Raw genomic sequence first — 56,610 nt, forward strand, 5'->3', positions numbered from 1 at the left:
GTCCACTATACGGTTCTGAACCAACAACCACACCCCACACCCGACCGACCCGGTCGGGGCCGCGGTGTGGGAGTCCGGTGCTGGTTGGTTCACAACACGTGCCGGCGGTCATAGCGAAGGGGAAACGCCCGGATCCATTCCGAACCCGGAAGCTAAGCCCTTCAGCGCCGATGGTACTGCCCTCTAGCGGGGGTGGGAGAGTAGGACACCGCCGGACACACAACCAAAGAAGAAGAAATGGTTTGAGGGAGACAACCCCCCAACCCCCACCCCTGACCAGGGGTCGGTGGCGTGTTGGGTGCGTGGTTGTCTCCCTCAAACCATTTCACCACCCACAACACCCACAACACACCCCCGCCCCCGCCAGCGACATTGGTCGGCAGTGAACTGGGTCACGCCCGTTCATGGAGCGTGGGGCTGTCTCGTCTTTAGTTCGTGAGCACAACGAACGGAGACGCCATGAGAATCTTCATCGCCGGAGCGTCCGGCGCCATCGGCAGGGAACTCGTGCCCCAGCTCGTGGCACGTGGCCACGAAGTCATCGGCACGACCCGCTCGCCGGCCAAGACCGCCGCGGTGCGCGCGCTCGGCGCTGAACCGGTGGTCGTCGACGCCCTCGACCCGGACTCCGTGGCCGACGCTGTGGCCAAAGCCGAACCAGAGGTGATCGTCCATCAGCTCACCGCGCTGAGCGGACCGTCGAACTTCCGGAACGCGAAGAAGATGGCGGCCGCCACGAACAGGCTGCGCACCGAAGGAACCGACCACCTGCTCGCCGCCGGGCGCGCCGTCGGCGTCCGCAAATTCGTGGCGCAGAGCAATTCGCTGTGGATGGAACGGACCGGCGGGCCAGTCGCGGACGAGGAAGGCCGGATCGAGCCCAACCCGCCCAAGGACATGGAGGAGGCCGTGGCCGCGCTGCGCCACGTGGAGAACGCGGTGACCGGCATCAGCTGGGGCGACGGCATCGCCCTTCGTTACGGTGGCTTCTATGGGCGAGGGACCGACATCAGCTCCGCACCGGACGCCGTGATGGCGATGCTGGTTCGTAAACGCCGGTTGCCTGTCATCGGAGGAGGCGGCGGCGTGTGGTCACTGATCCACATCACCGATGCTGCGTCGGCAACGGTCGCGGCCATCGAGCGCGGCAAGCCCGGGATCTATCATGTCGGCGACGATGAGCCGGCGCCGGTGCACGTGTGGCTGCCCGAGCTGGCCCGTGCGCTCGGTGCCGGAGCACCCCGCCGCGTGCCGGCCTGGCTCGTCCGCCCGCTGATCGGCAAGGGTCCGGTGGACATGATGACGCGGGCTCGCGGCATCTCGTCCGAGAAGACCAAACGCGAATTGGGCTGGACGCTGCGGTACCCGACCTGGCGCACGGGAGTCATCGAGGGAATGAGCTGACTCGCTGTGCCCTCTTCGGATCTGTACGGCGAGCTACGGCCGCGGGCGTTCGCCATCGCCTACCAAATGCTGGGTAGTGTCGGCGAAGCCGAGGACGTGGTGCAGGAGGCCTTCCTGCGGCTGCACCAGACGCTACAACGGGATGAGCCGATCACCTCGCCGAGGGCATACGTCGCGACCCTGGTCACACGGCTGGCCATCGATCACCTGCGTTCGGCACGGACACGGCGGGAGCGGTACGTCGGCGAATGGCTGCCGGAGCCGGTCGTCACCGATCCGTCGCCGGCCGAGCAGGTGGAGCTGGCCGATTCGCTGTCGTTGGCGTTCCTGGTGTTGTTGGAGAACCTGTCACCACAGCAACGGGCCGCCTTCCTGCTGCGCGAAGTGTTCGAGTACCCGTATCCAGAGGTAGCCGAGATCATCGGCACCACCGTGGACACCACGCGGCATCTCGTGGCACGAGCCCGCAAACATGTCCACGAACGCCGGCCGCGCTACCACGCTTCGCGGCAGCAGCGCCGAGAGCTCGCTCAGCGGTTCTTCGCCGCCGCCGAGCAGGGTGACCTGCGGGCGTTGGAGGCACTGCTGGCGCAGGACGTCACCCTGCACGCCGATGGTGGCGGTAACGTGCCGGCGCGGACACGGCCGGTCAGCGGTCGCGGTCGCGTGATTCGGGCCTGGTCGGCAGGGATGTCCGCACTGGCGCGCTACGGTCTTCGTGTCCGCGTCACCGAGGTGAACGGCCAGCCCGGCGCCGTCGCGATCGACGCGCAGGACCGGCTGGCCATTGTGATGGGGCTCGACATCGTCGACGGACGGATCCAGGCGATCCACTCGGTCGCCAATCCCGACAAACTGCGGCACCTCGACCGGACCAGCGAGCTCGGCGGCCTGCTTCGGGCGGCCGGTGGAGCCGGCGACGACGGCTGAGCTGACGTCGTCCGGCGTGTGCGGTTCCAGCGCGTGGACCATCGATCGCGGCCTTCCGCTCGGAACCCGCGGCGTCAACCGAACGTTCATCACGTGAAAGGGCTTGTCCGGCGCATCATCGGACCAGCCCTTTCGCCATGTCTGGACACGTCCTGGTGATGGTTTGTGCATGCCCGGGTGCGGCGGTGCGTGGCGAGGATGGTGCTGGGGTGCGCGCGCCGGGGTATACAAGGGCATGATGGCGTGACAGCAGGAGAGCCTCGACACGCATCGATCACGACCGTCGACGTCAGGATGCGCACGGCCCCGCCAGTGTCGACAACGTGGCTGACCGGCCCGATGGTGCCGGTGGACGTCCGGCATGCGACGTGCTGGGTGAGGGCGGCGCCGGGTCCCGGTCGACGACGCGAGACAATGACGGCAACACCACGAGGATTGAGAGGAATCGTTGATGTCTGGTCGCGACCGCCAAGGTGAGCCGGATCCGTCGGAGGGCGGCCGACCCGGGCGCGGCGGTGGCCGGGACGGCGTCCCGGGACGCGGTGCCGGTGGCCAGCGTGGTGGCGGTGGCCAGCGTGGTTCGAGCGGCGCTGGTGGTCAGCGTGGTTCGGGCGGCGGCGGCCGGTCGGGCGCGGGCCGGCGAGGTGACACAGGCTCCGGCGGCACCTGGCGTTCCGGCTCGGCTGCGGGCGGCGAGCGCTCCGGATCCGCGGGTGGGCGAGGTGGTCCGAGCGGCGGTCGCGGCAAGGGCGGTCGTCCCACCGGCGGCGAGCGCCCCGACCGGGGCGGGCGCGCCGACCGCACCGGTAGTGACCGGCAATGGTCTGGCGGCCGGCCGGCGGGGGAGCGGCGGTCTGACAGTGGATGGAGCGGTGGCCGCTCCGGTGGTGAGCGTGGCGGTGACCGCGGCGAACGGCGTGGTGGCCGTGACGGTGACGGGCGCGGTGAGTGGCGCAGTGGTCGCTCCGGTGGTGAGCGTGGCAGTGACGGCGGCGAACGGCGTGGTGGCCGAGGCGGTGGCGAGCAGCGTGGTGGCGGCCCCAGCGGTGCGGGCCGTCCGCGCCAAGATCGTCCCGGCGGCGGCTCCCCGAGCGGCCCTCGGGGCGGCAGCCGTCAAGGAGACGATCGACGCGGCGCCGGCGCTGACCGCGGACCTCGGGGCGACTATCGGCGTGGTCCCCGTGATGCCGACTCCGGCCGTTCGGACGGGCCGCCGCGCGAACGAAGCGGGCCGCCCAGGGAGCCGCGGGTGCCCGACCCCGTTGTCGACGAGGACGTGACCGGCCGCGAGCTGGACCAGGAGATCCGGGACGAGCTGAACGCGTTGTCAGGGCCGGCGGCAGCGGCGGTCGCACGGCACCTGGTCATGGCACAGCGGCTGCTCGAGGACGATCCGCAACAGGCATACGAGCATGCGATGGCGGCTCGGCGTCGCGCCGGACGCATCGGCGTGGTGCGCGAAGCCGCCGGTGTCGCGGCCTACCTGGCCGGGAAGTATGCCGATGCGCTGGCGGAACTGCGGGCGGCCCGGCGGATGACCGGTTCCGCTGAGTACCTGCCGATGATGGCCGACTGCGAGCGTGGTCTGGGCCGACCCCGGCGGGCGTTGGACCTGTCGCACGACCCGGCGGTGACCGCCTTGGACACACCTGCCCGCATCGAGATGCTCATCGTCGCGGCCGGTGCACGGCGTGATCTCGGCGAGCACGAGGCGGCCGCGGTGTCGCTCCAGGTGCCGGAGCTGCGCTCCACCACGAAGGAAGAGTGGGTGGCACGGCTGCGCTACGCGTACGCGGACGCGCTCCTTGGCGCCGGACGCGACAAGGAGGCGGCGCGCTGGTTCGTGCGAGCCGCCGAGGCCGATGTCGAGGGTGAGACTGACGCGGCCGACCGGGCCGCCGAACTCAGCGACGGCGGGACCTGACCAACCCGAAGAAGACGCGGCGGTGTGCAGGTGGTCTCGGCATCGCCGCCGGCTCTTGTCCACAGGCGGATCGAATTCGGCTGGTCATCCACAAATCGGCGTCGCGCGGATGTGCCGAGTCCGGTTGCCGCCCACGATTGACGACAGATCCCGACATCCCGTCAGTCGAAGGAGCTGTCCCGTGAACACGACCCTCGTCCCCATCGTCGAGCACTCCAACGAGGTCCGGCTGGTCGGCCGGGTCGCGGCCGAGCCGGCCGTCGTCCTGCTACCCAGCGGCGACGAGCTCGTCACCGCCAGGCTGGTCGTCCAGCGTCCGCGTCCCCCGGCGGGCCTGGGCAGCCGGCGCAGCGTCGACACGATCAACTGCACCGCGTGGACTCCGCATCAGCGTCGCCAGGTCAGGGTCTGGAATCCCGGCGACACCGTTGAGGTCACGGGTGCGCTCCGGCGGCGGTTCTGGCGCAGCCCGGCCGGCACGCAGAGCAAGTTCGAGATCGAGGTCGCCAGCGCGAAACGGCTGGCCAGGTGCCCACCGTCGGAGAAGCGACGTCGACGGCTACCCGCCGCCGGAAGCGAGCTCGCGCATCAGTAGGCCGGTCCAAGGTTTCGGCCCGAAGGACGTCGACTTGCGGGGCATGCGTGCACCGCGGCCGGCCAGCGCAAGCACGTCGCTCAGAGCAGGTGGCCGCACCAGCACCGCCACTCCGCCGGCCCGGGTCGCCGTGCGTACCGCGTCGCCATCGTCGTGGTGGTACGCGACACGGCTGTCCGCGTCGTCGATGCCCCACAGGCGACCCAGCAACAGGTCCACCAGTACGGCGGCGTCCAGGTGACGCCAGCCGTCCGGGCGACCGGCCGGAATCGCGTCATCCAGGACTGACGGGTTGGCCGAGCGGAGCAGCGCCCTGCCTGACCCGGCGCCGAGCACGAACGCGGTTGTGGCCTCGGCAGCCAGAACCGCCGGCGCGTCAGCGGTGTCGGGTAGTGGCACGACCTCGAAACCCTTCACCGCGCCTGCCACGGCGTCGTCGAACGACAGTCCGGCGATGCTGCGGTGGATGCCACGCAGCTCCAGCGGATGCCTCGTCGCGTCGACGAGCAGAGCGAGCCCGTAGCCGGTCGCGGGCTCCTGTGGGTGTGCCGCGTGCACGCTCCGGTACGCCGCGAAGCGGTGGTGCCCGTCGGCGATCAGTGCTGTCCTGCCGGCCAGGTCGGCGGCCACGGCGTCGAGCGCGTCATCAGCGGTCACTCGCCAGATGCTGTGGACGTCCCGTCCGGCGGTGACCTGGACGTCCGGTGACGTCGCGGCCGCCGCGTCGACGACGTCACTGGCAACTCCGTCGCCGTCGTAGGTCAGCAGGATCGGCTCGAACTGCGAGCGGGTCGCGGTCATGAGCGCGGCCCGGTCGGCGACCGGGCCGGGAAAGGTGTTCTCGTGCGGAAGTATGGGTCCGTCCAGCCCCACCCCGCCGACCAGCCCGATGACGCTGGCCCCGGGGGTGCGGTGTTCGTAGACGTACAGCGCCGGTGCGGCGTCGCGGCGCAACACCCCGGCCTCGTGCCAACGGCGCAGCTCTGCGGCTGCGAACCGGTACGGGTCGGCGGCAGCCGAGCCGGGCCGCGGCAACGTCAGGTGGACGATGTTGTGCGGGTCGGCCGCCTCGAACTCCTCGAGGGCGCCGGCGCCGATGACGTCGTACGGCGGGCAGATGACGGCGGCAAGATCGGTGCCCGGCGCGTAGGTGGTCGCCCGGAACGGCGTCAGCCGAAGCGAAGGCTTGGCATCGGTCACCAGCCGCATGCTACGCGCCGGCATCCCGGCCCGAGGTGTCGGCGGTCTCCGGTGGGCTGCGAGGATGGCGAGCGTGCAACTGTTGAGTCAGCTCTACGATGTCGCCCTGCTGGATCTCGACGGTGTCGTCTACGTCGGCGCCCACCCGGTCCGGCACGCGCCGCAGGCCCTGCAGGCCGCGCGCCGCGACGGCATGCGCCTGGCGTTCGTGACCAACAACGCGTCGCGCCCGCCGGAACGGGTGGCGACGCACCTGACGGACATCGGTGTCGAGGCATCGCCCGCGGAGGTCGTCACCTCCGCGCAAGCGGCTGCACGGATGCTGGCCGAGCGGTTGCCCGACGGCTCCAAGGTGCTGGTCGTCGGCGGCGAAGGGCTCGAGGTCGCGCTGCGCGAACGTGACCTGGTGCCGGTGGCCAGCGCCGACGACGGTCCCGTGGCCGTGGTCCAGGGCTTCTCACCGCACGTGGACTGGCGGATGCTGGCGGAGGGTACGTACGCGGTCGCGGCCGGGCTGCTCTGGGTAGCCACCAACCTCGATCCCGTCGTCCCGACCGACCGCGGCCGAGCACCCGGAAACGGCACGCTGGTCCACGCCATCCGGACCGCGACCGGGCGTGAGCCGCTGGCTGCCGGCAAACCGGAGCCGCCCATGCACCGAGAGGCCATGCTGCGCTCGAACGCGACCCGGCCGCTGGTGGTCGGCGACCGGCTCGACACCGACGTCGAAGGCGCCAACGCCGCGGGCGTCGACAGCCTCCTGGTGCTCACCGGCGTCACCGACCCGGACGAGCTGGTGCTCGCACCGCCCCGGCTGCGCCCCACCTATGTCGGCCACGACCTGCGGGCGTTGCACCACCCGCCACAGCGGCTGATGCTGCGGGCCGGGGAGACGCGGGCCGGCCAGTGGGAGGCGGTCGTGCGGGACGGAACGCTTCGGCTCGATCGCGGCGACGCAGCCGCCCCGGCAGCGACGGCGGGGACGCTCGGGCGGTCCGGCGAAGTGGAGTCCGAGTCGGGCGGCGGCGCAGACCCGGCCGCACTCGATCCGGACGGCCAGGACGCCCTGGATGCCCTGCGGGCGGCCTGCGGCGCGGTCTGGGCCGCCGACCAGGAGGTCGACCCGGCCAGCGTCCACCAGGCGCTGGAGAGCGCCCGAATCGCCCGTCGCCGAGCCTCCTCGTACTAGCGTTACGGTCATGCGGGAACTGACGGACGACGGCCAGGGCACGACCGGCGACGCGTCGGTGGACGAGGCGGTGCGCTCGCTCGAGCGGCTCGACCGGCTGCCGGTGCACCAGCACGCCGACGTGATCGACGACGTCCATCGGGCGCTGCAGGATCGGCTGGCCGACGAGGCCGCGGCCGACGAGCCGGCGGCCGACCAGGCTCCTACCGACGAGGCTCCTACCGACTGGGCTCCTACCGACGTGGCTGCGACCGACGAGCCGGCACGAACGGAGCCGGTCGCGGGGAGTCCGGCTGCCGGCTACCTGTCCGACGGCTCGGAAGGCTGAAGTCTGTGCCGCCTCGACGCCGTCTCGACGCCGAGCTGGTCCGACGCGGGCTGGCACGCTCACGTGAACACGCCGCTGCTCTCGTGGCCGACGGGCGGGTGCTGATCAGCGGCCGCGCTGCCACGAAGGCGGCCACGGCCGTCGACCCCGCTGACCCCGTGCTCGTCACCGAGCCGGCGGAGGGCGAGGAGTACGTGTCCCGCGGCGGGCACAAGCTCGCCGGCGCGCTCGACGTGTTCGAACCGCGCGGGTTCGACGTGGCCGGCAAGCGATGTCTCGACGCCGGCGCGTCCACCGGCGGGTTCACCGATGTGCTGCTGCGGCGCGGCGCTGCCGAGGTGGTCGCGGTCGATGTCGGGTACGGGCAGCTGGCGTGGTCACTGCGCTCGGACGACCGCGTCCGGGTGCTCGATCGCACGAACGTGCGCGACCTCACTCCCGAGCAGGTCGGAGCGCCGGTCGATGTCGTCGTCGGCGACCTGTCGTTCATCTCGCTCCGGCTGGTGCTTGCGCCGCTGTGGTCGGCGTGCACGCCGGCGGCCGACCTCGCCCTCATGGTGAAACCGCAGTTCGAAGTGGGCAAGGACCGCGTCGGCAAGGGCGGTGTCGTCCGTGACCCGCAGCTGCGCGCGGAGGCCGTCCACGGGGTCGCCGACGCGGCCGCCGAGCTCGGCCTGGGTGTCGCCGGGGTCACCGCCAGCCCGTTGCCGGGCCCGTCCGGCAACGTCGAGTACTTTCTGTGGTTGCGCGCCGGCGCTCCCGCGGTCGGCCCCGACGAGGTCCAGCAGGCCGTCGCGGAGGGACCCCAATGACCAGGACCGTCCTGCTTGTCGCACACACCGGGCGCGAAGAGGCCCGGCAGATCGCCGGCAAGGTCATCGAGCGGCTCGGCGCGGCCGGCATCCGCGTGCGCGTCATGGCCGACGAGCGGGCGGACATCGGTCTCCCGGACACCCGGGGTGATCTCGTCACCGTGGTCCCCGACGGTGCACCCAGCGCCGCCGACGGCGCCGAGCTGGTGGTCGTCATCGGCGGCGACGGCACCATCCTGCGTGGCGCCGAGGTCGCCCGGCCGTCCGGCACCCCCATACTCGGCGTCAACCTCGGGCACGTCGGCTTCCTCGCCGAGGCCGAGGTGGACGACCTCGGCTTCACGGTCGACCACATCGTCACCCGCGGCTACGCCGTCGAAGAACGCATGACGGTCGACGTCACGGTCCGCCACGACGGCACCGTCACCGCCGATAACTGGGCGCTCAACGAGGTGAGCGTCGAGAAGGCCAGCCGGGAACGGATGCTCGACCTGGTGGCGGAGATCGACGGCCGGGCGGTGTCGCGGTGGGGGTGCGACGGCGTCGTCATGGCCACCCCCACGGGCTCGACGGCGTACGCGTTCAGCGCCGGCGGCCCGGTGGTGTGGCCGGAGCTGGAGGCGCTGCTCATGGTGCCCATCAGCGCGCACGCGCTCTTCGCACGGCCGATGGTGGTCTCGCCGTCGGCGGAGCTGGCGGTCACCGTGCAGCACCGCACGCCGGGCGCCGTCCTGTGGTGCGACGGGCGCCGGGCGGTCGAGCTGCCACCCGGGGCGCGGGTGGAAGTGCGCCGCGGCGAGCAGCCGGTCCGGCTGGCCCGGCTGCACCAGGCGCCGTTCACCGACCGGCTGGTCGCGAAGTTCGCGCTGCCGGTCGAAGGATGGCGAGGCGCGCGGGCATGACATCCCGGATCACCCCGGTACGCACCGATAGGCTGAGGTCCTGTGCTTGAGGAAATCCGAATCCGTGGTCTGGGCGTCATCGACGATGCTCAGCTGGAGCTGGGGCCGGGGCTGACGGTCGTCACCGGCGAGACGGGCGCGGGCAAGACCATGGTGCTCACCGGCCTCAACCTGCTCATGGGCGGCCGCGCCGACGGCGGCGCCGTGCGCACCGGCGCCGGCAAGGCCCTGGTCGAAGGTCGCGTCAGCCTCCCCGCCGACAGCCCCGTCGCCGCCCGCGCCGTGGACGCCGGTGCTGAGCTGGAACCAGCCGGCGGCGCCGGCGTCGAACTACTGCTGAGCCGCACGGTCATGGCCGAGGGCCGGTCGCGGGCCCACGTCGGCGGCCGCAGCGCCCCGGTGAGTGTCCTGGCCGAGCTCGCCGAGAATCTCGTCGCCGTGCACGGGCAGAGCGACCAGCAGCGGCTGCTGCGTTCGTCCCGGCAGCTCGCCGCCTTGGACCGGTACGCCGGCGACACCGTCGCCGAGCCGCTGTCCGCCTACACGACGAGGTACGCGCGGCTGCGCGCCGTCGAAACCGAGCTCGACGAGGTCACGTCCAAGGCCCGCGAACGCGCCCAGGAAGCCGACCTGCTGCGCCTCGGCCTGGGCGAGATCGAAGCGGTCGACCCGCAGCCGGACGAAGACGAAGCGCTGCGCGCCGAGGAGGCCAGGCTGGCGCACGCCGACGCGCTGCGCACCGCGGCCGACACCGCCCACCGCGGTCTGTCCGCCGACGACACCGTCTCGGGCGAGACCGACGTTCTCACTCTGCTCGGCCAGGCCCGGCAGGTGGTCGAGGCCGAACGCGACCACGACCCCGACCTGGCCGCACTGGCCGACCGGCTCGCCGAGGCGACCTACCTCGTCGGCGATGTCGCCGCGGACCTCGCGTCCTACAGCGCCGGCATCGACACCGACCCGGAGCGGCTGGCGGAGGTACAACAGCGCCGGGCCGCGCTGACCGGCCTGACCCGCAAGTACGGCGAGTCCATCGGCGAGGTGCTGGCCTGGGCCGAGGCCGGGTCGCGCCGGCTGCTGGAGCTCGACGGCGACGACGAGCGGGTCACCACGCTGCGCGAGGAGAAGGACACGCTGCTGGCCGAGCTGGGCGAGCTCGCGGGGCGCATCACGGCGGCCCGCACCGAAGCCGCCGCCCGCTTCGCCGACGACGTCAGCGTAGAGCTCGCCGCACTGGCCATGCCGCACGCGCGCATCGTCGTCGAGGTCCGGCCCCGCGACGGCTTCGGCCCCACCGGCGTCGACGACGTCGAGATCCTCTTCACCGCCCACAACGGCGCCCAGCCGCGGCCGCTGGACAAGGGCGCATCCGGCGGTGAGCTGTCCCGGCTCATGCTCGCCATCGAGGTGGTGTTCGCCGGCGCCGACCCGGTGCCCACGTTCGTGTTCGACGAGGTCGACGCGGGGGTCGGCGGCAAGGCGGCGGTCGAGGTCGGCCGTCGGCTGGCGATGCTGGCCAAGCATGCGCAGGTGCTGGTGGTCACGCATCTGCCGCAGGTCGCCGCGTTCGCCGACCAGCACCTCAAGGTCGTCAAGTCCGACGACGGCCGGGTCACCAGCAGCGGGGTGGAAGCGCTCGACGACGCGGGCCGGGTCGGCGAACTGTCCCGGATGCTCGCCGGTCTCGAAGGGTCGGCATCGGCCCGGGCCCATGCGGAGGAGCTCCTGGAGACCGCGGCCAGCTCCAAGCTCGACCCCTGACGGCACAGGCGACTCGCCTGCGGTGACGTTCCCGCTCCGATCGGCCGCACCGGGTCTATCGTGATCACAGTTGGCGTAGGCAGCGGTGTGCTCGCCTCCGGACTCAGGGAGCGCCATGGTGCCGGCACTCATCGCCCTGCTGGCCGTGGCGGCTGCGATGGTGCCCGGGCAGCCGGCGACCGCGGTGGATCCGGTGCGCTCCGCGCCCGCAGCCGCGGCCCCCGCAGCCGCAGCGCCCGCACCGGACGCGTCCGCCGCCGTCCCGCAGGACCCCGCCGCCGACGAGCTCATCCGGCGTTACGCCCCCGTGGTCCGGCTGCGTGAACAACTCGAGCCCTGTGGTGACGGTGAGCCGTACCATCCCGTCGACGTCGACGTGCTCATGGACAACGACGGCGTCGCGCTGCGCGGCCCGTGGACTTCGAACGACCTGGTTGACATCGGGCCCGGCGCCGACGACCTGGGACGGGGTCTGCTGGAGTACCACCTCGACTTCCCCGGCGACGCGCTCGCGCCCGGCTGCGGCTATGAGACGTGGGCGCGCCAGATCAGCGAGGGCACGGCGCCCATGATGTACGGCCGCGTCGCCGGGGACCCGGCTCGCCCCCGTCAGCTGGCCGTCCAGTACTGGTTCTTCTACGTCTTCAACGACTTCAACAACCTGCACGAAGGCGACTGGGAGATGATCCAGGTCAACTTCGACGCTCCGGACGCGGCGGCAGCTCTCGAGACCGACCCCACCGAGGTCGGTTACAGCCAGCACGCCGGCGCCGAACGGGCGGAGTGGGGCGCGCACAAGCTGGAGGTGGTCGACGGCACCCACCCGGTGGTCTACCCGGCCGAGGGATCGCACGCGAACTTCTTCACCGACGCGCTGTACCTGGGTGCCAGCTCCGCCACCGGTGTGGGCTGCGACGACACCACCGGACCGCATCTGCAGCTACGGCCGCGGCTCGCCGCCGTCCCGACCGACGCCGCCGACTACCAGGCCGGCTTTCCATGGTTGGGTTTCGAAGGACGGTGGGGCGAGCGGCAGGACGCGTTCTACAACGGCCCGACCGGCCCGAACATGAAGACGCAGTGGACCGCGCCGATCCGCTGGTCGGAGAGCAGCTGGCGCAACGCCAGCGCGACCGTCCCACTCGGTGCGTCACTCGGCCCGAGCGCCACCGACGCGTTCTGCGACGTCGTCGAGGAGGCGTCGAACCTGTTGCGGCAGCTGGTCCGCAACCCGGCGGCGGTGCTCGCGGCACTGGTGGCGCTGCTGGTCGTCATCCTGCTGATCGCGAGCCGGACGTCCTGGACACCGGCCGAGCCGTACCCCGTCGCCGCCCGGCGCACGTGGGGCCGCATCCTGGTGGCCGCGCGCCGGATGTACGCACGGCACCCCGTGCTGTTCCTTGGCATCGGCATGGTCTACCTGCCGGTGATGGCCCTGGCAGCCGGGCTGCAGTGGGTCCTCGTCGAGGCCGGCGAGCTGAGCTCACTGGTCGACACCGACGGCGACCAGAACGCCGCGACGGTGTTCGTCGTGGTCCTGGCCGGCGGGGCGATCTCGCTGCTGGCGTACTTCTGCGTGCTCGCCGCGGTGTCGCGCGCGTTGGTCGACCTCGACGCCGGCCGCCGGGTCACCGTCGGGTCGGCGTACCGGGCGGCCGGCGCGCGGCTGCGGCCGCTGGTGCTGGTCGCGCTGCGGCTGGTGGTCGTCATCTGGGCGTTGCTGCTGTTCGTGTTCACCGTGCCGCTCGCGCTCATCTACGCGGTACGCAACGGGTTCGCCGTCCAGGCCGTGATGATGGAGGACCGGGGCACGGGCCGCGGCGCGAACGACGCGTTCCGCCGCAGCCGGGACGTGGTGCGTGGGCAGTGGTGGCGGGCGACCGCGGTGGCGGCACTGGTCGTCGGGCTGGGCGCCATCGCCGGGCCGCTGGTGGGCATCGTGCTGCTGCTGGTGTCGGACGGTTCGTTCGACCTGATCAACCTGATCAGTGCCGCCGTCTATGTGGCCGCGATGCCGTACGTCGCGCTGGTACTCGGCTATCTCTACCTGGATCTGTCGGTCCGGTCCGCCGAGACGGAGGGCGCCCGAACCGAGCGCGGCCGGCCTCCCGCGGGTGTCTCCTCACCCCGATGACGCCCCGACGACGCCCCGACGACGCCCCAGGGCGCCGCGACCCGGCTCGAGGCGGGTCACAGCCAACACGCGGCGCACCGATGCGGCATTGCAGGGCCGGGCATGGCAGGATTCGGCTAGTGAGGATGCCTGCACTGCGCCGCCGTAAGCCCGATGACCTGCCCGGGGTCAGCGGCGTCGTGCGCTTGGACCACCGCACGAAGAACCTGACGAAACGGCTCAAACCGGGCGAAATCGCCGTCATCGATCACCTCGACATCGACCGCGTCAGCGCCGAGGCCCTGGTGGCTTGCGAGGCCGGCGCCGTCGTGAACGTCCGCCCGTCGGTCAGCGGCCGCTACCCGAACCTGGGCCCGGACATCATCGTGCGCGCCGGTATCCCGCTCATCGACGACGTCGGCCCGGACCTCTTCAGCGCCCTGCACGAAGGCGAGCGGGTGCGTGTCGACGGCGACACCATCTACCGCGAAGGCAGCGGTGAGGCCGCCGGCTCCGGCATCCGGCACGACGAGGCCAGCCTCGGCAAGCTCATGAGCGAGGCCCGTGAGGGCCTGTCGTCCCAGCTCGAGGCGTTCGCGGCGAACACCATGGAGTTCCTCAAGCGCGAACGCGAACTGCTGCTCGACGGCGTCGGCGTGCCGGAGATCCGTACCGACCTCGACGGCCGGCACGTGCTCATCGTCGTGCGTGGCTACGACTACAAAGAAGACCTGTCGACGCTGCGGCCCTACATCCGCGAGTACAGCCCGGTGCTCATCGGGGTCGACGGCGGCGCCGACGCCCTGCTCGAGGTCGGCCTCAAACCGGACCTGATCGTCGGCGACATGGACTCCGTCTCCGACGACGCGCTGGCCAGCGGCGCCGAGCTGGTCGTGCACGCCTACCGCGACGGCCGGGCGCCCGGGCTGGGCCGGCTCGAACGCATGGGGTTGTCGGGAGTGCCGTTCGCGGCCACCGGCACCAGCGAGGACATCGCGATGCTGCTCGCCGACGACAAGGGCGCCAGCCTCATCGTCGCCGTCGGCAGCCACGCCACCCTCGTCGAGTTCCTCGACAAGGGCCGTTCCGGTATGGCCAGCACCTTCCTCACCCGGCTTCGGGTGGGCAGTAAGCTCGTCGACGCCAAGGGCGTGAGCCGGCTGTACCACAGCCGGATTCCGGTCTGGATGCTCGCGCTCCTGATCGTGGCGGGCATCATCGCTGTCGGCGCCGCGATGTACGCGACGCCGACCGGCCGGGCTTACCTCGACATCGTCGGTTCGTGGTGGGACCGCTTCTACTTCTGGGTGCAGGGGCTTTTCTGACGTGATCGACTTTCGATATCACCTGGTCTCGATCATCGCCGTGTTCTTCGCGCTGGCGGCCGGCATCGTGCTCGGCGCCGGGCCGCTCGGTGACCGGGTCGACGACAATCTCGCCGACCAGACCTCGGGCCTGCGCGACGAGAACCGCGACCTGCGCGAGCAGCTCGAGGCCGCCCAGACCGACCTGGACTTCCAGGAGCAGTTCATCCAGGAGGTCATGCCGCGGCTGGTCTCCGGGCAGCTGGACGAGGAGCACGTCGGCATCATCGCGATGCCCGGCGCCGACGAGGATACCGTCGCCGCCGTCCGTGAGACGTTGCAGACCGCCGGCGCCACGGCCGATCTCACCGTGCGCATCGAGCCGACCTGGACCGATCCCGACTCCGAGCCGGTCCTCGACGAACTGGCCAGCGAGCTGGTGACGTCGGGTACCGAGCTGCCCACCGAGGGCGGCGGCTACACCCGCGGGGCGACCGTGCTGGCCTCGGCGCTGCTGGCGCAGCCCAGCGGCGAGCCCGGCGGCGGCGCGCACGAGACCGTCGACACCGCCACCGTCACCGCGTTCCAGGAGTCCGAGCTCATCGTGCTGGAGCAGGACGCCTCGGTGGCGCCGACCCTGGCCGTCATGGTCGCAGGGTCGGTGTCCGGCGACGACGCGGAGGACCGGCTCGGCCGGCTGACCGATCTGGCGCAGCAGTTCGACGCCGCCGGTGCCGGCAGCGTCGTGGCCGGGCCGGCCGCCACCGCCGACGGCGGCTTGGTGCAGGCGGTCCGGGAGGACGGCGACCTCGCCGAGTCCGTCTCCACCGTCGACTCCGCCGACCTGCCCAGCGGCCGTGCCGCGATCGTGTTCGCGCTGAACGAGCAGGAGGAAGGCGGCGCCGGCCACTACGGCGTCATCGGTGAGACCGACGGCGTGCTGCCGCCAGTGCCCGAGGCACCCGAAACCGAACCGACCGAGGAGACCTCGTGAGCGCGTCGGGCAGGAGAGGGCGCGCATGAGCCGGCTGCTGGGGAAGCTCGTGGCCGCCGGTGTCGCGGGTGCCGGCGCCTGGCTGGTCGCGCGCCGGATCAACGACACACTGCCCGGCGGCCGGGAGCTCTGGGAGCGCAAGAACTTCCGCGGCTCCACGGTGACGCTGGCGGGCGGGCCCGCGGTAGCCGCTGGTGCCGCCGCCGGTATCGCCGTCGCGCCCGGGCTCTCCGCCCGCACCCGGGTGGCAGGCGTTGCGGCCGCGACGGCCGTGGGCGCCGTCGGGCTCTACGATGACCTGGCAGGTAGCACCTCCAGCAAGGGCCTGCGCGGCCACCTCACGGCGCTGCGCGAGGGCGAGCTCACCAGCGGCGTGGTGAAGATCGGCGTCATCGGCGCGGCCGGTCTCGCCGGCGCGGGACTGGTCAGCGACAACGCGGTCGACGCCGCCATCGGGGGCGCGGCCGTCGCCGGTCACGCCAACCTGCTGAACCTGCTGGACCTGCGCCCGGGCCGGGCCAACAAGGCCGTCCTGCTGCACACCCCGGCCGTGCTGGCAGGGCCGGCCGCGCCACTCGGTGCCGCCGCGGTCGGTGCCGCGCTGGCCAGCCTGCCCGACGACCTCGGCGAGCAGATCATGCTCGGCGATTCCGGTGCCAACACGCTGGGCGCGCTGCTCGGCCTGGCGCTGGTCGCCCGCGAAGGCCGGTGGGCCCGGCTGGCGCATCTCGCCGTCGTCACCGGTCTGATCCTGGCCAGCGAGAAGGTCAGCTTCACGAAGGTCATCGAGCGCACCCCGGGGCTGCGCGAGCTGGACGGCCTCGGCCGGCTGCGCTGACGGTGAACGCGCGCCGGGTCGCGACCGGGGCCGCGGCCGGTATCGCCGGGGGAGCGGCGATCATCGCCGTCGCCGGGGTCCTGTCCCGGGTCGTCGGCTTCGGCCGGCAGCTCGTCTTCCAGTCCCAGGTCGGGGAGACCGTCCTGGGCAGCGTGTACACGACCGCCAACGCCATCCCCAACGTCGTCTTCGAGATCGTCGCCGGTGGCGCGCTGGCCAGCGTCGTCGTCCCCGTGCTGGCGGCGGCGGCCAGCCGGGGCGACACCGGGCAGGTCAAGCAGACCGTCTCGGCGCTGCTCAGCTGGACGGTGACGCTGCTGGTACCGGTGGCGCTGCTGGGCGTGCTGGTGGCCGGGCCGGCCATGGACCTCATGCTCAGCGGGACCGGCGGAGCGGAGGGCGAGCGGGTCGGGCGCGACATGCTGCTGCTGTTCCTGCCGCAGATCCCGCTGTACGGCCTCGCGGTGGTGACCGCCGGCGCCCTGCAGGCACACCGCCGGTTCCTGGCGGCCGCGCTGGCGCCGCTGCTATCCAGCGTGGTGGTCGCGGCCGCTTATGTCGTGTTCGGGCAGGTGTTCACCGGCGACGCCGACAGTCTCGACACGCTCGACCGGAAGAGCGAGCTCGTCCTGGCCGGGGGCACAACGCTCGGCGTGCTGGCCCTCGCGCTGGCCACGCTGCTGCCGCTGCTGATCCGGGTCACGGGTGTGCGCCCGACGCTGCGGTTCCCCGACGGCGTCGGGCGGCGGGTGGCCCGGCTGGCCGGCGCCGGGCTGGTGACGCTGGTGGCGCAGCAGCTGGCGTACTTGACGTCGTACCTGATGTCGAACCAGCACGCCGGCAGCGGCGGCGCCGTCACCTACCTCAACAGTTGGATGGTCTTCCTGCTGCCCTACGCGGTGCTGGCGGTCCCGATCGCGACGGCGGCCTTCCCGCGGTTGTCGGAGGTGGCCGGCACCGACCGGGAGGCGTACGCCACGACGCTGGCCCGCTCCACCCGCGCCGTCGTGCTGGTGTCACTGCTGGGCGCCGCGGTGCTGGTCGCGGTGGCCTGGCCGGTGGCGAGGTTCTTCGGGCTGATCGGGGCGGGGGACGCGCCGCCGGACCGGATGGCCTGGGCGCTGATCGCGTTCGCTCCCGGGCTGGTCGGCTACGGGCTGGTCGCGCACCTGGGCCGGGCGCTGTACGCGCGCGGCCGCGGTCGCGCCTCGGCGGCGTCCACGGCCAGCGGCTGGCTCATGGTGGTCGTGGTGGCCGTGGCGCTCACCGGGGCCGTCGCCACCGAACGGGCCACGGCCGCGCTCGGGCTCGCGCACACCGTGGGCCTGAGCCTCGCCGGCGTGCTGCTGGTGCTCGCGGTGCTGCGCGACTCCGGCGGCGCGGCGATGGCCGGGGTAACCCGTACGACGGCGGCGGGCGTGGCCGGCTCCGCCCTCGGTGCGGCGGCGGGCTGGGCGGTTGCGGCGGCGTTCCCGACCGGCTCGGCGCTGGTGCAGGTGGCCGCCGGCCTGGTGGCCGCGCTGGCGGTGACGGCGGTGGCGCTGGCGGTGTGCTGGCCGTTCCTGCGCGGCGATCTGCGCGCGCTGCTCCGTCCGGGCGCCGGGAAATGATCACGTTCACCATGGGTACTCCCGCGCTTCACCAGGCATGCTTACCTGTTGAAGCGGGAGTAGGCCTGGTGGCGGACACAGGAGGCAACACGCACATGAGACTCACTATCGTCGTCGGCATGACGGCCGGCGGCGTCGGCGCGCACGTGCGGTCCCTGGTGGAGCGGCTCGGCGATCACGGCGTGACCGTGGGCGTCGCCGGCCCGGCCGAGACCCAGGAGCGGTTCGACTTCGTCGGCGCCGGTGCGCGGTTCGCGCCGGTCGCCATCGGCAGCGCGCCCAACCCGCCCGCCGACCTCGCCGCCGTCCAGGGCCTGCGGCGGGCGTTCGCCGGCACCGACGTCGTGCACGCGCACGGCTTCCGGGCCGCGGCGCTGTCCGGACTCGCGCTCGGCCGACGGCGTCCGGACCGGGTACCGCTGCTGGCCACGTGGCACAACGCCGTGCTGGCCAGCGGTCCGAAGCGGGTCCTGCTGGCCGGCCTCGAGCGGCTGGCCGCGCGCCGGTCCGACGTCACCCTGGGTGTGTCGTCGGACCTGGTGGCCCGGGCTCGCGAGCTGGGCGCGCCCGACGTGCGGCTGGCTCCGGTGGCCGCACCGCGCGTCAGCGAGCCCACCCGTGACCGCGACGCCGTCCGGGCGTCCCTGGGCGCCGTCGACCGACCGTTGCTGCTGGCGGTGAACCGGCTGGCCGAACAGAAAGGCCTGGACACCCTGCTGGCCGCGGCCGAGCGGTGGCGCTTGCGCGACCCGCAGCCGCTGGTCGTCGTCGCTGGCCACGGCCCGGAGCACGCCCGCCTGCAACAGGTCATCGACCGCGACGGGCTCCCGGTGCGGCTGCTCGGCCAGCGCACCGACGTGCCCGACCTGCTCGCCGCTGCCGACCTCTACGTCCTGACCTCGGTGTGGGAGGGCCGTCCGCTCGTCATCCAGGAGGCCATGCAGGTCGGGCTGCCGGTCGTCACGACGGCGGCCGGCGGCGTGCCGGAGCTGGTCGGCGACGGAGCCGAGGTGGTGCCCGTCGGCGACGTGGCGGCGGTCGCCGACACCGTGAGCGCTCTGCTCGACGACGCCGGACGCCGGGCCGAGCTGGGCAAGCGGGCGCTGGCGCAGGCGGCGAGCTGGCCGGACGAGGACGACAACGCGCGGCTGGTGGCCGACCTGTGTCGCGAGGTGCTCGCCGGGTCGCGGTGACGCGGGGCACGGGGGTTCCGGCAGGACTGTGTTCGCTTCACCAGGCAAACATGCCTGGTGAAGCGGGTGCACCCATGGTGAACGTGATCATTTGGGTGGGGAGAGGGGTCCGCCCCCGCCAGCCGCGAGTCCGGCGGGGGCGGTATGGCCACCACGGGGGAAAGTGGCCGAAGCCAAACGTACCGGACCAAGATCGGCAAGCCACCCCGAATAGAGAAAGATCTCATCAAGGTTGGGACTCGATTCCCGGCCGCCGACACCATGACGAATCGAGTCCGGGCGCGTCGGCACAGCCGCGGCCGGGGAACTGTTAGGCTGGAGGTCCGTGGGAACAGCTCTGGAGCGTCCTCGCGCCAGGGTCCGCACACGCAGACCGGTTGGCCCGAAGACGGGTCGAGCCGACCAGATTGACCACGGGAGCCCTCCTTGGCCTTGCAGCCGACCACCCATGTGTTCGTGACCGGAGGCGTCGCCTCCTCTCTCGGTAAGGGGCTCACGGCCTCGTCACTGGGGAGCCTTCTCACCGCGCGTGGGCTCCGGGTCACCATGCAGAAGCTCGATCCGTACTTGAACGTCGACCCTGGGACGATGAACCCGTTCCAGCACGGCGAGGTGTTCGTCACCGAGGACGGCGCCGAGACCGACCTCGACGTCGGTCACTACGAGCGCTTCCTCGACCGCGATCTCAACCGCTCCGCGAACGTCACCACCGGCCAGGTGTACTCCGACGTGATCGCGAAGGAGCGGCGCGGCGAGTACCTGGGCGACACCGTCCAGGTCATCCCGCACATCACCAACGAGATCAAGGATCGCATGGTGGCCATCGGCGACGGCGACGTCGACGTGGTCATCCACGAGATCGGCGGCACCGTCGGCGACATCGAGTCGCTGCCGTTCCTCGAGGCGGCCCGGCAGGTCCGCCATGACGTCGGCCGCGACCGCTGCTTCTTCCTGCACGTCTCCCTGGTGCCGTACCTGGCGCCGTCGGGTGAGCTGAAGACCAAGCCGACGCAGCACTCCGTCGCCGCGCTGCGGCAGGTCGGTATCACGCCGGACGCCATCGTGTGCCGGTCCGACCGCCCCATCCCGGTCGGCGTGAAGCGCAAGATCTCGCTCATGTGCGACGTCGACGCCGAAGCCGTGGTGGCCGCCGTCGACGCGCCGTCCATCTACGACATCCCGAAGGTGCTGCACGCCGAGGGTCTGGACGCCTACGTCGTGAAGCGGCTGGGCCTGTCCTTCCGAGACGTCGACTGGACCACCTGGGACGAGCTGCTGCGCCGGGTCCACCACCCGCGGCACGCCGTCACGGTCGCGCTCGTCGGCAAGTACGTCGACCTGCCTGATGCGTACCTGTCGGTCACAGAGGCGTTGCGTGCCGGCGGCTTCGGCAACGACGCCAAGGTGCACATCCGCTGGGTGCCGTCCGACGAGTGTGAGACGCCGGAGGGCGCGGCCGCACAGTTGAACGACGTCGACGGTGTCGTCATCCCGGGCGGCTTCGGCATCCGCGGCATCGAGGGCAAGATCGGCGCCATCCGGTACGCCCGCGAACACCGGATCCCGACGCTCGGCCTGTGCCTGGGTCTGCAGTGCATGGTCATCGAGTACGCCCGCTCCGAGGCCGGGCTGCCCGAGGCCAGCTCGGCGGAGTTCGACCCCCAGACCTCGACGCCGGTCATCGCCACCATGGAGGACCAGAAGGGCATCGTGGCCGGGGAGGGCGACCTCGGCGGCACCATGCGGCTGGGCTCGTATCCGGCCGCGCTCGCCGACGGGTCCCTGGTGCGCGAGTTGTACGGCAGCAACCGGGTCACCGAGCGGCACCGGCACCGCTACGAGGTCAACAACCACCACCGTGACGCGCTGGTGAAGGCCGGCCTGGTGGTGTCGGGCACGTCGCCGGACGGCACCCTCGTCGAGTTCGTCGAACTGCCCCGCGACGTGCATCCGTACTTCGTCGCCACCCAGGCGCACCCGGAGCTGAAGTCTCGGCCCACCCGGCCGCATCCGCTGTTCGCCGGGCTGGTGGCGGCCGCCGTCGAACGGCAGCAGGAGACCCGGCTGCCGGTGGACGTCGAACCCGCGGTGGTCTCCTAGTCGGTACCGGAGGCGACAGTGCCGGAGGCGGCGGTGTCGGGCGCGGTGGCGCCGGCAGCCGCCTCGGCCACCAGCCGGTTGCGCAATTCGTCGAGTAGAGCCGGGTCGGGCATCGGCAGCCCGGCCAGTGCGCTGAGGTAGAGCCCGTCGCCGACCAGCCGCACCATCTCGGCGGTCACCGGGTCGGCGATGTGCTCGCGCAGGATCTGCGCCCACCGCACGAAGCAGTAGATGACGTGGTCACGGGCTTCGGCGCTGGCGATGTCGTTGGTGCGCAGCGCCGCCAGTAGCGACCAGTACAGTGCGCCCTCGGCCGAGGCGGGCACTGACGTGCGCAGGAAGAAGCCGATGACGTCGTCGGACTCGACGGCCTGCTGGAACTCCGCCTCGGCGGATTCCGCCAGCCGCCGCGCCAGCGCGGTGATCAGTGCTTCCTTGCTGGGGAAGTGGTAGAGCAGGCCACCTTTCGAGACCCCCGCCACCTCGGCGACGTGTTCGAGCGTGACCGCGTGCAGGCCGGTGTCGACGAGGATGCGTTCGAGCGCGTCGAGGATGCGGTCGCGCGAAGAGGGGCGTGGCACGGGGAACAACCTTAGTGTCGGGGCCTGTTACTGTACCGTCCGGACGGTTTATTTTAGCGCGGGAGAGTGCACGATGACCACGATGGAGCAGGAGCGGGTGCTGGCCGGGCCGCGGGAGTGGGCGGCGCTGGTGGTGCTCATCCTGCCGGTGCTGCTGATCTCCATCGACATGACCGTGCTGAGCTTCGCCGTGCCGCACCTGAGCGAGGACCTCGCGCCCAGCGGCACCCAGCTGCTGTGGATCGTCGACGTCTACGGCTTCATGATCGCCGGGCTACTGGTGACCATGGGCACCCTCGGCGACCGCATCGGCCGGCGCAAGCTGCTGCTCATAGGGGCGACGGCGTTCGGCGCGGCATCCGCGCTGGCCGCCTACGCCACCGACCCGGCCATGCTGATCGGGGCTCGGGCGCTGCTCGGCATCGCCGGCGCCACTCTTATGCCGTCCACGCTGTCTCTGATCCGCAACATGTTCCACGACGTCCGCCAGCGCACCCTGGCCATCGCCATCTGGGCGACCATGTTCTCCGCCGGGGCCGCGCTCGGCCCGATCGTCGGCGGCTGGATGCTGGAGCACTTCTGGTGGGGTTCGGTGTTCCTGGTCGCGCTGCCGGTCATGGCGCTGCTGCTGATCCTCGGCCCGTTCCTCGTGCCGGAGTCGCGCAACCCGCACCCGGGCCGGTACGACCTCGCCAGCGCCGCGATGTCGCTGGCCGCCATGCTGCTGATCGTCTACGGGCTCAAGGGGCTCGCGGTTCACGGGCTGTCGTGGACCTACGCGCTGGCACTGCTCGCCGGCCTCGCGGTCGGAGTGGCGTTCGTGCGCCGGCAGCGCCAGCTGGAATCGCCACTGCTGGACCTGGCGCTGTTCGCGCGCCCGGCGTTCAGCGCCTCCGTCGTCACCAACCTGATGACGACGTTCGCGATGATCGGCGCGCTGTTCTTCATGACCCAGTACCTGCAACTGGTGCTCGATCTGAGTCCGCTGCGGGCGGGCCTGGTTCTGGTGCCCGGCCTCGCGCTGGCCATCCTGACCGGCCTGGCCGCCGTCCCGCTGATGCGGCGGCTGCCGACACCGTGGCTGCTGTTCGTGTCGCTGTCGACGGTGGCCGCCGGTTACCTGCTGATGACCCAGGCCGGCGCAGACGCCGGAGCCGGGCTCATCGCGGTCGCGTTCGTGCTGGTCGGTGGTGGTGTCGGGTTGGTGCAGACCATCACGAACAACATCATCATGAGCTCGGTCGACCCGAACCGGGCCGGTGCCGCGGCGGCGGTGTCCGAGACCGCGTACGAGGTGGGCGGCGGCATGGGCACGGCCGTCCTCGGCAGCGTGCTGACCGCCGTCTACGCGGCCGGCCTCGGGTCGGTCAGCGGGGTGGACGCGGAGACGATGGGCCGCGCCCGGGACACCCTGGGCGGCGCGGTCGACATCGCCGCGAGGCTCGACCAATCGTCTGGGCCGGCGCTCCTGGCGGCCGCGGAGTCGGCGTTCACCACAGCCGTGCACGTCACCAGCATCATCGGCGCCGTCGTCGTGGCCGCGGCCGCCGTCCAGGCCCTCGTGGTGCTGCGCCGCGCCCCGTCCGAATGATCTGAATGATCGCGTCGAGCGGCGGCCCCCTTGCCGGCCGACTCCGCACGTAGCCGATGAAAGCGGCGACAGCTCAGGATGCGTCATCCGATCGCCCGGCTTCGAGTCGTGCCCATTGGGCGATCGGCCGCCCGTGCAGACGGTACGGGTGCGGGTGCCCGCCCTTGCTCTCCTCCAGGTTCGGATTCGACCACGGTTGCGGCCAGCCGGCCGGGGAGTCCTGCCAGAGTTCCTGGCGGCCATAGACGGTCAGGTCCAGCAGCCGGTAGCTGTTGTCCATCGCCTCGACGCCTCGACCGCTGGTGGAGTACGTCTCGAACACTCGGTCACCGCTCCGCAGGTAGCAGACCAGGTAGAACATGCCGACTTGACGTCCGGCCAGGAGTTCCCCCACCGATTCCTGCGCCGAGTACCAGGGCACATCCCAACCCATGAAGTCCCGATAGCGGACGCTCTCCTGGTACGGCCCTTGGCAGAGCACGGCGAAGGTCGTATCGCGCGAATGCAGGATGGACAGCTCGCGAACCTGGCCGGTGTAGAACGTGCAGCCCTCGCACACCTCGGCGGTCGTGGCGCCCTCGTGCCACATGAAGTAGTACGCGATGAGCTGGCGACGCCCGTCGAAGGCATCCAGCAGAGTGGTCGGCCCGTTCGGTCCGACCAGCGCGCTGCCCGCGTCGACCTCGACCATCGGTAGCCGCCGGCGGGCCGCGGCGATGGCGTCGCCTTCCCGGCTGTGCGCCTTCTCACGAGTCCGCAGCTGCTCCAGTTCAGCCTGGAAGGTTGCCCGGTCGACGGTCACCGGCTGGCCGAGGTTGGCAGGTTCGTTCGTCATGACGTGTCTCCTTCTCGTTCCATCGTGGTACCTACCGACGAAGGGAGCGGCCGGGAATCGACATCGGCAGGGAAGTGGTTCAGACTTCCTCGCGCTGTTTGCCGCGGGCGAACCCGGCGATGGCGGTCGCCATGCCGAGGGCGGCGAGGACGGCGATGATGGCGAAGGCCGTGTGGAAACCGTGGATGCCGGATCCTGCGACCAGCGCGGTGGATACCCCGGCGACTCCGGCGGCGCCGCCGACCTCGCGCGTGGTCTCGATCAGGCCGGACGCCAGGCCCGAGTCCGATTGAGAGACGCCGGTCAGGGCGCCGATCTGAAGCGCTGGCTCGACCAGTCCGAAGCCGATGCCGGCGAGCAGGAAAGCGGGCAACACATCGGTGACGTAGCCAGCGTCGCCCGGGATCCGGGCCAGCCACAGCGCTGCGACCGCAAACAGCGAAAGCCCTGTGATCAGGAGCCGACGCACGCCCACCTTGGCGGCGAGCCGGCCGCCGGTCATGGCGACCGGGAAGATGGTGGCCGTCGTGGCCAGCCATGCCAGACCGGTCAGGATCGGCGAATAGCCCAGCGCCTGCTGCATCAGCAGTGAGCCGATGAAGATGAACGCCAGGAACGCGCAGCTCGCCAGGAACGCGGTGAGGTTGGCGGCGACGAGCGACCGATTCCGCAGCGCGGCGGGCGGAATGAGCGGGGCCGCGGTGCGTGCTTCGATCCGCACCAACGCCGACAGCAGTACGGCAGCCGCTGCGAACAGCGCCAGTGTTGACCCGGCAACCCAGCCATCGCTGGCGGCATGGTGCAGCGCGTAGACGCACAGCAGCAGACCTCCCGTCACCGTGATCGCGCCGGCGATGTCGAGTCGCGCGTTACGGTCGCCGGCCCGTTCGGGAGCGAAAACCACCGCGAGTCCGATCAACAGCAGTCCGGCCGGAAGGTTGATGTAGAAGGCCCAGCGCCAACCCGGTCCTGCGGTCAGCAATCCGCTGGCGACCACGCCCACCGACGCGGCAATGCCGCCGACGGCGCCGAAGAAGCCCAAGGCGCGGTCACGCTCCGGTCCCTCCGCGAACGTCACGGCGATCAACGACAGGGCCGCCGGGACGATCAGCGCCGCGCCGAAACCCTGCACGGCACGGGCCGCGATCAACACGCTGGCCTGCTGCGCTGCTCCGGCCAGAAACGACGCGCCGGTGAAGACCGCCAATCCGGCGATGAAGATGCGCCGGCGGCCCAGCCGGTCGGCCATTCTTCCGCCGAGGAGGAGGAAACCGCCGAGCAGCAGGCCGTACGCGACGACGACCCACTGCAGGGTGCTGTGTTCGACCCCGAACTCGCGCTGCATCGATGGCAGCGCGACGTTCACGATCGCCATGTCGAGGCCTGCCATCGCCATGGCCGCACAGGCCATGGCCAACACGAGGCCTCGTCTGATCCGCTGTGCCGGTTCGGCCGCGGTGATGATCCTGGGTTGAGTCGCTACCTGTGCCATCGGTCCGTTCCTCGTCTCGCCGGTTTTGACCCACCGACGAAGGAGACGAGTCGGAATCGACATCACGCCGAGAAACTCTCAAGAATCGTGCAGGCGGCCCGTCAGGTAACGGCGCTCGGCCTCGGTCGGTGCCAGGCTGAGCGCCTCCTCGTATGCCAGCTTGGCCTCGGCCATCCGGCCGTCCCGCCGGAGCAGGTCGGCGCGGGTCGCGGGCAGCAGGTGATATCCGTCGAGACGGCCGGACTCGGCAAGCTCATCCACCAGCGCGAGTCCGGCAGGAATGCCGTCGGCCATCGCGATCGCCACGGCGCGGTTGAGCTCGACCACCGGGGACGGCGCCAGGCGGCCCAGCTCGCCGTAGAGTGCCGCGATCTGAGGCCAGTCGGTGCTTCCCATGTCTGGTGCGGTCGTGTGGCAGGCGGCGATGGCTGCCTGCACCTGATACGGCCCAGTTCCCTGCATGGTCAGCGTCTGATCGAGGACCGCGGTCCCCTCCTCGATCATGGAACGATCCCACCTGGCCCGATCCTGATCTTCGAGCGGGACCAACATGCCGTCCCTGGTGCGTGTCGCTCGGCGCGCCTCGTTGAGCAGCATCAATGCCAACAGGCCACGCGGCTCGGGTTCGTTGGGCATCAGGCCGACGAGCACCCTGGCGAGGTGGATCGCCTCGGCCGTGAGCGCCCGGCGACCGTCCTGCTGGTCGTAGCCCTCGTTGTAGATCAAATAGAGTACGGCCAGCACCGCGGCTAGTCGCTCGGGGAGCAGCTCGGCGGGTGGAACGCGGTACGGGATACCGGCGTCGGCGATCTTGCGTTTGGCTCGGACCAGCCGTTGCGCCATCGTGGTTTCGGAGGTGAGGAACGCCTTCGCGATCTCCGGAGTGGTCAACCCGGCGAGGGTGCGCAGCGTGAGCGCGATCCTGGCCTCGAACGGCAGCGCCGGGTGGCAGCAGGTGAAGATCAACCGTAGCCGCTCGTCCGGAATCTCTTCCAGATTCGGCTCATCCGGAGCATCGCGGGCCAACACGGCCAGCTCGCGAAGCTTTGCCTTGCCGGCCATGTCGCGCCGTAGCCGGTCGGTCGCGCGGTTCCGTGCGGCCGTAGTGAGCCAGGCGCCCGGCCGGCTCGGTATGCCGTCCCGCCGCCAGGTCGACAGCGCGGCCGCGAACGCCTCCTGGGCACAATCTTCGGCCAGATCCCAATCGCGGGTCATGCCGATCAGGGTCGCGACCACCTGACCCCATTCGTCGCGATACGCCGCGTCGACCGCGGCTCGTACCGCATCGTCGGGAGGAGTCGCGGCGTCGTCGGAGGCGGTCATTCCCAGACCGGGCGGATCTCGACGCTCCCGTGCAGGGCATACGGGTGACCTCTGGCGATCTCGATCGCCTCGTCAAGATCGGCGCACTCGATGAATACGACGCCGCCGACGAAGTCCTTGGTCTCCGCGAATGGGCCGTCGGAGACCAGGGTTTCACCGTTGCGCACCCGGACCGTCGTTGCGTTGGCGACCGGCCGCAGTCGGGCGCCGTACAACTCGGCGCGGCGCCGGTCCAGGTCTGCAGACCAAGCCTGGTGTACCGGATCGGCATTCAGTTCTTCCATGCTCGGTGAGATCGACTCGTCATTGCAGATCAACAGGGCGTATCTCATGAGCGAGAGTCTGGCACGATCACGACGCTGCCTGCGGAACTCAACCGAAGGCCCACGACCGCCCCGGAGGCGGCCACGTCGCCGAGCGACCTGCCCCTCGGCAGTATCGGCACCACGACCTGTCGCTGAGCGTCATACCGGTAACCTGGGCGGTCGTGGGTATCCAGATCGCGCCGAGCATCCTGTCCGCCGATTTCGCGAACCTCGAGTCCGAGATCGCCCGCATCGGCGACGCGGACCTGGTGCACGTCGACGTCATGGACAACCACTTCGTGCCCAACCTGACCCTCGGCCTGCCGGTCGTCGAGGCGATCCTGGCTCGCACGACGCTGCCGGTCGACTGCCACCTGATGATCGACGACCCCGACCGATGGGCGCCCGGGTACGCCGAGGCCGGTGCCCACAACGTCACCTTCCACGTCGAGGCCGCGGCCGCGCCGGTCCGCCTGGCCCGTGAGATCCGCCGGCATGGGGCGCGGGCCGGGGTCGCGCTCAAACCGGCCACCCCGGTCGAGCCCTTCGAGGCGCTGCTGCCGGAGATCGACATGCTGCTGGTCATGACCGTCGAACCGGGCTTCGGCGGCCAGAGCTTCCTCGACGTATGCCTGCCGAAGATCCGCCGGGCGCGGGAGATGGTGTCGCGGTCCGGCCTCGACGTGTGGGTCCAGGTCGACGGGGGAGTGTCCGGCGAGACGATCGAGCGGTGTGCCGGCGCCGGCGCCGACGTGTTCGTGGCCGGATCCGCCGTGTACGGCGCCGACGACGCCGCGAAGGCCATCGACGACCTGCGCCGCCTCGCGGGCAACGCCACCGGCTGAGCGTAAGCCTGGACGCACGCCGTTAGCCCTGCGCGTTAGCCCGGAAACGGGCAAGTCGTCGGGCCAACGTGGCCCAGCGACAGCGACCGGCGCACGCGGTTAGCGTCCTGCGCGTCGCGGATTGCCCGCGTACCTTGGCCGTATGGCCGAGGAGACCGAATCGGGAGGCGCTGTGAGCGCTGCACAGCTGCTGAGCCGCAGTCCCAGGTCGACGATGGGTTACACGGTGGCCGATCTGCATGCACTGCCGGACAACGGTCCGCGGTACGAGCTGATCGACGGGAGCATCATCGTGTCGCCATGGGCCACGTTGAGCCACAACCTCATCGCCTACTGGCTGGTGAACGTGCTCGACCATGCCAATCCGCAGCAGGGGTACGTCGCCAGTGCCGACAGTCCGTCACGGTGGGCGACCACAACGAGCCACGGCCGGACGTGGTGGTCGCCCACGTGTCGGTGTTGGACATCACCCCGTTCCCGGTCGACAAGCTGTCGCTGGCCGTCGAGGTCGTCTCGCCGACCTCGGTGCTCCGCGACACGGCGACGAAGCGGGCACTCTACGCCCGGGCGGGGGTTCCGGCGTACTGGATCGTCGTGCCGGAGCGGGACCCCGCCGACATCCGCATCGCCGAGCTGCGCCTGGACGAAGCGACCGGTGAGTACGCCTACCGCACGCCGTACACGTCCGAGGCGTTCAGCACCGACCACCCGTGGCCGGTCACCGTCGATGTACCTGCGCTGGTCGATCGCTGGGCGGCGTTGCTGAAACAGGCCTGACGCCACCCACTGGGAATGCGCCGCGGTGGTGACCGGTTATTCTGGACGAGACACCACGCGTGCTCCGGGGTCGGTGAAAGTCCGAACCGGCGGTGACAGTCCGCGACCCGGCCGCTCGTCCCCACCAGGACGGCGGACGGTTGACCCGGTGGAACTCCGGGACCGACGGTTAAAGTCCGGATGGGAGGAAGCACGCGCGGCCGTCGTGGCTGGTCGCGCTCTGCCGCGCGTCCAGTCCGCTCGGCCGTACGCGGCACTGACCGCACTTGCCCCGGAGCCCGCTCGACAAGAGCGAGGAGGGCCCGGTGGCCACGGAGGCGGAGCTGGCGGCGATGCGCCGAGCCATCGAGCTCGCCGCGCGCGGCGAGCTCACGACGCCCCCCAACCCTGAGGTCGGCTGCGTGGTCCTCGACCCCGCGGGCCGTCCCGTCGGTGAGGGCTGGCACGAGCGCCCGGGCGGCCCTCATGCCGAGATCGAGGCCCTGACGCGGGCCGGTGACCGTGCCCGCGGCGGCACCGCGGTGGTCACCCTCGAGCCGTGCGACCACACCGGGCGCACCGGTCCGTGCACCCGGGCGCTGATCGAGGCCGGCGTCCGCCGGGTCGTCGTCGCCGTGGCCGACCCGAATCCGGTCGCCGCCGGCGGCACTGCCACGCTGCGGGCGCACGGCGTCGACGTCGAAACCGGCGTCCTGGCCGACGCCGCTGCTCGGGCCAACGCGCGATGGCTCACCCCGTTCCGCACCGGCCGGCCGTTCGTGGTGTGGAAGTTCGCCGCCACGCTCGACGGCCGCAGCGCCGCCGCCGACGGCACCAGCCGCTGGATCACCGGCCCGGACGCTCGCGCGGACGTGCACCGGCTGCGGGCCGCGGTCGACACCGTCGTCGCCGGTGTCGGGACCGTCCTCGCCGACGATCCGCAGCTCACCGCCCGGCCCGGCACCGACCACACAGTCCGCCAGCCGCTACGCGTCGTCGTCGACACCTCCGGGCGAACCCCCGCCACCGCACGGGTTCGTGACGACGAGGCGCCCACCTGGATCGCGACGGCCGAGGACGTGGGCGCGGCCCCCGACGGCCGGGTCGATCTCGCCAAGCTGCTGCACCGCCTCCACGAGCGCGGCCAGCGCTACGTCCTGCTCGAAGGCGGGCCCACTCTGGCCGGCGCGTTCTGGCGGGTCGGCCTGGTCGACCGCGTCGTCGGCTATGTCGCACCCGCGCTGCTCGGCGCCGGACCGGCCGCCCTGGCCGACGCCGGCGTCACCACCATCGGCGCCGCCATCCGGCTCGACGTCAGCGACGTCGCGGTCGTCGGCGGCGACATCAGGATCACCGGAACCCCGCAAGAGCTCAGGAAGGCGTGAGGCATGTTCACCGGGATCGTCGAAGAACTGGGAGAACTGGTCGCCATCGGCGGCGACGCCGACGACGGCACGCTCACCGTCCGCGGCCCGAAGGTCGTCAGCGACGCCGTGCACGGAGCGTCCATCGCGGTCGACGGCGTGTGCCTCACCGTCGTCGACGTCGACGGTGACCGGTTCACCGTCGACGTCATGCGGGAGACGTTCGACCGCTCCACCCTCGCCAAGCTGACGCCCGGCGACGTCGTGAACCTTGAGCGGGCAGTACGGGCGTCCGACCGTCTGGGCGGCCACATCGTCCAGGGCCACGTCGACGGCGTCGGCACGGTCGTGTCCCGCACGCCGGGCCAGCGGTGGGACGTCGTGCGGGTCGAGGCGCCGGCCGGATTGATGCGCTACATCGCCGAGAAGGGTTCCATCGCCGTCGACGGGGTGTCACTGACGGTGTCCGGTCTCGGCCCGGGTTGGTTCGAGGTGAGCCTCATCCCAACGACGCTCCAGCTCACGACGTTGGGCCGGCGGCAACCGGGCGACCAGGTCAACCTGGAGGTCGACGTCGTCGCCAAGTACGTGGAGCGGCTGACGGAGGTGGACCGATGACCGTCGACCTGGACACCGTCGAACGGGCCATCGCCGACATCGCGGCCGGCAAAGCCGTGGTGGTCGTCGACGACGAGGACCGCGAGAACGAAGGCGACCTCATCTTCGCCGCATCCCGGGCCACGCCCGAGCTCATGGGATTCACCATCCGGCACACCTCCGGTGTCGTCTGCGTGCCGATGCTGGGCAGCGAGCTGGACCGGCTGAAGCTGCCGCCCATGACCGCGGTGAACGAGGACCGCAAGGGCACGGCATTCGCCATCTCCGTCGACGCGCGGCACGGCGTCACCACCGGCATCTCCGCCACAGAGCGGGCGCACACCGCGCGGGTCCTGGCCGACTCCGCCACCGAGCCGTACGAGCTGAGCCGGCCCGGCCACGTCTTCCCGCTGCGCGCGATGGAGGGCGGCGTGCTGCGCCGGCCCGGCCACACCGAGGCCGCGGTCGATCTCGCCCGGCTGGCCGGGCTGTCACCGGCCGGCGTGCTGTGCGAGATCGTCCACGACGACGGGTCGATGATGCGTGCGCCCGCCCTGCGGGAGTTCGCCGACCGGCACGGCCTGGCCATGATCTCCATCGCCGACCTCATCCGGTATCGGCGGCGCACCGAGCGGCAGGTCGAGCGGGTCGCCACCACCCGGCTGCCCACCGCCCACGGCACGTTCACCGCGCACGCCTACCGCGACGTGCTCGACGGCAGCGAGCACGTGGCGCTGGTGATGGGGGACGTCGGTGCCGACGACGTGGGCGACGACGCGGTCCTGGTGCGGCTGCACTCCGAATGCCTGACCGGCGACGCCCTCGGCTCGCTGCGCTGCGACTGCGGACCACAGCTGCGCGTCGCGCTCGACCTGGTGGCGGAGGCCGGCCGTGGCGTCGTCGTCTACCTGCGCGGGCACGAGGGCCGCGGCATCGGCCTGGTGCACAAGCTGCAGGCCTACCAGCTGCAGGACGGCGGGCTGGACACCGTCGACGCCAATGTCGAGCTGGGGCTGCCGGCCGACGCCCGCGACTACGGCACGGGTGCGCAGATCCTCGCCGACCTCGGCGTGCGCACCATCGCGCTGATGACGAACAACCCGGCCAAGCTGACGGGGGTCGAGGGTTACGGGCTCAAGCTGGCCGAGCGGGTGGCGCTGCCGCCGTCGGCCAACCCGGAGAACCTGCGCTACCTGACCACGAAGCGGGATCGGATGGGCCACGACCTCGGCGATCTGCAAGGCTCGTCGCCGGCCGACGCCGACACACCCTAGATCGGACAAGCGGAAGGGAACCTGGCATGAGCGGTGAGGGCGCGCCGGAGTTGCGCGTGGAGAAGGTGAGCGACCTCCGGGTCGCGGTGGTGGCCGCGCTGTGGCACCAGACCGTCATGGACGGGCTGCTCGCCGGCGCCCACCGGGCCTTGGAGGAAGCCGAGGTGCGCGACGCGTTGGTGCTGCGGGTGCCTGGATCGTTCGAGCTGCCGGTCGCGGCGGCCCGGCTGGCGCGCGCCGGGTACGACGCCGTCGTCGCGCTTGGCGTCGTCGTGCGTGGCGAGACGCCGCACTTCGACTACGTCTGCCAGGCCGCCACCGACGGTTTGACCAGGGTAGCCGTCGACACCGGGGTCCCGGTCGGCTTCGGCGTGCTGACCTGCGACGACGAGCAGCAGGCGTTGGACCGCGCCGGCCTGCAGGGGTCGAAGGAGGACAAGGGCTACGAGGCCACGCAGGCCGCGCTGGCCACGGTGGTGGCGCTGCGCGACTGCTACGCCTGAATGGTGCGCGGGGCGCGGCGCCCTGGCCGCGGTGTCCGGCCCGTGAACCTTGCGGGCGCGGGGCCGCCGCGTTTCCGTACCCTTGTGCGACGTGAAGAGTTTCGAGGACCTGTGGGTCGAGCTGTCCGCCAAGGTGGAGTCCGGTGAGCCCGGCTCCGGCACGGTCGAGGCGGTCCGCCATGGCGTCCATCACGTCGGGAAGAAGGTCGTGGAGGAAGCCGCCGAAGCCTGGATGGCGGCCGAGCACGAGAGCACCGAGCGGGCGGCCGAAGAGATCTCCCAGCTGCTCTACCACGTCCAGGTCCTGATGTTGGCACGCGGCGTCACTCTCGACGACGTGTACGAGAAGCTCTGAAAGGCGTTCCTTCCATGTCCACGACCCTGCGCATCGCCGTGCCCAACAAGGGCTCTCTCGCCGGCCCGGCCGCCGAGATGCTGCGCGAGGCGGGCTACCGCCAGCGCTCCAACGGCGCCCGCGACCTCGTGCTGCGCGACCCCGACAACAACGTCGAGTTCTTCTACCTGCGTCCGCGCGACATCGCCGTCTACGTCGGTTCCGGCACCGTCGACGTCGGCGTCACCGGCCGCGACCTGCTGCTGGACTCCGGTTCGGCCGCCGAGGAGGTGCTGGCGCTCGGGTTCGGCGGGTCCACGTTCCACTTCGCCGCCCGGCCCGGTACCGCGGAGAAGGTCTCCGACTTCGCCGGCCTGCGGGTGGCCACCTCCTACGCCGGGTTGCTGGAGACCTACCTCGCCGACCGCGGTGTCGACGCGTCGGTGATCCGCCTGGACGGCGCGGTCGAGACCGCCGTTCAGCTCGGCGTCGCCGACGTCATCGCCGACGTCGTCGAGACCGGCACCACGCTGCGGCAGGCTGGTCTCGAGATCGTCGGCGAGCCGATCCTGAAGTCCGAGGCGGTCCTGGTGGCTCGCTCCGACGGCGCCCGCCCGCCGGCCGTTGACCTGCTGCTGCGCCGGCTCAACGGCGTCCTGGTGGCCCGCGGGTACGTGATGATGGACTACGACATCCGCGCCGAGCGGGTGGAGGAGGCGAACGCGCTCACCCCGGGGCTGGAGTCCCCGACGGTGTCGCCGCTGCACCGCGAGGGGTGGGTCGCCGTCCGGGCCATGGTGCCGCGCGCGGATGCCCAGCGAGTCATGGACGATCTGTGGGCCATCGGTGCCCGGGCCATCCTCGTCACCGACATCCTCGCCTGCCGCATCTGAGCCACGTCCCGTGATCATGTTCCCTTGCGGTCGCTGACGGCCCGCGAGGGAACATGATCACGGGCGAAGGGTGCATGCAACCCGGAATCGCTCGTCATCCGTCACCATGGTGAGGACGGGCGGGGAGGCGGGTTCATGGCGGGAGTCGACGAGGCGTCGTATCGCGAGTTCGTCGGCGCGCGCCGCCGCACCCTGTTGCGGACAGCGTTCCTGCTCACCGGCGACTGGCACGCCGCCGAGGACGTCGTCCAGGAGACTCTCGCCAAGGTGTACGTGTCGTGGCGGAAGGTGCGCCGCCGCGAGGACGCGGTCGGATACGCCCGCCGGACCCTGCTCAACGCCTACATCGACAGCACCCGCCGGCCCTGGCGGCGCGAACACGCCGTCGACACGGTCCCTGACCGCGTCGGCCACGGTGACCCCGCCGACCTGGGCGCCCCCGACACCCGCGACCGGCTCATGGCCGCGCTGGCACGAGTACCGGCCCGGCAGCGGGCGGTGCTGGTGCTGCGCTTCTGGGAGGACCTCTCCGTCGAGCAGGTCGCCGAACTGCTCGACTGCAGCTCCGGCAACGTCAAGAGCCAAACGGCGCGCGGCCTGGAACGGTTGCGCGAACTGCTGGGCGCCGACGAGCTCGTGGCATTGAGGGATGCGGTATGACCGACGCGAAGCTGAAGGAACTGTTCGAACAGGCCCTGGCCGGGGAACCCCGCGGGCAGATACCCGTGGACGACGACATCGCCCGCGGCCGTGCCCTGCGCTCCCGGCGCCGGCGCACCCGCATCGGCGGCGGCGTGGCGGTGCTCGCCGTCGTGGGCGCGGGCGTGGTCGTCGCGCCCGTGCTCGTCCCCGACGGCGACGGCGCGCCCGCGGCATCCGACCCCAGCAACCAGGTCTGGCCCTACGACACCCCGGCGAGCGTGCCCGCCCGGGACGACGCTTTCGAACTCCACGGCCTTGGCCCCCAGTCCGGGGCGGGGCTGAGCGAGTCGACGCGTTCCCACGCGTCGACGATCTTCGCCGAGGTCTCGCCCGAAGGCGTGGTGTCGATGCCGGGAAGCCAGCTCGACCTCTGGACGGCTGTGAGCAGCGCACTGCCCGCGGACCTCGCGCTGGCCAGTGGTCCCGTCGTACGAGAGCAGCCTGGGAGTGGTCCCGGCCTGCTGTTCTCCGCCGTTCGCGGGGGTACGACGTTCACGGTCGACATCCGGCTCCAGGAAGCACGGCCCGACCTGCCGGAGTTCCAGCCGTGCCGCGAGCCTGCGGAGGTTCCCGACGGCGTCGCCACCTGGGCGCCGTGCGAGCAGGGTTACGACGACGACAGCCGGTGGCGCATCGTCGGCCAAGCCGGTGACGACACAGGCGTCGCGGTCGCCGAGGGCGGCAGCGTCGCCGCGATGGTCGAGTGGAGCTCGACGATCCACGATGTCGGCACCGCGACCGACACCGTCGGCGACTTCGCCGAGACGCTCACCTTCGAAGAGGCCAACGCGGTGGTCGAGGCCGCCTGGTCGGCGGGGTCGGAGTACGACGTGGGAGAGCTCGTCACCGGGTGGGACATGGAATTGGCCCGGGACACGTGGCCGCAGATCGAGGAGGCGTTCGAAACCGGGCTCGGGTTGGGTGAGCTGACCCGGACGTCGTTCGACGACGGCGACCCGTCGACCATCGTGGCCCGCTACCGCACGGCCGACGACGTCGAGGTCGACCTGGTGGTGTGGCAGGACGACCGCTTCTACGAGAACCTCTGCACCGCCGACGCGTCAGGAGCGTGCGAATCGTGGTTCGGCAGCGAGACCTACTTCCAGGAGCTCGACGACGCCGACGTCGCTCTGGCCGCGGGTGGATTCGCAGGCCTCGGCAGCTACTTCGTGAGGATCGGTGCCGGTGCGCCGGTCGACACCGACCGTGACGTCGGAGCGGCGCTCAAGAACGCCATCCCGCGGCGCGGGGTGACCGCGACCCCGGCGTCGAACACCGACTGACGCACGACGGGGATCGGCTCAACACCGATCCCCGTTCGCTCCCTGCGGCTCGACGTCAGCCTCTACGCCGGGCGGATCCCTGACGTAGTTGGTCGATCATCGAGACATCCGGCCTAGCGCCCGTCAACGTAGGCTTGGTGGTGGTTGGGTTAGGTGCGTCTACACCAGTGATCCCAGCTGAGCCCCGGCGTGTGCTGCTGCGACTCCACGCCGGGGCTTCTTGCTGGTCGTCGATACGCCCAGGGCCGCACGGCCGGCCGTGCAACCGCGCCGGGTCGGTGCTCCGTGGACGGGGTGTAACCCTGGAGGACGACGGAGGCGACCATGCTGGCGATCGACGAGGCGTCGTTCCGCGCGTTCGTCGACGCGCGCAGCCGTCCTCTGCTGCGCACTGCGTTCCTGCTGACGGGTGACTGGCAACTGGCCGAGGACTTGGTGCAGGAGACACTGACGAAGATCTACGTCGTGTGGCGGCGGGTGACACGGCGGGACGAGCTGGATGCGTATGCCCGCAAGGTGCTCGTCAACACGTACATCGACACCACCCGACGGCCGTGGCGACGCGAACACGTCGTCGAGGTGGTCCCGGACCGGATCGGAACCGGCGATCCCGGCGACAGCGCCGATCCCACCACGCGGGACCGGCTGCTCACTGCCTTGGCGGCGGTTCCGGCGCGGCAGCGGGCGGTGTTGATCCTGCGGTTCTGGGAGGACCTCTCCGTCGACCAGGTCGCCGAGCTGCTCGCCTGCAGCTCCGGCAACGTCAAGAGCCAGACTTCGCGTGGCCTCGAGCGGCTGCGTCAGGTGCTCGGCCCGCAGATGCTCGCGACCATGGAGGAGCAACTATGAGCAGCCCGGCATTGAAGGAGTTGTTGGAGTCAGCGCTGGCGGGTGAACCGGCACGGGGCGTGTCGGCTGACGCGGTCGTCGCCCGCGGCCGGGCTCGGCGGGCGCGTCGGTTGCGCCGTCGCGCCGGTGCGGGCGTGCTGGTGATCACCGCCGCGGCGGCCGGCTTGGCTCTGCCGTCGTCGCCCGTGTCGGTCGTGGACGCGGAAGTGGCGCAGGCACCGACCACCGGCGGCGTACGGGCCGACGCCGTCCTGTCGCCCGCGGTGGCCGACGACCCCGTGAAGCTGGAGATGTGGGAGGCCGTCGACGACGCGCTCCCAAGTGACGTGCGCCTGGTGGAGGATTCGTACGTCTATGGCGACACGCCGGGGCCTGGCCTGTATCTGAGCCTGGAGCGGGGCGACGTCAGGTTCAGCCTCAGCGTGTGGCTGCAGAACTCGCGGCCGGACCTCGCCGACTACCGGCCGTGCACGGAGCCGGAGCCACTGATGGGCGAGTCCAGCCTGTGGTCGGATTGTGAGCAAGGCGCGGACGACGACGGCCGCTGGCGCGTGGTGGGCAGCGACGACGGCCGGGACACCTTTCTCATCCTCGACGGCGAACCCGCCGCGGTCGCGCTGCGTTGGGGCGTCAACTACGACGGCGCCGAGGTCGACGATCAAGGGATGCCGCTGGAGACCAAGACCGCGCTGACCGAGGCCGAGGCGGACCGGGTCGCCGATGCCGTCTGGTCGGTCGGCGCGCGGCACACACCGGCCGAGCTGGTCAGCGGTGTGGACCTGGAGGCGACGTCCGGCGCTGCATGGGCACAGATCGAGGCGGCCCTCGAAGAGGCGTTCGGCCAGCTGACCGTCGTCGAGCCCGTCGACGGCGAGGTGCGGGCCTCGGCCGGCGGCGTGGACGTCCAGACCGGCCTGGTGTCGGCTACCTACGAGACGGCCGACGGGGTGCGAGTCGACGTCGCCGTGGCGCAGAAGGACCGGCTCTATGAGCCGATGTGCATCGAGCGGTACGGCGAATGCTCGCTGTTCCCCGGCGCAGTCCACGCCTTCGGCACGGGGGACCCGGCCGCCGGACAGGCCGCGAGCGGCACGCTGGGCCAGCGAGGCACGCTGGTGGTCCGCACCGATGCGGCGAGCCCAGAGCTGGAGGCCGCGGTCAACCGGGCCAACGTGGCGGCGATGCAGGCGGTGCCGTTCCTGGGCGACGAGCCGTTTCCGTTGCCGGACGAGATGTAGCTCAGCCGGCCAGGATCTCGACCTCGTCGCCGACGCGGACCACACCGGCGCCGTCGGGCACGAGGTTGAGGCCGAACCAGACCTTGCCGTCCCAGCGCCGGTGCCGCGCCAGGGTGCGCAGCGGCTCCTTGCCCCTGCTCAGGGTGTCGGGGTCGATGGTCGTCAGGACGCACCGGTCGCACAGCTTCACCGCCCGGAACGGCACGCCGCCGATGCGGATCCGGTGCCAGGTGTCCTCCTCGAACGCGGACGACCCGTCGACGACGACGTTGGGCCGGAACCGGCGCATCGGTAGCGGCTCGCTCGGCGGTGTCTCGCCGCGCAGCAACGCCTCTTCGACGACCCAGTCCTCGAGTTGCCGCAGCGACGCCGTCGTGGTGACCATCAGCGGGTAGGCGTCGGCGAAGCTGACCCGGTCGGTGGCGCGACCGTACTGCGGGTCGACCGGGCGGCGGTCGGGGTCGTCGAGCCAGACCAGCCGGACGTTCTGACCGAGCAGTTCGCTCAACCAGTCATCGGCGTCGCCGCCGGGATGTACGGCGTCCAGCTTCGACCGCCACACCTGCACCGGCAGCAGGTCGTCGCAGCCGGCCGCGTCCACGTCCACGTCACCGGCGTGCGGGCCGGACAACCTCACCCGGCCGACACCGAGCGCCGTCGCCGTCACGGTCAGCAGTGCCGGCACGACACGGGCGGTGACCACGAAGCCGTCGACGTCGACCACCATCCAGCGCCGGTCGTGCCGCAGCCCCCACGGTTCGACGGCGGCCTCGTCGACCGGTCGGAGCCGGGTCGATTTGACGGGGGAGAGGTTGAGTCCGGCGACACGCACCCGCCCAAACTAACCGAATGCGGCGTCGAGCCCGGGTGCCGTCTCGGCCACCACCTCACGCTGGGGGTCGTGCGGCACCGGGGAGGCGGTGGCGATCCGCAGGTCGGCCCGCTCGCGGGTGCGTTCGGCGGCGAACAGCGCGTCCTCCTGGCGCGCCCAGCGTTCCCAGTGTGGCCGGAAGCCGTCGCCGTCGCGGGCGAAGCCGCGAGCCTGCCGCACGTCGTGTGGGGCGTCCAGCCAGATGATCATGGCCAGGGCGGCGGCGCCCGGGGTGGAGCCGCTGCCGCAGCCCTCGACGAGCAACGTCGGCGCGGGAGGGACGTCCACCCATTCCGCGTACGCGTCCGCGTACCAGTCCCAGCGGCGGTACCTCGCCTGCCGGCCCGCCGCCAGCGGTAGCAGGACCTCGTCGGCGACGGTGCGGGCCGCCGCGGCCAGGCCGTCCCAGCCGGGATAGAGATCGTCCATGTGCACGACCGGCGCGTCGTCGAGCCGGGCCGACAGCTGCGCGGCCAGCGTCGTCTTGCCCGAGCCGGCCGGCCCGTCAAGGGCCACCACCGTCGTCGGCCCGCGTCGCGGCGGGATCGCCCGGATGCGACTCGCCAGAGCGTCCAGCGTCAGCACACGCACGGCTCGAGCGTACGCCCCGCTGATCATGTGAGTTCTTCGGCGCGACAGAACTCACATGATCAAGGGAACGGCTAGAGGAACGTCTTGCCGTCGCCGCGGTAGGTGGCGACGGTGTCGACCAGCCGCTCGCCGCGCACCAGGTAGTAGGAGTCGAACCGCTCGGCCAGCTCGCCGGCCTTGCCGTGCCGGAACCAGACGCGGTCGCCGATGGCGAGGTCGTCGGCGGGGGAACCGAGCAGCGGCGTCTGTGCCTCACCGGCGCCCTCGGACCGGTCCAGCGCCAGACCTTCCGGCAGCCACGGCACCGGCAGCCGGTCCTCGCCGGCCGCGCCGCTGGCGATGTAGCCGCCCCCGGCGACGGTGACGATGCCCGGCCCGGGGCGGCGCACCACCGGCACCGCGAAGAACGCCGCCGGTCGCGGTGAGAAGCTGGTGTAGCCGTCGAACAGGCGCGGAGCCAGCAGCGCGGAGCCGGCGGTGACCTCGGTGATGGACAGGTCCGAGACGGTGCGTTCGACCGAGCCGCTGCCGCCGCCGTTGACGAACTCGAGGTCGGCGAACTTGCGGACCGCCTCGACCGCGGCGATGCGCCGCTCGGTCAGCTCGGCCCAGGACCGGCGTTGCACCGACCGGATCAGCCGCCCCCGCCATGCCCGGCCGGGCGGGTCGTCCTGGACGCCGGCGATCTGCGACTCGTACCCCATCAGCCCGACCAGCCGGAAGCCCGGCCGCGACTGCACCACCTGGGCCAGCCGCACGATGTCGTCGACGCTGTGCAGCGGCGAGCGTTTCGCCCCGACCCGGACCCGGCCGCCCGCCGGCCGCCACGACAGGTCGAGTTCGAGGGCGACCCGCACGTCGGCCCGGCCGTCCGCGGGCGCGACAGCGTCCACCAGGTCGAGCTGGGCGACGTCGTCGACCATGAGCGTGACGGCGTCGGCGAGCTCCTCGTCGCCGGCCAGCCGGGCCAGCCCGCGCCGGTCGGCGCTCGGGTAGCCGACGACGACGTCGCGCGACAGCTCGGTGCCCGCCAGCCACAGGGCCTCGGCCAGAGTCAGTGCGAGCACACCGTGGTACCCGTCGCGGCCGAGCACGTCACGCAGCAGCGACCGGCTGCGCACCGACTTACTGGCCACCCGGATCGGTTTGCCCGCGGCCCGGCGCACCAGATCGGCGGCGTTGACGTCCCAGGCGTCCATGTCGATGGCGGCGAGCGGGGCCTCGAAACCGGAGGTCGCCGTGTTGAGCCGGTGACGCAGGTCGGCGCGGGAACTCGCCGGAGGTGGCGCGGGCGCGGACTCCGTCTCCGGCGGCGGGGGCGGGACGTCTGACGCGGCGGCGTCGGGCACGGTGATCTCCACAGCGAATCCTTACCAGATCGGGACGATCGTGGCCATGGGGGCAACGCCGGCAATCGGCGTGTGCACACCATCCTGCCGCAGGTTACTGGAGTGCCCCATGGGACGCCCTTAGGCTGGCGGATGTGGCGAGGACCCTGGTACTGATCCGGCACTCCAAGGCGGCATCCCCTAACGGGGTGCCCGATCACGAACGCCCGCTGACCGAGGAGGGCCGCCGCGACGCGCCCGCGGTCGGCCGCTGGCTGCGGGCCCAAGGGGTCTCGCCGCAGGTCGCGATGGTGTCCGCGGCGCTGCGTACGCGGCAGACGTTCGAGCTGATGGCCGCCGAGCTGCCCGACCCGCCGGAACCGGTCGTCACCGACGACGTCTACTACGCCGGAGCCGGTGACCTGCTCGAGATGGTCCGCGCGCTGCCGGGCGACGCGTCCAGCGCGATGATCGTGGCGCACAACCCCGGCATCGGGATGCTCGCGGGCGCCTTGGACGATGGCGCGTCGACGGTTCCGGCCAGTGACCGGCCGCGCGGCGGGTTCCCGACGTCGTCGGTGGCGGTGTTCTCCGTCGACGGCGACTGGGCGGCGCTCGACCCCGGTGCGGCGCGACTGGTCGCGTTCACCGTCGCCCGCGGCTGACAGAGATCAGACGTCCATCATGGGTGCTACCGCCTCACCAGGCAAGCATTCCTGTGGGTGCGGGAAGACCCATGGTGGACGTGATCATTTCCGGACCACCAACGGGAGCCCGGGGAACGGGGTCAGCGGACGGGTGGGGCGGGCGTGGGACTGCCGTCGGCGGCGTCGGCGGCCTCGATGTCGTCGCGGCTGATGCCCAGCAGGTAGAGGATCGCGTCGAGGTACGGGACGTTGACCGCGGTGTCGGCGGCGCTGCGGACCACCGGCTTGGCGTTGAACGCGATGCCGAGGCCGGCCGCGGCGATCATGTCGAGGTCGTTGGCGCCGTCGCCGACCGCCACCGTCTGCGACAGCGGGATGCCTTCGGCGGCGGCGAACCGGGCCAGCGCGTCGGCCTTCCCGGCCCGGTCGAGCACCGGCCCCACCACCCGCCCGGTGAGGACCCCATCGACGATCTCCAGGGTGTTGGCGGCGGCGTAGTCGATGCCCAGCTCGACGGCCAGCTCGCCGGTGATCTGCGTGAACCCGCCGCTGACGATGGCGCAGCGGTAGTCCAGCCGCTTCAGGGTGCGGATCAGTGTCCGCGCGCCCGGTGTCAGCTGAACCGCGGCGCGCACCTCGGCCACGGCCGACGCCGGCAGCCCGGCCAGCAGCCGCACCCGCTCGCGCAATGACGCCGCGAAGTCCAGCTCGCCCGCCATCGCCCGCGACGTCACCTCGGCCACTTGGTCCAGCACGCCGGCGTGTTCGGCGAGCATCTCGATGACCTCGCCCTGCACCAGCGTGGAGTCGACGTCCATGACGACCAGCCGCTTGGCCCGGCGGATCAGCCCGGACGGCTGGACGGCGACGTCGACGCCCTCAGCGAGCGCGACGGCGGCGAGGTCGGCCTTGAGCCGGTCGGGGTCGGCGCCGGACACCTCGAACTCGATGGAGGTGACCGGATACGACGCCAACCGCACGATGCGGTCGATGTTGGCGCCGGCGGCCGCGACGACGCCGGCCAGCGCGCCCAACGCGCCCGGACGCAGGGGGAAGCCCAGAACGGTGACGTGCGCGCGTCCCGGCGGCCGGCGATGGTCGCCGTGCCCGGCCGTGACCTCGATGTCGACGCCGAGCCGGGTGCTCAGGTCGGCCAGGGAACGGCGCAGCGGCACGTCTCCGGACGGCTCGTCGAGCAGGATGGCCAGCACGAGCCGGCCGCGGACGGTCACCTGCTCGACGTCCAGCACCTCGACGTCGTGGGCGGAGAGGGCCGCGAACAGCTGCGCGGTCAGACCCGGGCGGTCGCGGCCGGTGAGCGTGACCAGCAGCGTGCGGGGAGGGGGTTCTGGTGGAAGGCTCATCGCAGGGCCCAACGCTATCGTGACGTGGGAGCCGTCATGCCAGCGCGTTGCAGGCGGCGGCCAGCGCGGCTCGGGACGTCCGCTCCAGCGGAGTCAACGCGGAACGGCGCGACGCCGCGTCGACGGCGGTGACCGCGCCGCCGTCGTCGTCGAGGGCGAACCGGACGACGGCGAGCAGCCGGACGCTGCGTGCGGCCACGGCCTGCGCCTGGGCGGGGAAGCCGCGCGGCAGCGGCTCGGACTCACGGTTGGCCCGGACGTCGCCGAGTAGCGCCTCGACCTCCGGCCGCCATGACGGCACGTCCAGGTCGGTGAGGGTGGAACCAGCTGCCAGCAGCGCCGACGTCAGTTCGCGGTCGGCCTCGGCCAGCGGCGGCCCGGCGGGCGGCGGTTCGGCCGGCCGGCACATCCAGGTGACGAAATGGCCTTGGTCGCCGGGCGGGCCGAACGCCCGCACGTCGGGGACCAGCGCGTACGGAGCACCGTCGGCGATGACGGCCTCGCCGGCGTCGATGGCGTAGCCGTTGAAATCGGCCGGGCCGCCCAGGCCGGTGGGATCGCCGGGGGCCGGCAGCGCGACCCGCAGCGACCGGGCGCCGGCGTCGCGCAGCGCACGCAGCGCCTCGCTCAGCCCGACGGCGCCGGTGGTGCCGGGGATGTCGACGGCGTCGTGCGGCTCGTCGTCGCCGTGCACCCGGTCCACGACGTCGTCGATGCTGGCGTCGCCGCGCAGCCAGGCAGCCGACCAGGCCGCGAGGCGCGCGGATCGAGGCAGGGTGACCATGGCCCAAGAGCCTACGACCCGCCCGCTAGAGTCGTGCGGGGGTTTCGCGGCGAGCGCAGCCTGCCGCCCCGTATCCGTTCTGCGAGGGAGCCGGTCTCAGCCATGTCCGACGTGCTCGAACTTGCCGACGTCACACTCGTGCGCTCGGGGAGCCGGTTGCTCGACCAGATCACCTGGTCGGTCGCCGATGGCGACCGGTGGGTGATCCTCGGGCCCAACGGCGCCGGCAAGACGACCCTGCTGCAGATCGCCGCCGCGCAGATGCACCCCACCAGCGGGTACACCGCGGTCCTGGGTGAGCTGCTGGGCGGGGTGGACGTGTTCGAGCTGCGGCCGCGCATCGGGCTCACCAGCGCGGCGCTGGCCGAGCGCATCCCGCGCGACGAGTCGGTGCTCGACGTGGTGCGGACCGCCGCGTACGCCGTCGTCGGCCGGTGGCGCGAGGCCTACGACGACGTCGACGACGAGCGCGCCCGCTGGCTGCTGGAGCGCATGGGCATCGCGCACCTGTCCAGCCGGACGTTCGGCACCCTGTCGGAGGGTGAGCGCAAGCGCACCCAGCTGGCCCGCGCGCTGATGGCCGACCCGGAGCTGCTGCTGCTGGACGAGCCCACCGCCGGCCTCGACCTGGGCGGCCGCGAGACGCTGGTCGCCACCATGGGCGAGATCGCAGCCGACCCCGCCTCGCCGGCGACCGTGCTGGTGACGCACCACGTCGAGGAGATCCCACCCGGGTTCACCCACGCGATGCTGCTGGCCTCGGGCCAGGTGGTGGCGGCGGGGCCGATCGGTGACACGTTGACCGACGCGAACCTGAGCTCCTGCTTCGGTCTGCCGCTGCGGGTGACCCACGACGACGGACGGTGGGGAGCTCGGGCCGTGGCCAACGGAGTCCGTGGGGTCACGAATTGAGCCGGATGTGGCCGGGACCGAATAAGCTGGTGCCATGGAGGCCTTCTGGGACTGGCTGACCGACCACGAGTGGGTCGCCTGGCTGGGCCTCGCCTTCGTGCTGGGCATCGTGGAGACCGCGACGCTCGACCTGATCTTCCTCATGCTGGCCGGCGGCGCGCTGGGCGGGGCCCTCGCCGCACTGGTCGGCGTCGACGCGTTGTGGCTGCAGATGGTCGTGGCCGCTGCCGTCAGCGTCGCGCTGCTGGGGTTCGTCCGGCCGGTCGCGAAGCGGCACATGCGCACCAGCGGCAGCGCCCGTACCGGAGTCGCGGCGCTGGTCGGGCGCAAGGGTGTGGTCGTCGAAACCGTCGACGCCGAGCGCGGCCTGATCAAGCTCGCGGGGGAGATCTGGACGGCGCGCAGTTACGACGGCACGTCGGTCATCGAGGCGGGCCGCGACGTCGATGTCATCGAAATACAGGGCGCCACGGCGCTGGTGTTCGACGCCGATCCACGCTGATCCGGCAGTCCGGCTCGGGCCGGTCAGCCGGCTGATAGGTTGATCCGCACGACTCGATCGTGCGGGTGTGAGGCGCCCCGAGCTGCGGAAGGTCATTCATGGAAGCCGGTCAGGTATTCGTTCTTCTCGTCGTCATACTGCTGGCGATCTTCGTCCTGGTCACCCTGGCCAAATCGGTGCGCATCGTGCCGCAGGCGCGGGCCGGCATCGTCGAGCGTCTCGGCCGGTACCAGCGCACCCTCGACCCCGGGCTGACAGTGGTCGTGCCGTTCATCGACCGGGTGCTGCCGCTGCTCGACCTGCGTGAGCAGGTCGTGTCGTTCCCGCCGCAGCCGGTGATCACCCAGGACAACCTGGTGGTGTCCATCGACACCGTCATCTACTACCAGGTCAACGACCCCAAGGCCGCCACGTACGAGATCGCCAACTACATCCAGGGCATCGAGCAGCTCACCGTCACCACGCTGCGTAACGTCATCGGTGGCATGGACCTCGAGCGCACGCTGACCAGCCGTGAAGAGATCAACAACGCGCTGCGCGGCGTCCTCGACGACGCCACCGGCAAGTGGGGCATCCGGGTGAACCGGGTCGAGCTGAAGGCCATCGACCCGCCGCCGTCCATCCAGGACTCCATGGAGAAGCAGATGCGCGCCGACCGCGACAAGCGCGCCGCGATCCTGAACGCCGAGGGTGTCCGCCAGTCGCAGATCCTCACCGCCGAGGGCCAGAAGCAGTCGGCCATCCTCACCGCCGAGGGCGACAAGCAGTCGCAGATCCTGCGTGCGGAGGCGGAGAAGCAGGCACAGATCCTGCGCGCCGACGGTGAGGCCAAGGCCATCGGCGCGGTCTTCAACGCCATCCACCGCGGCAACCCGGACCAGAAGCTGCTGGCCTACCAATACCTGCAGATGATGCCGGAGATCGCCAAGGGCGACTCCAACAAGGTCTGGATCGTGCCCAGCGAGTTCGGCAAGGCCCTGGAAGGGCTGGGCGACGCCGTCGGCCGGTTCGGCCAGGGCTTCGCACCCGGTTCCATTCCCGAAGACAGCGCCGTGGCGTCGGAGGTCGAAACGGCCGCCGAAGAGGCGGCCGCGGAGGGTGAGACCGCGGTCTCCGCCGCCGAGGACGAGGTCCGCCGGGCCCTGCAGGCCGCTCAGGCGGCTTCGACCGAACCTCCGGCCGGCTCGTCGGGTGCCGGGCTGACGGGTCCGGGTTCCGGCTTGGGCGGTCCCGGCTCGACGGGTCCGTCGTCGGCAGAGGGCTCCGGCCCGGCGGCCGCGAGCCGCCCGGGCGACACCGACGCGCCGGGTTCGACCGGCCCGGCCGGCCAGCCACCGCTGCCGCCGACCCCGCCGGCGCCGCCGGCTGAGTGAGCCCCGCCGAGGCCGTCGCGATCATCGCGGCCGGCTTCGCGGCTGGTGCCATCAACGTCGTCGTCGGCTCCGGGACCATGATCACCTTCCCGACGCTGCTCGCGCTCGGGTACCCACCGGTGGTGGCGAACGTGTCCAACACCGTCGGCCTGGTGCCCGGGTCGGTGGTGGGTGCCTGGGGCTACCGGGCGGAGCTGCGCGGCCAGCGGGCCCGGGTGCTTCGGTTCGCGGTGGCGGCGGTCGTCGGGGGTGCCGGGGGAGCGGTACTGCTGCTGGCCCTGCCGCCGGGCGCCTTCGAGGCGGTGGTGCCGGTGCTCATCGTGCTCGCGTGTGTCCTGGTGGCCGCGCAGCCATGGATCGCCGCCCGGTTGAAGGAGCGGCCGAACCGGCGTGAGCACGGTGGGCCCGTCGTGTGGCTGTTGGTGCTGGCCGCCGCGGTCTACGGCGGGTACTTCGGCGCCGCGCAAGGGGTGCTGTTGCTGGCCGTCCTGGGCCTGGCGTTGCAGGACACCCTGCAGCGGCTCAACGCGTTCAAGAACGTGCAGGCAGGCCTGGTCAACCTGGTGGCCGGGCTCGTCTTCATGGTGGTCGCGGAGGTCGACTGGGCGGTGGCCGGGTCGATCGCCGTCGGCTCGGCCGCCGGAGGATTGGTCGGGGCCCGGATCGGGCGGCGGCTCCCGCCGCTCGGGCTGCGCATCGTGATCGTGGTGGTGGGCGTCGCGGCCGTCGTCTACCTGCTGACCGGCTGACGAAGGAGGCACTCGCTGGTGGCCATCGTCGTGCCCGTCGACGACGTCGACGACCCTCGTCTCGCGGACTACGTGTCGCTGCGCGACGTGCAACTGCGCACGTCCCTGGAGGTGGAGCACGGGCTCTTCCTCGCCGAGGGCGAGAAGGTGGTCCGCCGGGCGGTCGGCGCGGGATACCGGCCGCGCTCGTTCCTGATGGCGCCGCGCTGGGTCGACGCGCTGTCCGACGTGCTGTCCGCGGCCGGCGACGACGTGCCCTGCTTCGTCGCGCCGGAGTCGCTGATCGAGAGCGTCACCGGTTTCCACGTGCACCGCGGCGCGCTGACCTCGTTGCACCGCCGTCCGCTGCCGGCGCCGGCCGACCTGCTGGCCGCGGCCGCGCGCGTCGTCGTCCTGGAGGACCTGGTCGACCACACCAACGTGGGAGCGATCTTCCGCTGCGCCGCGGCGCTGGGCTGGGACGCGGTCCTGCTCGGTCCGCGCTGCGCCGACCCGCTGTACCGGCGGGCGGTGAAGGTCTCGATGGGCTCGGTGTTCTCCGTGCCGTACACCCGGGTCGAGCAGTGGTACGAGGCACCGGAGGCGCTGCGGGCGGCCGGTTTCGAGACGCTTGCGCTCACCCCGGCACCGGACGCCGTCGACCTCGCGTCGGTCGACCCGGGCGAGCGGATCGCGTTGCTGGTCGGCGGGGAGGGGCATGGGCTGTCCGCCCGGTGGATGGCGGCGGCCGACCGGCGCGTGCGCATCCCGATGCGCGCCGGCGTCGACTCCCTCAACGTCGCCGCCGCTACGGCCGTGGCCTGCTACGTCCTGGGACAGTGACGGCGAGCGGCGCCGTCGCCATCACCGGTGCCGTCGTCGACGAAGGCGTGGCGCCCGGCCGGGCATCCAGCCGTCAGACCGCGACCGGCTGCAGGATCGACTCGATGTACGGCAGCTCGCCGGTGAAGACCGCCGCCGAGCACTCACGGCAGGCGTACTCCACCCCGAGGCCGCCCGGCACCCGGTCGAACTCCGTCTCGTCGTCGCATTCGCCGCACCAGGCCGTGAGAGACCCGATGGCCAGCTCGGGCGCGGCCGCGCCCGTCGTGGTTGTCTCCCTCATGAACCGAGCGTGACACGAGTGTCCGACCAGGACGTGTAGGCGCGCCGAGACCGGGTGGGGCCACAATAGGCTGTGGGCGGGACCGACAGGGTTGCCGGCGGACGGAGTTGTCATGGTCAAGCAGACGGTCTGGAAGGGGTCCATCTCCTTCGGCCTGGTGTCCATTCCGGTGCGGCTGGTGTCGGCCACGCAGGAGAAGGACGTCAGCTTCCGGCAGGTGCATGCGGCTGACGGTGGCCGCATCCGCTACAAGCGGGTGTGCGAGGCCGGCGGGCACGAGGTCGCCTATGCCGACATCGCCAAGGGCTACGAGCTGCCCGGTGGCCAGATGGTCGTGCTCACCGACGAGGACTTCGACGACCTGCCCATAACGTCGTCGCGGTCGGTCGAGGTGCTGGGCTTCGTGCCGTTCGCGCAGATCGATCCCACCGCGCTGAACCGCGCGTACTACGCCGAGCCCACCGGCGACACCAAGCCGTACGCGCTGCTGCGCGACTCGCTGGAACGCTCCGGCCGGGTCGGTGTGGTGAAGGTCGCGCTGCGCAACAAGGAGCGGCTGGCGGTGCTGCGCTCCTTCGAGGGTGTGCTGATCGTGCAGACCATGCTGTGGCCGGACGAGATCCGCAAGCCCGAGTTCGACTTCCTGGACGAGGACGTCGAGGTCCGCAAGCAGGAGATGGCGATGGCCGAGTCGTACATCGACACCCTCGCCGGCGACTTCGACCCCGAGGAGTACCACGACGAGTACCGCGAGGCCCTGCTCGAGGTCGTCAACGCCAAGGCCGAGGGCCAGGAGGTCGTGACGCCGCCCGAGGCCGAGCCTGCCGAGGGGAAGGTCGTCGACCTGATGGAGGCGCTACGGCGCAGCGTCGAGGAAGCCAAACAAGGACGGGCGGAGAAGTCCGAGGCCGCGCCGGCGAAGAAGCCCGCCAAGAAGGCGGCGAAGAAGACCGCGGCGAAGCGCAAGTCCGCGTAGGGGTCCGCCAGGCCGGCGCGTCCGGCCGACCCTCGTTGATCTTGGAGTAACCGCGGAATCTCTTGGACATATCGGGCCGCTTTTCTGCGCTTTCTCCAAGATCAACGAGGCGGCCGGGTGAGTTCGAACAGCGCCGACGGGCCCACGGGGCGGCCGCCGGCGGCCTCGACGCGGGCGCGGAGTTCCCGATCTGCCGTCACGGCGAGCACGTGGTCGCCCGGCCGATCTCGCAGTGCCTCGGCGACGACATCGACGACGGCGTCGTCGCCGCTGCCGTCCGCCTCGACCACCCGGACGCCGTCCGCCGACGGTACGCCGCGGGCCCGGCCCTCGGTGACGAGCACGACCGACGGCCACCACAGGGCCGCCGGCAGCCCCAGCGGTGCGGCCGGGACCGGGCCGAGGCCGGTGAGGTCGTCGCGCAGCCGCTCCGTCGCACCCGCACGGTCGCGCCACCAGCCGTCCGGGCGCGAGCCAACGACGTTGGCGGCGTCGACCACCAGGACCAGCCGGCGGAACGCCTGATCGAGGAGCTGCGGCCACATCGCCCCGAATGCCGGCAGCAGGGGGAGGTGGCTGACGTCGCCGACGGGCGTCCAGACGATGTCCAGGCTCTCCGGGTCGCTGGCGCGGGCGCGGACCTTGCGGTCGGCCGTCGCGACGACGGTGGTGTACGACCACGTGCCGTGGTCCTCGACCCAGGCATGGCTGGGCAGCACCGCCTCCGGCGGGATGTCGGCCTCCTCGGAGGCCTCGCGTAGCGCAGCCTCGAGTGGGGTCTCCGACGACGCCCGAGCGCCGCCGGGCACACCCCACGTGCCGCCGTGATGGCTCCAGTGGGCGCGATGCTGCAACAGCACACCCCGCTCGGGGTCGACGAGCAGCAGTCCGGCGGAGCCGAACACACCCCAGTGCCGCTGCCCGCAGGCGCAGTCGACCCAACCGTCGCCGTCGTGCCGGTGGTGAAGGAGAGTCACGTGTGCCGCTGCCTGACCGCAGCCGGAATCACGTACCAGTGGACGGCGAACCACGCGAGCGCACCGGCGGAGACACCGATGGCGAGCTCACGGCTCAGCACGACGTCGAGCGCGATGAGCAGCCCGCCACAGGCGGCCAGCATGAGGAGGAACAATCCAGCGGTGGTCATCTTCGCAGCCATCGGGATCATTCTGTCGCGCAACCGCCGCTGATACACCATCCGGTGAAAAGAGACCGGTGCGATCAGCAACGCCATCGCCATCGCCGCGAGCACGATCGTGACCGCGAAGACGTCGTGGACGAACTCGTCGGACTCGCGGAACGGAGTGGTGAACGCGATGGTGAGCAGGAAAGCGAAGAGGATCTGGACACCCGTCTGCGCGATGCGCAGCTCCTGGAGGAGTTCGTTCCAGTGCCGGTCGAACCGGCTGGCTTCGTCCTCGTCACGCTCGTAGCGCTGCTCGCTCACGCTCGTCCTCCTCGGTGAGATCGTGTGTACCCATTGTCCCGGTTCGTAGCCATGGGTCACAGAGCGCCGAGGCCGCCGGGTGCCGGACCGCGGGGTGTCGGGCGCCGAGGTCGGTAGAGTCCGGCACGTGGCTGAACGGGACGAACTGGCCGAGTACGAGCGGTGGTTCCGGCGCAGCGGGCTACCGCTGTTCATCGAGGACTATTCCGCCAGCGAGGACATCTTCACCCGCGCCGCGCCGTTCCTGGCCCTGGTGTTCGTGGGGGAGATGCTGGGTGCTACCGAGCTGGAATGGCCGCTGCTGGTCAACGTGGCCGCGGCGCTCGGTGGCCTGGCCATCCTGGTCACTGCGTTCGGCCTGGTCAACCACATGCGAGGGCGGCCGTTCCGGTCTCTTCCTCGTGAGGTGGGCCGGCCCGAGCTGGCCGCGTTCGTCCTGCTGCCGGCCCTGCTGCCGCTCATCTTCGGCGGCCAGTGGCGGCAGGTCGCCGGGCTGGTGATCGGCAACCTCCTGCTGCTCGTTCTGGTGTACCTGGTGGTCGGCTACGGCCTGCTGGCCACGGTGTTCTGGGCGTTCACACGCATGGCCGACGAATTGGCCGCGTCGCTCGGGCGACTCGTGCGAGCGCTGCCGCTGCTGCTGATCTTCTCGCTGGTGCTGTTCGTCAACGCCGAGATGTGGCAGATGTACGGGTCGATGCCGCGGCCGTTCGTGCTGATCGTGATGGCGCTGCTGCTGGGGCTCGGCCTGGTGTTCCTGGCGGTGCGCGCACCCGGACTGGTGCGCCAGCTCGAACGTGACCTCAACACCGCGTCCAGGCCGCTGACGCGCCGGCAGCGCCTCAACGTCGGACTCACCCTGGTGATCAGCCAAGCCCTGCAGGTGCTGGTCGTGAGCGCCGGCGTCGGCGCCTTCTTCGTCGCCTTCGGCATGCTGGCCGTCACCCCGTCCGTCGGCGAGGCCTGGGCCGGCACCGGAGGCGCATGGCAGTACCCCTTCGAGCTGTTCGGCCACGAGGTCCAGCTCACCGAGACGCTGCTGCGCGTCGCCGGCGGCATGGCCGCGTTCACCGGCCTCTACTACGCCATCTCGATCCTCACCGACTCCACCTACCGCGACGAGTTCATGGCCGGCGTCACCACCGAGATGCGCGACGTCTTCGAGGCGCGAGACCGGTACCTGGCCCTGCGCGGATGACGTCCGACACGGCCCGGCCCGGCAGGCGGCCCTGGTTGGACAGAGGACCCCGCTGGTTTGGTATGGTTACCCGGCCGCTGGCGCTCAGTGAAGTGCCGCAGGTCCGGGTGGCGGAATAGGCAGACGCGCTAGCTTGAGGTGCTAGTCCCCGTCAAGGGGGTGGGGGTTCAAGTCCCCCCTCGGACACGCCCATTTGGATGACCCCTGGCACCAGCTCCGCTCGGAGCTGATGTGCCAGGGGGTCGTAGGTCAAGTTCCTGGTAGAGATCGGCCTTCTCCTCGTCTGTCGCGTCTCTGAGTGCGGACGCCAGCCCTCCGACGTAGTCCGATCAGCTCTTCCACTTCGTCGGCGGCGATGGCCTGCCGTGCGGTCAGCCTGGTGAGTTCACCCCTGAGCATGTCGCCCTCGTGCGTCCGTGTCGACAACTGTTGGAGCAGCACCTCGGGTGCGGCGTTGGCGCCTTCGATCGCCGCGACGAGGTTCGTGATCTTGCCCTCGAGGACGGCGAGCTTCTCACGCAGCACGGCATCCCAGGACGCTGCGGAGAACGCCAGCGGCGCGATGACGATCGCGACCAGCAGCAGCGTCTTGCGGATCAGCAGGGTGCCCCACACCGTCGCCGCGCCGAGGACCGCCATCCCGCCCAGGATGAGAACGATGATCGCCCCGACCCCCGGGGGTGGCGAAGGTGATCGCGGTCAGGCCGAGTGCGAGCGCGGCGATCCGATCGCCCATCTGCTCCATCGTCGTTCCGGTGGGCTCGACGATCCCGATGCACAGCTGGTCGACGATTTCCAGCAATGTTGCCGTCGATGTCACGACGAGGAACGACCCGAGCACCGATTTGGCCAACCCCAGGACCGCGCGCTGCAGGGCGCCGGCGTCACGACGGATGAGCCCGGTGCCGAGCTGGAGGAAGAAGAACACCAGCATCACGACGATCGCGATCCCGAACACGATGTTGTAGACCGCGATGTACTGCTCGGACGTGAGGTCCACCAGCGTCGTGGTGTCGAAGACCGCCCACACGTTCTCGAACATCATCGCGGCGGCATGGCCGACAGCGGAGGCGAGCCACTCGAACGGCGCGGCCACCATGACGCCGGCGACGTCACCGCCAAGATTGCAGACCTCGGCGATGACCGGCACGTCGCAGATACTCATCGCCGACCTCGCACTCTCACGAGATGCCCTGGCCGACGTCCCAGAAGAAGTTCACCAGCGTCACCGCGGCGCCACACAGCACCGCGGCGCCGCAGGCGACCAGCACGCCGGACTTCCCCCGCCCCGCCAGGTGCGGGTTCGACGAGTTCGCGCCGAACCCCCACACCACCGCCGCGATGATCAACGCCAACACGGACAGGACGAGACCGAACGTCATCCCCGCACCCACGACGTCGCGCAGCGACGCGCCGAGTTAGCGACACAGCTTGCGATGGTGCCCTCTCGCCGCAAGTCGCCCCATGCTTCGAGCTACTTGCGCTTCTCTCGGCTCACGACCTCGGTGATCCAGATGGGCACGAACGGGGACGTGCATTTTGGCGGCGTCGGATAGTCCTTGAGCACTTCCAGGCGCTCTCCAATGTCGATCACCCGGTCGCGATGCTCGGCGTGCTCGATTCCGATGTTCCCCAGACATTCGTTCATCGCCCATTGCAGACGCTCGGGCGCACGTTTCATCTCCGCTTCGATGACGCCGAGGAGGCCGGCGAGGTCAAGGCCCTCAGGCCTCTTCACCACACGTGCCGTGGTGAGCATCCAGCCGGCGCTCGCGACCACGGGGTCCGGATCGGCAAGCCAGGCCACGCGCAGCGTCTCACAGTGTGGGCTCTTCTTCACGACGTAGTTCACCAGCCAGTCCCGGACCTTGGGGGTTCCCGCCTGACGCACCATGGTGTCCAAGTCGCCGCGTTCGAAGGACCGCGGCCGGCAGATCAGGATCGCGAGCAGTCTCGCCGCGCTGTCGGCTGTGTCCCAGAGTTCACCCGCGAGCTCCTGTCGGGTTCCCAGCCGCTTGGCGAACGCCCGCAGTTTGCTGAGATTCACGGCGTGATCGTCGCCGTGCTTCTCGTTCACCGCGCGGGTCTGCGGGTCTTCGAGCTCACGGAGCTCGCCCATCACCTCGGCCAGGCTCGTGCCGGTCATTCTGCCTCCTGTCGTGATCGGCGGGGATTCGGCTCGACCCTATGGAGTCGCCTCGTGTGCAGGGCATCACTGGGTCAGCCCTGAACCCTGTAGCTACATCGACCCCTCAATATACGCCGTTGACTTATATAAGTTTAAACTTGCATGATGGGGCATGCACGCGTTCGACGTCCTGGGTGACCCGGTCCGTCGCCGCATCCTTGGAGCTGTTGGGCGACGGCGAGCGGGCTGCCGGGTGCGGTGTCGGTGTCCGCGATCACCCATGCAGCGTTCGGGATCTCACAGCCGTGGGTCTCTAGCATCTGCGCGTGCTGCGCGAGAGCGGGTTTGCGACAGTCCCGTGCCGAGGGCGCTAAAGGCTGTGCGTCGTCGAGCCCGAAGCTCTACAGGAGGTCGATGTGTGGCTGGAACAGTTCCGCGGGCTCTGGAACCAGCGCCTGGACGCCCTGGCCACCGAACTCGCCCGCGGCAAGCGGGAGCGCCGCATCAAGCAAGCCGCAGCGTCAGAAACCAACCCCACCCCGAACGCCAGCCGAGAGGAACCGAGGGAGTCATGAACATCGACATTTTCCACCACCTCAACGCCATCGCACGCAAGGACCGCCGGGGTGCCCTCCGTCAGCACGATGGGCTCATTGAAGTAGGTCATCGATCAGGCGTCACTCCGCGTCGCTGACTGACGCCGAGCAGGCACGACCTGCCGCTTTACCTCTAGCTCAGCGTGATGTGCAGGTGGTCGTAGTGGCCGCCGGTGGGGGCTGGGGTCGTGCATGCCGCCGCCGTCGTGGGGGCGCCAGCCTTCGTCGTCGCGGTTGACGGACCAGATGAGGCCTTGCCAGATGAGGTACTCGACGCGAACGGCACAGTAAAGTGGTCAGAGCCGTCTACGACTACGACAACCCGCCCCTGGGCGGCATGGTCGACGACGACGATCCCGACGCGGGAGGCGACGCCGACGACGCGCTGATGCTCAAGGACCACCGGCTGTTCCCGCGACGAGGCGCATCTACCGGCCTGGCACCAGGCTCGCGCCGGAACCTCCGCCTGAGCCAGCTCAGCGCATGATGCTGGGTCCCGGCAGCCCACGCCGTTCGGTGACCCATCCATCTGCAGGTATACCGGGTGCCCTGAGAGGGACGGGCCTGGCTGACGGCGGGGGATGCGGCCGGGACCAGCCGTGTCGGAAACTCGGCGTGCCGGCGACCACGACCGTGCCGGAGGCGTCCTACTGCTCCGGGCCGGTTATACGCCTGGCTCGAGGCGCAGGTGGGCCTGGGCGGCTCGCCCCGCGTAGCGCGGTGTTCCCCCGGGTCCCCGGGATGAGGTATCGCGACCTGCGGATCGGTGCGTTCGGCGACATCGCGGGCGACCGCGGTGTCTGCGGCATGCCCGAGGTTGGCCGCGAGAATGTCGGGTGCTCGTCGCAGGACCTCTCGCGACCTCGGCCGCCAGCAAGTCGCCTCGGGTCCGCTGTGATCGTCCGCCGTCTCCCGCTCAGCCGGGAAGCCGCGCGCAGCCAGCTCCCAAAGGTGGCCGGTCCGGCGGACGTACCTTCGGACCCTGAGCGCGTGCGGCCCTGAGCAGTTCTCTGCCGGCCGTCGAACGTTGCGGGTCGCCGGCGGAGCAAGCCCGGCGCACGGCACCCGACAAAGCCCGCTAATGACCGGGCTGCCATCCGGATACGGTGACGGCTATGGATGACCGGATTCGTCATGCTGCCCTGTCGCTCCCCAGGGTTGACCGCCGCATGTGTGACGGTGGCGCGGGGTTCGGCCGGGGGGTGAGCAGCCAGACCGCGACGACGCTGATGCCCGCTGGCTCGTGGCCCAGAGGGTGCCCTGAGCCTTGAAGCACAAGGGGTTGGCCGCTACTGGTAGGCGATGAAGTCATCGATGTAAAGGTCGGGATCAGCCTCGAAGCCGTTGAGTATGGCCATGACTTGTGCTTTGGCGACTGTCTTTCCACCGGCGGTGGCTGGGACGATGAAGATGGCGTCAAGTGTCTGCCAATCCGGGTCCGGCGCGACGTTGAACGGCGGGTTGTTGAGTGTGCCGATCTGGATGCCGGACGCGTCTTGGAGGTTCAGACTGAATGTAACGGTGCCACGCCAGATACCCGCTGGCGCTTGGAGATTGAGCCGAGTGACGAGGAGACCTGCTTGAGCGGGGACGACCTGTACGGGTCCGCCGCGAGCCAGTTGCCCAACCTTGAGGGCTGCTGCACCTGTGTGTGCATGGGAGGTCGTGCGTGTCAGTGTTCCGGTGGTTTTGACCCATAGGCTCCAGTTCGCGACTCCTCCGGAGGTGACGGTTTCGTACGAACTGTTGGCCAGCCGCTGGGTCGCTGAGCCAGCGGTCAGCTGGAGCGCCAGAGCCGAGAAGTTCCTTACCTCGGCGTTGGGGGCGCTGGTCGAGTCGGTCGTGAGACGGTCCCGGATGGCGCCTCCTTCCGGCTCGTGTGCCTGGCAGTAGCTGACGATTCCCCAGAGCTGGTCGGGGTGTAGGGGCGCCCAATCGGCGGGTTGTGAGAGCTGGTAGAGGAGGGGATCGGTGGCGAAGGCGGTGCGGAGTTGCTTACGGGTCTCATCGGCGGCACAGGCTTCGGCCAGGCCGTCTAGTACCGCGGTCGCTTCGGTTGCAGTCGCAGGGACCGGGG

At 71.2% G+C, this 56,610-nt stretch carries 56 protein-coding genes, 1 tRNA gene, 1 rRNA gene, 3 pseudogenes and 1 riboswitch (1 of these 62 running past the window's edge); of the genes and pseudogenes, 42 read left to right on the forward strand and 19 right to left on the reverse strand.

Annotation, left to right across the window (positions count from 1 at the left end):
* Positions 1-100 precede the first annotated feature (100 nt).
* From rrf to JIAGA_RS31055, 6 genes are all read left to right on the forward strand, one after another.
* Positions 101-217 (forward strand): 5S ribosomal RNA (gene rrf / locus JIAGA_RS0119795).
* Positions 218-459: 242 nt separating this feature from the next.
* Positions 460-1,404 carry an NAD-dependent epimerase/dehydratase family protein gene (locus tag JIAGA_RS0119800; protein ID WP_026877013.1) on the forward strand — a complete coding sequence of 315 codons (945 nt, stop codon included), beginning with the start codon at positions 460-462 and terminating at the stop codon, positions 1,402-1,404.
* A gap of 6 nt (positions 1,405-1,410) precedes the next feature.
* Positions 1,411-2,334 (forward strand): RNA polymerase sigma-70 factor, encoded by a 924-nt coding sequence (locus JIAGA_RS0119805; RefSeq protein WP_026877014.1) that lies wholly within the window; start codon positions 1,411-1,413, stop codon positions 2,332-2,334.
* 473 nt (positions 2,335-2,807) lie between these two features.
* Positions 2,808-3,614: a hypothetical protein gene (locus tag JIAGA_RS34725; protein ID WP_157553345.1), complete on the forward strand. Its 807-nt coding sequence runs from the start codon at positions 2,808-2,810 to the stop codon at positions 3,612-3,614.
* Entirely contained in the window at positions 3,584-4,258 is a 675-nt protein-coding gene (locus JIAGA_RS31050; protein WP_051426288.1) for a tetratricopeptide repeat protein, read from the forward strand. Before JIAGA_RS34725 ends, JIAGA_RS31050 begins: the two co-directional genes overlap by 31 nt.
* A gap of 181 nt (positions 4,259-4,439) precedes the next feature.
* Positions 4,440-4,853: a single-stranded DNA-binding protein gene (locus JIAGA_RS31055; protein ID WP_211239740.1), complete on the forward strand. Its 414-nt coding sequence runs from the start codon at positions 4,440-4,442 to the stop codon at positions 4,851-4,853.
* On the opposite strand, the gene JIAGA_RS0119835 is transcribed toward JIAGA_RS31055, so the two are convergent.
* Positions 4,818-6,053: a DUF1015 family protein gene (locus tag JIAGA_RS0119835; protein ID WP_169738896.1), complete on the reverse strand. Its 1,236-nt coding sequence runs from the start codon at positions 6,051-6,053 to the stop codon at positions 4,818-4,820. The genes JIAGA_RS31055 and JIAGA_RS0119835 overlap by 36 nt on opposite strands.
* Before the next feature lie 7 nt (positions 6,054-6,060).
* Here JIAGA_RS0119835 and JIAGA_RS31060 point away from each other — a divergent pair, with 7 nt between their 5' ends.
* The 12 genes from JIAGA_RS31060 (at position 6,061) to JIAGA_RS0119895 (ending at position 21,197) form a co-directional block, all read left to right on the forward strand.
* Positions 6,061-7,242 carry an HAD-IIA family hydrolase gene (locus JIAGA_RS31060; protein ID WP_084470390.1) on the forward strand — a complete coding sequence of 394 codons (1,182 nt, stop codon included), beginning with the start codon at positions 6,061-6,063 and terminating at the stop codon, positions 7,240-7,242.
* A gap of 10 nt (positions 7,243-7,252) precedes the next feature.
* The gene (locus tag JIAGA_RS31065; RefSeq protein WP_035812758.1) at positions 7,253-7,570 is read left to right on the forward strand and encodes a hypothetical protein; all 318 of its coding nucleotides are present in this window, start codon (positions 7,253-7,255) and stop codon (positions 7,568-7,570) included.
* Positions 7,571-7,575: 5 nt separating this feature from the next.
* Positions 7,576-8,382, forward strand: a complete 807-nt coding sequence (locus JIAGA_RS0119850) for a TlyA family RNA methyltransferase (RefSeq protein WP_026877018.1) — start codon at positions 7,576-7,578, stop codon at positions 8,380-8,382.
* On the forward strand, positions 8,379-9,284 hold the full coding sequence (locus JIAGA_RS0119855; protein WP_026877019.1) for an NAD kinase: 906 nt from the start codon (positions 8,379-8,381) through the stop codon (positions 9,282-9,284). Before JIAGA_RS0119850 ends, JIAGA_RS0119855 begins: the two co-directional genes overlap by 4 nt.
* Before the next feature lie 42 nt (positions 9,285-9,326).
* A complete protein-coding gene (recN, locus tag JIAGA_RS0119860; protein ID WP_035812759.1) occupies positions 9,327-11,045 on the forward strand; it encodes a DNA repair protein RecN in 1,719 nt (572 codons plus the stop codon).
* Positions 11,046-11,160: 115 nt separating this feature from the next.
* A complete protein-coding gene (locus tag JIAGA_RS0119865; protein WP_026877021.1) occupies positions 11,161-13,179 on the forward strand; it encodes a hypothetical protein in 2,019 nt (672 codons plus the stop codon).
* Between the two features lie 125 nt (positions 13,180-13,304).
* Positions 13,305-14,483 carry a putative cytokinetic ring protein SteA gene (gene steA, locus JIAGA_RS0119870; protein ID WP_035812760.1) on the forward strand — a complete coding sequence of 393 codons (1,179 nt, stop codon included), beginning with the start codon at positions 13,305-13,307 and terminating at the stop codon, positions 14,481-14,483.
* 1 nt (position 14,484) lies between these two features.
* On the forward strand, positions 14,485-15,456 hold the full coding sequence (locus JIAGA_RS31070; RefSeq protein ID WP_051426290.1) for a copper transporter: 972 nt from the start codon (positions 14,485-14,487) through the stop codon (positions 15,454-15,456).
* Between the two features lie 25 nt (positions 15,457-15,481).
* Positions 15,482-16,294, forward strand: a complete 813-nt coding sequence (locus JIAGA_RS0119880) for a hypothetical protein (protein WP_026877998.1) — start codon at positions 15,482-15,484, stop codon at positions 16,292-16,294.
* 2 nt (positions 16,295-16,296) lie between these two features.
* Positions 16,297-17,904, forward strand: a complete 1,608-nt coding sequence (gene murJ / locus JIAGA_RS0119885; RefSeq protein WP_035812762.1) for a murein biosynthesis integral membrane protein MurJ — start codon at positions 16,297-16,299, stop codon at positions 17,902-17,904.
* 95 nt (positions 17,905-17,999) lie between these two features.
* The gene (locus tag JIAGA_RS0119890; RefSeq protein WP_035812764.1) at positions 18,000-19,097 is read left to right on the forward strand and encodes a glycosyltransferase family 4 protein; all 1,098 of its coding nucleotides are present in this window, start codon (positions 18,000-18,002) and stop codon (positions 19,095-19,097) included.
* 450 nt (positions 19,098-19,547) lie between these two features.
* Positions 19,548-21,197, forward strand: coding sequence for a CTP synthase (locus JIAGA_RS0119895; protein WP_157553692.1), 1,650 nt, complete (start codon positions 19,548-19,550; stop codon positions 21,195-21,197).
* Here the strand turns inward: JIAGA_RS0119895 and JIAGA_RS0119900 are convergent.
* Complete coding sequence (locus JIAGA_RS0119900) at positions 21,194-21,778, reverse strand: TetR/AcrR family transcriptional regulator (RefSeq protein ID WP_035812766.1); 585 nt, start codon at positions 21,776-21,778, stop codon at positions 21,194-21,196. The genes JIAGA_RS0119895 and JIAGA_RS0119900 overlap by 4 nt on opposite strands.
* A gap of 73 nt (positions 21,779-21,851) precedes the next feature.
* On the opposite strand from JIAGA_RS0119900, the gene JIAGA_RS0119905 reads away from it, so the two are divergent.
* A complete protein-coding gene (locus JIAGA_RS0119905; protein ID WP_026877027.1) occupies positions 21,852-23,369 on the forward strand; it encodes an MFS transporter in 1,518 nt (505 codons plus the stop codon).
* A gap of 73 nt (positions 23,370-23,442) precedes the next feature.
* Here the strand turns inward: JIAGA_RS0119905 and JIAGA_RS0119910 are convergent, their stop codons facing one another.
* The 4 genes from JIAGA_RS0119910 to JIAGA_RS0119925 all read right to left on the reverse strand — a co-directional run bounded on the left by JIAGA_RS0119910 (position 23,443) and on the right by JIAGA_RS0119925 (position 27,351).
* Positions 23,443-24,204: a DUF899 family protein gene (locus JIAGA_RS0119910; protein WP_026877028.1), complete on the reverse strand. Its 762-nt coding sequence runs from the start codon at positions 24,202-24,204 to the stop codon at positions 23,443-23,445.
* 79 nt (positions 24,205-24,283) lie between these two features.
* Positions 24,284-25,696 carry an MFS transporter gene (locus JIAGA_RS0119915; protein WP_026877029.1) on the reverse strand — a complete coding sequence of 471 codons (1,413 nt, stop codon included), beginning with the start codon at positions 25,694-25,696 and terminating at the stop codon, positions 24,284-24,286.
* 78 nt (positions 25,697-25,774) lie between these two features.
* Complete coding sequence (locus JIAGA_RS0119920) at positions 25,775-27,019, reverse strand: RNA polymerase sigma factor (protein WP_026877030.1); 1,245 nt, start codon at positions 27,017-27,019, stop codon at positions 25,775-25,777.
* Entirely contained in the window at positions 27,016-27,351 is a 336-nt protein-coding gene (locus JIAGA_RS0119925; RefSeq protein ID WP_026877031.1) for a YciI family protein, read from the reverse strand. Before JIAGA_RS0119925 ends, JIAGA_RS0119920 begins: the two co-directional genes overlap by 4 nt.
* 155 nt (positions 27,352-27,506) lie before the next feature.
* Here JIAGA_RS0119925 and rpe point away from each other — a divergent pair, with 155 nt between their 5' ends.
* The 12 genes from rpe (at position 27,507) to JIAGA_RS0119985 (ending at position 37,962) form a co-directional block, all read left to right on the forward strand.
* Complete coding sequence (rpe, locus tag JIAGA_RS0119930) at positions 27,507-28,169, forward strand: ribulose-phosphate 3-epimerase (protein WP_026877032.1); 663 nt, start codon at positions 27,507-27,509, stop codon at positions 28,167-28,169.
* 300 nt (positions 28,170-28,469) lie between these two features.
* A complete protein-coding gene (locus JIAGA_RS33995; RefSeq protein ID WP_342673665.1) occupies positions 28,470-28,946 on the forward strand; it encodes a Uma2 family endonuclease in 477 nt (158 codons plus the stop codon).
* Between the two features lie 55 nt (positions 28,947-29,001).
* Positions 29,002-29,144, forward strand: a riboswitch (FMN riboswitch).
* A gap of 134 nt (positions 29,145-29,278) precedes the next feature.
* The gene (gene ribD, locus JIAGA_RS0119940; RefSeq protein ID WP_342673707.1) at positions 29,279-30,310 is read left to right on the forward strand and encodes a bifunctional diaminohydroxyphosphoribosylaminopyrimidine deaminase/5-amino-6-(5-phosphoribosylamino)uracil reductase RibD; all 1,032 of its coding nucleotides are present in this window, start codon (positions 29,279-29,281) and stop codon (positions 30,308-30,310) included.
* A 3-nt stretch (positions 30,311-30,313) separates the two neighbouring features.
* On the forward strand, positions 30,314-30,907 hold the full coding sequence (locus JIAGA_RS0119945; RefSeq protein WP_026877034.1) for a riboflavin synthase: 594 nt from the start codon (positions 30,314-30,316) through the stop codon (positions 30,905-30,907).
* Positions 30,904-32,160 carry a bifunctional 3,4-dihydroxy-2-butanone-4-phosphate synthase/GTP cyclohydrolase II gene (locus tag JIAGA_RS31080; RefSeq protein WP_035812768.1) on the forward strand — a complete coding sequence of 419 codons (1,257 nt, stop codon included), beginning with the start codon at positions 30,904-30,906 and terminating at the stop codon, positions 32,158-32,160. Before JIAGA_RS0119945 ends, JIAGA_RS31080 begins: the two co-directional genes overlap by 4 nt.
* Positions 32,161-32,186: 26 nt before the next feature.
* Positions 32,187-32,663, forward strand: coding sequence for a 6,7-dimethyl-8-ribityllumazine synthase (gene ribH / locus JIAGA_RS0119955; protein WP_026877035.1), 477 nt, complete (start codon positions 32,187-32,189; stop codon positions 32,661-32,663).
* A 91-nt stretch (positions 32,664-32,754) separates the two neighbouring features.
* Complete coding sequence (locus tag JIAGA_RS0119960; protein WP_026877036.1) at positions 32,755-33,018, forward strand: phosphoribosyl-ATP diphosphatase; 264 nt, start codon at positions 32,755-32,757, stop codon at positions 33,016-33,018.
* A 14-nt stretch (positions 33,019-33,032) separates the two neighbouring features.
* Positions 33,033-33,890 carry an ATP phosphoribosyltransferase gene (hisG, locus tag JIAGA_RS0119965; protein WP_026877037.1) on the forward strand — a complete coding sequence of 286 codons (858 nt, stop codon included), beginning with the start codon at positions 33,033-33,035 and terminating at the stop codon, positions 33,888-33,890.
* A gap of 135 nt (positions 33,891-34,025) precedes the next feature.
* The gene (locus JIAGA_RS0119970; RefSeq protein ID WP_026877038.1) at positions 34,026-34,550 is read left to right on the forward strand and encodes a SigE family RNA polymerase sigma factor; all 525 of its coding nucleotides are present in this window, start codon (positions 34,026-34,028) and stop codon (positions 34,548-34,550) included.
* Positions 34,547-35,875, forward strand: a complete 1,329-nt coding sequence (locus JIAGA_RS0119975) for a hypothetical protein (RefSeq protein ID WP_026877039.1) — start codon at positions 34,547-34,549, stop codon at positions 35,873-35,875. The genes JIAGA_RS0119970 and JIAGA_RS0119975 overlap by 4 nt, the downstream gene beginning before the upstream one ends.
* Positions 35,876-36,199: 324 nt before the next feature.
* Positions 36,200-36,724, forward strand: a complete 525-nt coding sequence (locus tag JIAGA_RS0119980) for a SigE family RNA polymerase sigma factor (RefSeq protein WP_026877040.1) — start codon at positions 36,200-36,202, stop codon at positions 36,722-36,724.
* On the forward strand, positions 36,721-37,962 hold the full coding sequence (locus JIAGA_RS0119985) for a hypothetical protein (protein ID WP_026877041.1): 1,242 nt from the start codon (positions 36,721-36,723) through the stop codon (positions 37,960-37,962). Before JIAGA_RS0119980 ends, JIAGA_RS0119985 begins: the two co-directional genes overlap by 4 nt.
* A 1-nt stretch (position 37,963) precedes the next feature.
* Here the strand turns inward: JIAGA_RS0119985 and JIAGA_RS0119990 are convergent, their stop codons facing one another.
* The 3 genes from JIAGA_RS0119990 to JIAGA_RS0120000 form a co-directional block, all read right to left on the reverse strand.
* Positions 37,964-38,794, reverse strand: a complete 831-nt coding sequence (locus JIAGA_RS0119990; protein ID WP_026877042.1) for an MOSC domain-containing protein — start codon at positions 38,792-38,794, stop codon at positions 37,964-37,966.
* Positions 38,795-38,803: 9 nt separating this feature from the next.
* Entirely contained in the window at positions 38,804-39,424 is a 621-nt protein-coding gene (locus JIAGA_RS31085; RefSeq protein ID WP_169738898.1) for a nucleoside/nucleotide kinase family protein, read from the reverse strand.
* A 71-nt stretch (positions 39,425-39,495) separates the two neighbouring features.
* Positions 39,496-40,683: a type III PLP-dependent enzyme domain-containing protein gene (locus JIAGA_RS0120000; RefSeq protein ID WP_026877043.1), complete on the reverse strand. Its 1,188-nt coding sequence runs from the start codon at positions 40,681-40,683 to the stop codon at positions 39,496-39,498.
* Between the two features lie 224 nt (positions 40,684-40,907).
* On the opposite strand from JIAGA_RS0120000, the gene JIAGA_RS0120005 reads away from it, so the two are divergent.
* The gene (locus JIAGA_RS0120005; protein WP_157553347.1) at positions 40,908-41,417 is read left to right on the forward strand and encodes a SixA phosphatase family protein; all 510 of its coding nucleotides are present in this window, start codon (positions 40,908-40,910) and stop codon (positions 41,415-41,417) included.
* 122 nt (positions 41,418-41,539) lie between these two features.
* Here JIAGA_RS0120005 and serB read toward each other — a convergent pair whose 3' ends face one another.
* A complete protein-coding gene (serB, locus tag JIAGA_RS31090; protein ID WP_035812770.1) occupies positions 41,540-42,763 on the reverse strand; it encodes a phosphoserine phosphatase SerB in 1,224 nt (407 codons plus the stop codon).
* 34 nt (positions 42,764-42,797) lie between these two features.
* On the reverse strand, positions 42,798-43,547 hold the full coding sequence (locus JIAGA_RS0120015; RefSeq protein WP_026877045.1) for a hypothetical protein: 750 nt from the start codon (positions 43,545-43,547) through the stop codon (positions 42,798-42,800).
* A 102-nt stretch (positions 43,548-43,649) separates the two neighbouring features.
* Here JIAGA_RS0120015 and JIAGA_RS36380 point away from each other — a divergent pair.
* The 5 genes and pseudogenes from JIAGA_RS36380 to JIAGA_RS0120040 all read left to right on the forward strand — a co-directional run.
* Positions 43,650-44,174 (forward strand): annotated as a pseudogene (locus JIAGA_RS36380) (ABC transporter ATP-binding protein); the annotation flags it as partial.
* Positions 44,175-44,493: 319 nt separating this feature from the next.
* Entirely contained in the window at positions 44,494-44,961 is a 468-nt protein-coding gene (locus JIAGA_RS0120025; protein WP_026877047.1) for an NfeD family protein, read from the forward strand.
* 98 nt (positions 44,962-45,059) lie between these two features.
* A pseudogene (locus JIAGA_RS31095) lies at positions 45,060-45,966 on the forward strand (SPFH domain-containing protein); the annotation flags it as partial.
* Positions 45,967-46,330: 364 nt separating this feature from the next.
* Positions 46,331-47,083 carry a sulfite exporter TauE/SafE family protein gene (locus JIAGA_RS0120035; RefSeq protein WP_026877048.1) on the forward strand — a complete coding sequence of 251 codons (753 nt, stop codon included), beginning with the start codon at positions 46,331-46,333 and terminating at the stop codon, positions 47,081-47,083.
* A gap of 18 nt (positions 47,084-47,101) precedes the next feature.
* Positions 47,102-47,905 (forward strand): TrmH family RNA methyltransferase, encoded by an 804-nt coding sequence (locus JIAGA_RS0120040; RefSeq protein ID WP_026877049.1) that lies wholly within the window; start codon positions 47,102-47,104, stop codon positions 47,903-47,905.
* Positions 47,906-47,978: 73 nt separating this feature from the next.
* Here JIAGA_RS0120040 and JIAGA_RS0120045 read toward each other — a convergent pair whose 3' ends face one another.
* Entirely contained in the window at positions 47,979-48,188 is a 210-nt protein-coding gene (locus tag JIAGA_RS0120045; protein WP_026877050.1) for a hypothetical protein, read from the reverse strand.
* A 112-nt stretch (positions 48,189-48,300) separates the two neighbouring features.
* Between JIAGA_RS0120045 and ku the strand changes: the two genes are divergently transcribed.
* Positions 48,301-49,164, forward strand: a complete 864-nt coding sequence (gene ku / locus JIAGA_RS0120050; protein ID WP_035812771.1) for a non-homologous end joining protein Ku — start codon at positions 48,301-48,303, stop codon at positions 49,162-49,164.
* A 101-nt stretch (positions 49,165-49,265) separates the two neighbouring features.
* Here ku and JIAGA_RS0120055 read toward each other — a convergent pair whose 3' ends face one another.
* Both JIAGA_RS0120055 and JIAGA_RS0120060 read right to left on the reverse strand, forming a co-directional pair.
* Entirely contained in the window at positions 49,266-50,141 is an 876-nt protein-coding gene (locus tag JIAGA_RS0120055; protein ID WP_026877052.1) for an NUDIX hydrolase, read from the reverse strand.
* Entirely contained in the window at positions 50,138-50,611 is a 474-nt protein-coding gene (locus tag JIAGA_RS0120060) for a DUF6328 family protein (RefSeq protein WP_026877053.1), read from the reverse strand. The genes JIAGA_RS0120055 and JIAGA_RS0120060 overlap by 4 nt, the downstream gene beginning before the upstream one ends.
* A gap of 127 nt (positions 50,612-50,738) precedes the next feature.
* Here JIAGA_RS0120060 and JIAGA_RS0120065 point away from each other — a divergent pair, with 127 nt between their 5' ends.
* Both JIAGA_RS0120065 and JIAGA_RS0120070 read left to right on the forward strand, forming a co-directional pair.
* The gene (locus JIAGA_RS0120065; protein ID WP_026877054.1) at positions 50,739-51,809 is read left to right on the forward strand and encodes a hypothetical protein; all 1,071 of its coding nucleotides are present in this window, start codon (positions 50,739-50,741) and stop codon (positions 51,807-51,809) included.
* Between the two features lie 101 nt (positions 51,810-51,910).
* A tRNA-Leu gene (locus tag JIAGA_RS0120070) sits at positions 51,911-51,995 on the forward strand.
* 63 nt (positions 51,996-52,058) lie between these two features.
* Here JIAGA_RS0120070 and JIAGA_RS35015 read toward each other — a convergent pair.
* The 4 genes from JIAGA_RS35015 to JIAGA_RS0120085 form a co-directional block, all read right to left on the reverse strand.
* Positions 52,059-52,334 (reverse strand): hypothetical protein, encoded by a 276-nt coding sequence (locus JIAGA_RS35015; protein ID WP_169738899.1) that lies wholly within the window; start codon positions 52,332-52,334, stop codon positions 52,059-52,061.
* Positions 52,324-52,959, reverse strand: coding sequence for a hypothetical protein (locus JIAGA_RS0120075; protein ID WP_026877055.1), 636 nt, complete (start codon positions 52,957-52,959; stop codon positions 52,324-52,326). The genes JIAGA_RS35015 and JIAGA_RS0120075 overlap by 11 nt, the downstream gene beginning before the upstream one ends.
* Positions 52,960-52,990: 31 nt before the next feature.
* Positions 52,991-53,215, reverse strand: coding sequence for a DUF6112 family protein (locus tag JIAGA_RS31100; RefSeq protein ID WP_051426294.1), 225 nt, complete (start codon positions 53,213-53,215; stop codon positions 52,991-52,993).
* A 68-nt stretch (positions 53,216-53,283) separates the two neighbouring features.
* Positions 53,284-53,955, reverse strand: coding sequence for a DNA alkylation repair protein (locus tag JIAGA_RS0120085; RefSeq protein ID WP_026877056.1), 672 nt, complete (start codon positions 53,953-53,955; stop codon positions 53,284-53,286).
* A 154-nt stretch (positions 53,956-54,109) separates the two neighbouring features.
* Between JIAGA_RS0120085 and JIAGA_RS36385 the strand changes: the two are divergent.
* Positions 54,110-54,512, forward strand: a pseudogene (locus JIAGA_RS36385) (ArsR/SmtB family transcription factor).
* Between the two features lie 313 nt (positions 54,513-54,825).
* Positions 54,826-55,020, forward strand: coding sequence for a hypothetical protein (locus tag JIAGA_RS0120095; protein ID WP_026877057.1), 195 nt, complete (start codon positions 54,826-54,828; stop codon positions 55,018-55,020).
* 802 nt (positions 55,021-55,822) lie between these two features.
* Here the strand turns inward: JIAGA_RS0120095 and JIAGA_RS0120100 are convergent.
* Positions 55,823-56,610 carry the 3' end of a DUF4838 domain-containing protein gene (locus tag JIAGA_RS0120100; RefSeq protein ID WP_084469824.1) on the reverse strand. 1,747 nt of this gene lie beyond the right edge of the window, so 788 of the gene's 2,535 nt are visible here — the last part of the coding sequence; its start codon lies off the right edge, out of view; it ends in the stop codon at positions 55,823-55,825.

It is taken from the genome of Jiangella gansuensis DSM 44835, assembly GCF_000515395.1.
GTDB classification, from domain to species: Bacteria; Actinomycetota; Actinomycetes; order Jiangellales; family Jiangellaceae; genus Jiangella; species Jiangella gansuensis.

Coding starts and splice junctions, on each gene's coding strand:
- JIAGA_RS33995 (WP_342673665.1), top strand. CDS start 28,470: ATGGGCCACGTTGAGCCACAACCTCATCGCCTACTGGCTGGTGAACGT.
- JIAGA_RS0119880 (WP_026877998.1), top strand. CDS start 15,482: ATGAGCCGGCTGCTGGGGAAGCTCGTGGCCGCCGGTGTCGCGGGTGCC.
- ribH (WP_026877035.1), top strand. CDS start 32,187: ATGAGCGGTGAGGGCGCGCCGGAGTTGCGCGTGGAGAAGGTGAGCGAC.
- steA (WP_035812760.1), top strand. CDS start 13,305: ATGCCTGCACTGCGCCGCCGTAAGCCCGATGACCTGCCCGGGGTCAGC.
- JIAGA_RS0119910 (WP_026877028.1), bottom strand. CDS start 24,204: ATGACGAACGAACCTGCCAACCTCGGCCAGCCGGTGACCGTCGACCGG.
- JIAGA_RS0119890 (WP_035812764.1), top strand. CDS start 18,000: ATGAGACTCACTATCGTCGTCGGCATGACGGCCGGCGGCGTCGGCGCG.
- ribD (WP_342673707.1), top strand. CDS start 29,279: ATGCGCCGAGCCATCGAGCTCGCCGCGCGCGGCGAGCTCACGACGCCC.
- JIAGA_RS0119970 (WP_026877038.1), top strand. CDS start 34,026: ATGGCGGGAGTCGACGAGGCGTCGTATCGCGAGTTCGTCGGCGCGCGC.
- JIAGA_RS0119800 (WP_026877013.1), top strand. CDS start 460: ATGAGAATCTTCATCGCCGGAGCGTCCGGCGCCATCGGCAGGGAACTC.
- JIAGA_RS0119915 (WP_026877029.1), bottom strand. CDS start 25,696: ATGGCACAGGTAGCGACTCAACCCAGGATCATCACCGCGGCCGAACCG.
- JIAGA_RS0120045 (WP_026877050.1), bottom strand. CDS start 48,188: ATGAGGGAGACAACCACGACGGGCGCGGCCGCGCCCGAGCTGGCCATC.
- hisG (WP_026877037.1), top strand. CDS start 33,033: ATGTCCACGACCCTGCGCATCGCCGTGCCCAACAAGGGCTCTCTCGCC.
- JIAGA_RS0120015 (WP_026877045.1), bottom strand. CDS start 43,547: ATGGTCACCCTGCCTCGATCCGCGCGCCTCGCGGCCTGGTCGGCTGCC.
- serB (WP_035812770.1), bottom strand. CDS start 42,763: ATGAGCCTTCCACCAGAACCCCCTCCCCGCACGCTGCTGGTCACGCTC.
- ku (WP_035812771.1), top strand. CDS start 48,301: ATGGTCAAGCAGACGGTCTGGAAGGGGTCCATCTCCTTCGGCCTGGTG.
- JIAGA_RS0119905 (WP_026877027.1), top strand. CDS start 21,852: ATGACCACGATGGAGCAGGAGCGGGTGCTGGCCGGGCCGCGGGAGTGG.
- JIAGA_RS31060 (WP_084470390.1), top strand. CDS start 6,061: ATGCTACGCGCCGGCATCCCGGCCCGAGGTGTCGGCGGTCTCCGGTGG.
- JIAGA_RS0119925 (WP_026877031.1), bottom strand. CDS start 27,351: ATGAGATACGCCCTGTTGATCTGCAATGACGAGTCGATCTCACCGAGC.
- JIAGA_RS0120025 (WP_026877047.1), top strand. CDS start 44,494: ATGGAGGCCTTCTGGGACTGGCTGACCGACCACGAGTGGGTCGCCTGG.
- JIAGA_RS31080 (WP_035812768.1), top strand. CDS start 30,904: ATGACCGTCGACCTGGACACCGTCGAACGGGCCATCGCCGACATCGCG.
- JIAGA_RS0119975 (WP_026877039.1), top strand. CDS start 34,547: ATGACCGACGCGAAGCTGAAGGAACTGTTCGAACAGGCCCTGGCCGGG.
- JIAGA_RS0119985 (WP_026877041.1), top strand. CDS start 36,721: ATGAGCAGCCCGGCATTGAAGGAGTTGTTGGAGTCAGCGCTGGCGGGT.
- JIAGA_RS0119945 (WP_026877034.1), top strand. CDS start 30,314: ATGTTCACCGGGATCGTCGAAGAACTGGGAGAACTGGTCGCCATCGGC.
- JIAGA_RS0120085 (WP_026877056.1), bottom strand. CDS start 53,955: ATGACCGGCACGAGCCTGGCCGAGGTGATGGGCGAGCTCCGTGAGCTC.
- JIAGA_RS31065 (WP_035812758.1), top strand. CDS start 7,253: ATGCGGGAACTGACGGACGACGGCCAGGGCACGACCGGCGACGCGTCG.
- JIAGA_RS0119855 (WP_026877019.1), top strand. CDS start 8,379: ATGACCAGGACCGTCCTGCTTGTCGCACACACCGGGCGCGAAGAGGCC.
- JIAGA_RS0119980 (WP_026877040.1), top strand. CDS start 36,200: ATGCTGGCGATCGACGAGGCGTCGTTCCGCGCGTTCGTCGACGCGCGC.
- JIAGA_RS0119865 (WP_026877021.1), top strand. CDS start 11,161: ATGGTGCCGGCACTCATCGCCCTGCTGGCCGTGGCGGCTGCGATGGTG.
- JIAGA_RS0119920 (WP_026877030.1), bottom strand. CDS start 27,019: ATGACCGCCTCCGACGACGCCGCGACTCCTCCCGACGATGCGGTACGA.